We start from the raw sequence: 57,671 nt of genomic DNA, 5'->3' as shown, positions 1-57,671 counted from the left end.
GGTGCTTGTGTCCACTCCGTCCTACGCCCTCTACCTCGCCGAGGTGGGCGAGGGGATGGGTGTCGACTTCAAGAAACTGCCATTTCGCCTCGGGCTTTTCGGCGGCGAGCCATCCAGCGATGCTGCCAAACGCGAGATCGAGGCGCGTCTTGGCATCAAGGCCACCGACAACTATGGCCTGTCGGAGGTGATGGGGCCGGGGGTGAGCGGGGAGTGTGAGTGTGGCTGCGGCCTTCATATTGCCGAGGACCATCTGCTGTGGGAACTGGTCGACCCCGTGACCGGCGAGCCGGTGCTCGACGGGCAGCAGGGCGAGCTTGTCTTCACGACGCTTTCGAAGGAGGCGTTTCCGGTCCTGCGCTACCGCACACACGATTTGGCGACCGTCACCACGGAGCGCTGCGAGTGCGGCCGCACGCTGGCGCGCATGAGCCGCGTCAGAGCGCGGACCGACGACATGCTGATCATCCGCGGAGTGAACGTCTTCCCGAGCCAGATCGAAGACGTCATCTTCAAGATCGAAGGCGTGAGGCCTCACTACCTGATCGTCGTGGATCGAAAGCACGGCCTCGACGACCTCGAAGTGCGCCTCGAAATGGCCGAGGAGGTCTTTTCGGATATCATGGCGGACATGGTTGCGTTCCAGAAGGACGTTGCCGACCGTCTGCAGACCGTGCTCGGGCTCCGTGCGAAGATAACGCTTGTCGAGCCCGGTTCGATTGAACGTAGTTCGGGCAAAACGACACACGTGCTGGATCTCCGCGAGCGCCAGTAGCTCACACGAGGGCCCGAGCGCTCGATACGAGAGGGTTCGCAATGCCGCTTTGGGCTTGGATCGCGATAGCTGCTGGGGTAGTCGTGCTGTTGGCTGGTGCCACGATCGCCGGCATCCTCGCGTTTCGCGCCGCCGAGAGACGTTACCTGTTGCGGCTCATTCGCAGCCGAGAGGGTCTCGACTTCGTGCGCCAGGCTCTTGGAGACTCGCTCGGTAGGCTTGCCGAGGGCAGCGAGCGTGAGTTGCGCATCTTCGCCGACGACCCGGAGTCCAGCGAGCGCAGGGCGCTCCACGAGGTCGCGTCGCGAGCGCGCCTTCTTGCCGAAGAGTTGGATATCACCGCGCTGCCGGGTCGTCTGATTCCTGCAGCCGAGGCGCTTGCCGACGCGGCCTTCCTCATCAGCAGGGAAGCAGGTCGGGTGGGGGATGACCTGCGAGGTGAGGCAGCTCTCGATGCACTTGGCTGCATCGATCTTGACGCTGTGGAAACATACTACCGAGCTGCCATCTCGGCAGTTCAAAGTGTGTGTGAGGCTTGTGGCCTTGAGGATTCTGCAGTCTACGGTGGGGGGCTGTATCTGTGAGCGGACTGGGCAAGATAGTCAGGGCGTTGATTGGCATTGCGGTAATTGCCGTGTTGCTGGTCACGGTCAATGGCTGGTACGGGGAGTACAAGAACGCTTCGAGAGTCAAGAAGACCGCAAGCACCGAGGCCTCGGGCAGCGTCAACAGCACCCAGGTCGTCGCTGTGGTTGGAGGAAAGACCGTCGCCGTGCTTACTGACGGTGTCGTCTTGCACACGACGCCTGCCGCCAGCGCCGCCGCCGTACGCACTCTGAAGAAGGGCGAGCAGCTCATCCTGATGGGTACCACCGTGAGCGGTTGGCTCCAGCTGCGGGACTCGAAGGACGGCAAGATGGGCTACGTCGTGAACAACACCGCCAACGTCCAGGTGCAGAAGTAGGCGTGCGGTGATCAGGGTCATAGGAAACGCCGACGAGTTCTGGCGTCTGCGGCTGACGCGCCTAGACACCACCGAGAACTTCGACCTCGAGTGGCACGACGACATCCTGTACCGCCAGCCGTCACCGAACCCCGGCGACGAGGTCGAGCTGTGGCATGTCGAGGCCGTCCGGCTCGACGATCCGGATACCGTCGTGCGCATCGCGACGTGCGCGACGCAGTCCGAGGCGCGCGATCTGATCGAACGAATCAACGAGGATCTCGTCGACATGACCAAGTCAGAGTTCGAGCTCGCGTATGTCGACGGCGCCGAGTTGGGCGACACCGGCGTCGAGTAGGGCTTCTCTGGCGCCACACTGCGCTGTCTTCCACGCGAAAAGACCCATCCTTGCCAGGGTGTCGCGGCTCGAAATCGCTAAGTGACATAAGATGTATTATCACGCATATGGGCGCGAGGGAAAGAGGGCCTGAGCTGGCGGTCTGTCGGCGGCATGGTTGCTGCGCCACTCCTGTGTGGCGCGCATGGATGCGCTACTTCGCGGGCTTGGAGTCGGCGATCAGCTCCGAGATCGTCACGAACTGGAAGCCTTGTGCCTGCAGGTCCGGCACGATCTGCTTGAGCGCTTCGAACGACGGCTTCGAGCCCCAATGGCACAGAATCACGTCTCCCGGCTGCACGCCCCCGTTGCTTGTGACCACGTTGGCGTAGAGCTTCTTGGGCGTGGCGCCTCGGCCTGAGTCGCCGAACGTCCTATCCCACATGACGATTCGGTAGCCTAGAGCTGCCGCAGCTGCCTTCACTTTGGGGTTTGTGTCGCCGAATGGCGGCCTGAGATACGGCGCCTGGTTGCCAGTGACCGAGGATATGACCTGCTGAGTGCGGGATAGCTCGCTTTGAATCTGGCTGGCGGACATCCGGGTGAGGAACGGATGGGTCCACGAATGGTTGCCGATCTCGAAGCCGGCGTCGCGCATTAGTTTGAGGTCGGCCTTGTGAGATGCGGCCCACGAGCCGACCAGGAAGGTCGTGCAGCGAATGTCGTGCTGCTTGAGGAACGCGAGCATGTCTGGCTGGAAGTTGTAGCCGTCGTCCAGAGTGAGCGCGATGTACTTGTGATGAGGCTTGAGCTGGTTGACCGAAGGCTGGATCGCGACTGCGGGAGCACCGGGATACTGCTGCGCCGCCTTCGCCGTTGCGCTGTCGCTTGCCTTGGCCGCAGCAGCCGTCTCCGGAGACACCGCGGTAGACGCGGCATCGACGCTGGCGGCGGCTGAAGTCGCCGTGCTGCTGTTGGCAGCCTTATCAGAGGGTCGCGTCGTTCGAGCAGCGGTAGATGTCGAAGCACTACCGGACGTGGCAGCCACGGGCAACGGTTGCCGGGCTGCTGCTCCACCACGTCCAGTCAGCCACCAGGCAGCGCCTGCGAGGACGGCAACGACCACGACCGCAGCTATCCCTCCCGCGACGAGCGCGCCGCGACTGGACCGACGACGCTTCTGACGGCGGAGTTGCACTCTGGAGTCCTCGGGCATTCGTCTCCCATTTCGCGATGCGTGGGTGGAGTCCGGTCGGATGGCAGGCCTTACAGGTGCAACGCTTGTGCCACCCACCACCACGTTGCCGAGGCATAACCTTACCATTCGTATACGCCATCGAGGCGGCCCCGGACCGCGTTATCGCAGCCCGGGGCCGTCGGTGACACCGCTTCGGTGTGTGAGCAGCTAGTTCGAAGCCTCGGCTGCCTCAGCCTGGAGCTCCGCGTCGAAGCCTGGCGAGTCGACTGCCAGTCCTTCACTCTCCTGCGGGAGCACGGCGTTGAGGAAGATGCCGAGAATGGTGGCGAGCTCCATGCCGGGGATCGAGTAGTGACCCAGCGGAATCGTGAAGCCGCCGGTGTCCATTCCGATGCCGACCACGAGCACGACGCTGGCCAGAATCAGGTTGCGGCTGTGCCCGAAATCGATGCCACTCTTGACCAGCAGGCGCAGGCCGCTAGCGGCGATCAGGCCATAGAGAAGCAGCGAGATTCCGCCCATGACCGGGATCGGGATGGAGTGAATCGCTGCGTTCACCTTGGGGATGAATCCGCCGATGATGAACGCGAACGCGCCCGCATACCAAAACACCTGCGTCGCGTATACCTTTGTGACCGCCATGACGCCGATGTTCTCGGCGTATGTGGTCGACGGAGTGCCGCCTACGGCGCCAGACAAGATTGTTGCGAAACCGTCGCCCATGAGCGACTCGGGCAGCATCGGCGTGAAGTCCTTGCCGGTGATCTCGTTGATTACGAGCAGGTGCCCGATGTGCTCGACGATGACCACGATGGCGACCGGTGCGATGATAAGAATCGCGTTGAGGTCGAACGTCGGAAACGTCAGATGCGGCAGGCCGATCCAAGCGGCTGCCCCCACCGCACTGAAGTCCACCAAACCGAGCGGAATGGCGACGATGTAACCAACCACGATGCCCAGCAAGATTGGGATCGCCTTGGTGAAGCCCTTGAAGAAGCTAGAGAAGACGATTGCAGCGCCCAGGGTGATCGCCGCGACGAGCATCCCGATCAGGTTGACCGGCTTGGTCGGGTCGGCGAGCGGGTAAAGGCACATCTTCACCGCGGTAGACGAGAGGCCCAGACCGATAACGATGACGACCGAACCCACGAGTGCCGGCGGTAGGAGCTTGTTGATCCACCCGGTACCGAACGCCTTCACGAAGGCGGCCACGATCAGGTAGACGAAGCCCGCCGCGACCAGGCCACCCAGTGCCGCTGGGAGGTTCCCGTGACCTGCGGCGATAGCCGCCGCACCGCCGCCAACGGCAATGAGCGGCGTGATGAACGCGAAGCTGGAGCCGAGGTAGCTCGGAATCTTGTTGCGCGTGCAAATCAGATAGATGATCGTGCCAATACCCGAGGTCATCAGGCCTACGCCCACGTCAAGGCCGGTCAGGTACGGCACGAGCACCGTTGCACCGAACATGGCCATGAGGTGCTGGAGCGCAAGCGGGATCGCGCGACCTATAGGCAGAATCTCGTCAGTCTGGACGACGTCCTTCGCTGCTGCCACTAACACCCTCCTTCGTAAGTAGTCGGGCCGGCTCGGCGAGTTGGCCGAGCCGGCCGATGTTGTGTGTCTAGCCGCCGATCATCTTCTGGATGAGCGGCATGATGAACGTGACGATGAACAGCGCGCTGACGACCCACATCAGCCAGTGGATCTCCTTCGCCTTGCCATGGAACACCTTGATCAGGCAGTAGCAAATGAAGCCGAGCCCGATGCCGTAGCTGATGCTGTACGTCAGCGGGATACCGACGATCGTCAAGAACGCCGGGAACGCGTTCTCGAAGTCGGTCCACGGAATCTCGCGGACGGTCTCCATCATCAGGAAGCCAACGATGATGAGCGCGCCGGCGGTGATTGGCTGGGCGCCGCCGACCATCGCGATGATCGGCGAGAAGAACGCCGAGACCAGGAACAGGATGCCGACCACGATAGACGTCAGGCCGGTGCGTCCGCCTTCGGCCACGCCCGACGCGGATTCGATGTACGTGGTAATCGAGGATGCGCCGAAGAAGCCACCGACGGCCGCGGCGATCGAGTCGACGGTCAGGATGCTGCGAATGCCCGGCACGCTTCCGTCAGGCTGCACGAAGCCGGCCTGCTCGCCGATGGACAGGACGGTGCCCATCGTGTCGAAGAAGTCGGAGAGCATCGTCGCGAACACAAAGAGAAGCAACGTTGGCGCGAGCGCACCCGTGAAGATCTGCAGCACTGCGATGCCCTTCACGCCGGACGCCATAGTGACCGTCTGGAACGGCGCGCCAAACGTGCGAAAGTCGAGCGGAGCCACGATGCCTGTCGGGAGCTTCGTAACGCCTAGAAGCAGCGCAGCGACCGTAGCGACCAGGATTCCCCACAGGATGTCGCCCTTCACCTTCAACGCCATGAACGCCATGATTGCGATCAGGCCGATGAGCGTGACCCAGACGGCCGGCTTCGTGAAGTCGCCGAGCGAGACGAGAGTGTCTGGATTGGCGACGACAATCTTCCCGTCGACCAGGCCGATGAACGTGATGAACAGGCCGATACCGACGCCGATTGCCCGCTTCAGGTTCAGCGGAATCGCGTTCATGACCGCTTCCCGCAGCCCCGTGAGCACGATGAGGGTGATGATGACGCCCTCGACGAAGATAACCGACATGCCCACCTGCCACGGAACCTTCAGGCCGATGATGATGCTGAAGGCGACGACCGCGTTCAGCCCCATGCCCGAGGCAAGCGCAAACGGGCGGTTCGCGAAGAAGCCCATTGCGAGGCACATGATGGCCGCACCAAGCGTTGTTGCGGTCGCCAGCGCCGGAATCCAAGAGGCCTGAGCCGCAGGAGTGGTGCCAAACGCCGCCGAGAGCAGACCCGGGTTGACGAAGATGATGTAGGCCATCGTCATGAAGGTGACGACGCCGGCCAGGACTTCGGTCCTGAGGTTGGTTTCGCGCTCCTTGAACTTGAAAAAGGATTCCACAGACTTGCCCTTCCTCTGATTACGAGCAATGCAACGTTGTCGCGAGTCGACTCACAGACGAGTCGAGGCAGGTTCTCGCTCTACACCACACTCCTCTCGGGCCAGAGCTTGGAACGCTCGGCTGACTTATGACAAGCAACAAGCTCACTGCCTACGCGCCGGGTGTAAACAGCGAGCCCAAGTACGGCGATGTTGGGGTGACTCCGGTCAACCAAGCCGCAATCGCTGCGGCCATAGGTGGACGCAGATCGAGCTGCGCGAGTTCGTCGGTGCCGAAAAGGTCGACTGCTTCTACGCGAGGGTCGGCCGGGGTCGCGGTGATCTCTCCGCCGGTGACTGCGGCCTCGAACGTGATGTTGACCACGTGGCGACCGCCGCTTGGGTCGATCGTGTCGTTGACGAAGAGCAGGCGGCCGACTGTCGCTTCCAGGCCGGTCTCCTCGGCGATCTCGCGAGTGAGGGCCTGCTCGAGCGTCTCTCCCCAGTCCACTCCCCCTCCGGGAAGCAGATGGTAGCGGGAGGCCCCTGCGCGATGTCGGACCAGCACGATGCGGCCGTCGAGCACCATGAGGGCCGCGACGCGGACGCGCGGCTTATCTGTGGCCCGTGCTGCCAAAGCCGCCCTCCCCCCGCGTGGTGTCGCCAAGGTCGTCGACCTCGGCGAGCTGCACTCGCTCGACACGCTGGATGACGAGCTGGGCAATCTTGTCGCCGCGCGAGATGCGGATTGGGGTCTCGCCGTCGAGGTTGACGGCGATCACCTTGATCTCGCCCCGGTAGTGCGCGTCGATAAGACCCGGTGTATTGGCGAATGACAGGCCGTCTTTGAGTGCGCGGCCGCTACGCGGCTGGACGAAGCCCGCGAAGCCGTCGGGAATCGCGACCGCGACGCCTGTGGGCACCAGCATGCGAGCGCCGGGCGCGATCGTGCAGTCAGTGGCTGAAAGTAGATCGAGTCCGGCGTCGCCATCGTGTGCGTAGGTCGGAAGTGGGAGGCCTGTGTCGAGTCGTTTGATCGGCAGCTGCAATCTCAGACTCCCCGAACGACAGTTGGAAGGTGAACTGCACAGCGAATGGCGACACGGCGCAGCTCATCGACCGAGTACGGTGACACTGTGGCGGCTGCCGGGTCGAGCGTACGGCGAGGCTGGAACTGCTGGAGTGCGAAGCGCTTGCCGCCTGCCAGACGGGCAGCCAGCGACGGAAGGTCGGCCGAGGGAAGCGCAAACGGGTAGCACGTCGTTCGGAACTCGTGGTCCACCTCGCCGTTTGCGAGGAGCGCGACAGAGCGTTCGACGCGCTCCCACACCCGCGTCCCGCCCGTAAGTCTGTCGTAGCGCTCCGGTGTGGTCTTCACGTCAAGTGCGATGAAGTCGAGGAGTCCGGCTTCGATCAGAGCCTCGAGCACGTCGGGGTTGGTTCCATTCGTGTCGAGTTTCACCGGCAGACCGGTTGCCGCGAGCGCACGGAGCAGTGAGCCGAGCGCCACGCACGTTGTCGGCTCGCCACCACTGATCACAACGCCATCGAGCGTCGGAGCGCGAAGAGAGATCTGCTCGACGACTTGGGAGACGGACGTGTTGGCGCGCTTGCTGCCGACGTGCTCGGGATCGAAGCAGAAGGGGCAGGAGAGATTGCACCCGCCGAGGAGAATCGTGGTGGCGCGACGACCGGGCCAGTTGGGTCGGGAGTCGGATACCGTTGCGGCGATGCCGGTGGGTTCACTGCTCGGCGATGTCGGAAACGACAAAGCGTCCTTGGTGGCCACGCGTGACGGCACGTGCACGATCAACGACCCAAACCCCTCTCCCGGCGATGAGGCCCCTCATGCCGCGCGCGTCGGAACAAGCTGAGTGGTGCTAGCTCAGGTTCTTGAGCTCGGAAGTGAACTCGTCGAGATCTTGGAACTCCTTGTAGACAGAGGCGAAGCGCACGTAGGCGACCTTGTCTATGTCGCGCAGGCGCCTCAGGACCATGTCGCCGACCAGGCTACTGTCGACCTCATAGCGAAACGTGTTGTGCAACTCCGACTCGATGTCGTTGATCAGCGCCTCGAGGCGCTCGACTGAGACGTTGCGCTTGGCGGTGGCGACCATCAGGCCTCGGAGCAGCTTTCCGTGGTCGAACGGTTCGACCTCGCCCGTCTTCTTGACGACCATCAGCGGCATCTCTTCGCGCCGCTCGTAGGTCGTGAAACGCTCCGCGCACTTCAGACACTCGCGTCGGCGTCGAATAGCGTCCTGAGACTCCGAAACGCGCGAATCGACAACCTTCGTCTCGTCATGGCCACAGAACGGACAGCGCATCTCCACCCCTACATCTAGGTTAACTTGAAAGTTAACACACTAGATATAGGGTCACAACGGCAATTGTGTCAGGAGGGCGTCGAATTGCATGCTTGAAACACAGATAACCCCGCGGTCAGGAACGTAGCGGGGTTATCTGCGCGCTTCTTGGGACTCGCTAGCGGCAGGCAACTGCCAGGTTTGCGGTGTGCTGCGCCGGTACGTAGATGGTCGTGCCGCTCGCGACGCGCCCATCGCTGATGTGGTTCAGGCTCGCGATCAGCCCGGCGGTCTGCTCGGTGGTCAGGCCGGCTACAGGGTGCTGCGCGGCCAGCGCCCAGAGCGTCTGTCCGCTCTCGACACGCATGCGCTCGCTGGCCACGGCGCGGCTCGAGTGGCGCGCGGTCAGCACCGTGGCCATGATGAGCGCGACTGCGATCAAGACGAGCGCAACGATCTCTGCCCACGCAACAGCGCGCGCGTGCTTGCGGCCTGCGTGGCGGGCAGCGCGAGTGTCGGTGTTGAATCGGGTGCTGCGTGCTGCGACTGTGCTACTCATGGCTTAGCTCCCCTGTCCTTGTTCGTAGTGACGACTCGCACCCTACCGAACGGGTCTGACATCGAGCCGACGTACGTATACGAACATGTGTTCGACAACACTGTACCGAACATATGTTCGTAATACAAGTAGAACTATCGAACGCACGTTTGCACGCTTTGGTGACAGCGCGTACACTCGTGCCGTACAAGCGTTCGATATCTAGGGGGCCTTCGATGACCTACCAGCGCGAGCTCACGAAGCGGCAGCAGCAGATCCTCGACTACATCCGTGCCGAGATCCACCGCTGCGGTTATCCGCCGAGCGTTCGCGAGATCGGAGAGGCCGTCGGCCTATCCTCATCCTCTACCGTGCACTCGCACCTGGCCGCTCTTGAGGCCAAGGGCTTCATCCGCCGAGACCCCTCTAAGCCGCGCGCCCTCGAAGTGCTCGACTACCGCGAGACCGACCGCGGAATCGACTACGGCTCGGTGCGCGCAGTTCCGGTCGTCGGACAGGTGGCGGCCGGCCAGCCCATCCTCGCCGCCGAGAACATCGAGCAGACGATGTCTCTTCCCGCCGAGATGGCTGACGACCAGACGTTCATCTTGCGCGTCAAGGGTGAGTCGATGATCGAGGTCGGCATCATGGACGGCGACTTTGTGGTGGTCCACCAGCAGTCCACAGCCAACAACGGCGACATAGTCGTTGCGATGCTGGATGACTCGGCCACGGTCAAGACGTTCTATCGCGAGCCAGACCGCATCCGCCTACAGCCGCAGAACTCCTCGATGGAGCCCATCTACTCGCGCGACGTGAGTATCCTGGGCAAGGTAGTCGCGCTGTTCCGGCGCCTCTAGGAGTCTCAGCGCAACAATCAAACGGCCCCGAGCGAATCGCGTCGGGGCCGTTTGCTTCGGAGCGTCAGGGCCTACGGCGCAGCTATCTCGAGCGGCTCGGGCGGGATGCGGAACTCCTCGAATGCCGGCGCCATCTCGGCGGGCACGCGCAAGACGAGCTGGGTTCCACTCTCCGTGTGACGTTCGCTGACGATCAGCGCACGCTCGTGGGCCAGTGTGACGACGTCGCCGCGCGTGTAGGGCACGAGCACGGTCAGCGTGAGGCTGCACTTGGCTGCTTCCTCGGCGATGTGGGTGCGAAGGGAGTCAAGACCCTCACCCGTGAGCCCGGAGACGAAGACGGCCGCGGGAAACTTGCGCTCGAGCAACGAGCGGTCCTCGGCTGAAAGCGTGTCTGCCTTGTTGAAGACGATGAGGCTCGGTGTGGCCGAGGCGCCGATCTCGTCGAGCACCTCTCTCACGGCTAGCATGTGCGCGTCGCGCTGGACAGCGCCGGCGTCCGTGACGTGAAGCAGCAAATCGGCCTCGGCAACTTCATCAAGCGTGGACTTGAAGGCCTCGACCAGCCCATGGGGCAGCTTGTGTATGAAGCCGACCGTATCGGTCAGCGTGATTTCGCGACCCTCGGGCAGGCTCAGGCGGCGCGTTGTAGAGTCTAGCGTCGCGAAGAGCATGTCGGCCTGCAGCACGTCTGCGCCGGTCAGCGCGTTGAGCAGCGTCGACTTGCCGGCGTTGGTGTAGCCGACGAGCGAGACGCGGTAGACGCCGCTGCGCGCGCGCGACTTGCGTTGCAGCTGGCGCTCGCGGCTGACGTCGCGCAGGTCGCGCTTGAGCTGCGCGATGCGTTTGTGCGCCATTCGGCGGTCGGTCTCGAGCTGTGATTCGCCCGCACCGAATCGTGATCCACGCCCTCCGCCGAGCCGCTCCTTCTCGAGGTGGCCCCACATGCCGCGAAGGCGTGGGAGCACGTACTCCTGCTGCGCCAGATCGACCTGCAGCTTGCCCTCGCGCGTGACGGCGTGCATGGCGAATATCTCGAGGATGAGTGCGGTGCGATCGATGACGCGCGTATCGGGCAGAAGGGCCTCGACGTTGAGTTGCTGTGCCGGCGACAGTTCGTCGTCGAAGATCACCATGTTTGCGTCGAGCGACGTGGCCGTCTCGGCGATCTCATCGGCCTTCCCGCCGCCCACGAACGTCTTGGGGTTGGGACGGTCGAGCTTCTGCGTGACCACCGCGACGACCTCTACATCGGCCGTGTCAGCGAGCCGAGCCAACTCGGCCAGGGACTCGTCGATGGGCCAGCGAGAGTCGCTTCGGTCAACGCCAACGAGGACCGCGCGATCGTGTGTCGCGAGGTCCTCGGCGGTCTGTGGCTCTGTACGTTTGGTGTGGGTCACGCTTGCGTGTATTCCCGCTTCCCGCTACAGCATCGTCTTGATGCGCTCGAGCGCCTCGACGAGGCGATCGTCGGGCGTCGCGAGCGAGATGCGGATGTAGCCTTCGCCGTCGGGACCATAGGCGCTACCCGCCGCAACGATGACGCCGGCCTTGTCGAGTACCTCGCCGGCGTACTGCGCCGACGTGTAGCCTTCGGGGATCTTTGCCCAGACGTAGATGGTGCCCTTCGGCACGCGCGCCGACAGACCGATGCTGCCCAGCGTGTCCATCACGAGGTCGCGCCGACGTTGATACAGATCGCACATCTCGGCGACATCGGACTGGTCGCCGAGCATCGCCTCGATGGCCGCGTCCTGGATCGCCGTGAAGGCGCCCGAGTCGATGTTGGACTTGACGGTGCCGAACGCCTTGATAGCCGTCGCGTTGCCGGCGGCGAACGCAATACGCCAGCCGGTCATGTTGTACGCCTTGGAGCAGCTGAACAGCTCGATGGCGACGTCCATAGCCCCGGGACGCTCGAGGAAGCTCGGCGGCCGGTAGCCGTCGAATGCGATCTCGGAGTAGGCGTTGTCGTGGACGATGAGCAGGTCGTGCTTCTTGGCAAACGCGATTGCTCGGTCGAAGTACTCCGGCGTCGCGATCGCCGAAGATGGGTTGTTCGGGTAGCTGAGGAACATGAGCTTCGCCTTGGCGAGCACATCGGCCGGAGTCGACTCGAAGTCAGCCATCCAATCGTTGGACTCGTTCATCGGCATGTAGTGGACGTTCGCATCGATGAGGATGGCGCCGGTCGTGTAGACCGGATAGCCAACTCCCGGAACCAGCACGTAGTCGCCGTTGTCGACGAACGCCGGGAAGATGTGCGCGATACCTTCCTTGCTGCCGATGAGCGCGAGCACCTCAGTAGTGGGGTCGACTTCGACGTCGAAACGGCGCTTCAGCCACTCGGCGCAGGCCTTGCGGTACGGCACCGAGCCGGAGTAGCTGGGGTACTGGTGATTCTTGGGATTCGTGATCGCCACCGCCATCGCGTCGATGATGCGCTGCGGCGTGGGCATGTCGGGATCCCCAATGCCCAGCGAGATGACGTCAACGCCCTCTGCCTGCTTGATCGCCTTCTTCCGGTCGATCTCAGCGAACAGGTACGGCGGCAGGTTCTCCATACGCTTGGCGGTCCTCAACGGGTGTCACTCCTCGTCTTCGGTGGCAGTCGTTTCGCAAGGCCTTGGCGGCCGTGGTTCCCATCGTAGCATTGGCGGTCGCGGCCAACGTTGCGGCCGCGTTACGAGCGCAACGCGATGCGACTTCGGGTGACCTGGGATGACTCCTAGTCGTCCAGGTCGTCGTCTTCGGGGATGGCAATGCTGCCCGAGAACACCTCGACGGCGGGACCGGTCATGTAGACGTGGTTGTCCTCAGCCCAGCGAATCGCAAGCTCGCCGCCGGGCAGCTCGATGGTGGCCTCTCGGCCGACTCGGCAGGTCAGCGAGGCGACTACCAGCGTCGCACACGCGCCTGTACCGCATGCGAGCGTCTCGGCACAGCCACGCTCCCAGACGCGCAGCCGGATGCGATCGTCCTCCATGAGCTGCGCGAACTCGACGTTGGTCTTGGCTGGGAACATCTCGTGCGTCTCAATCACGGGGCCGATCGTGTCAACGTCGGCTTCGTCGACGTCGTCGACCCACAGCACGCAGTGAGGATTGCCCATCGAAACCGGAGTCACATCGAACGTGCCTGCGCTCGTCTCGAGTGGGCACGAGATCACCATGTCGTCGTTTCCGCCGCACCGCATGTTGGTCGGTATATCGGCGGGCCTGAGAATCGGCTCGCCCATGTCGACGGTCGCGAGGTACAGCGTCTCGTCGTAGGCGCGCGTGATCTGGATCGGCTTCAGACCGCCCAGCGTCTCGACCACCATCTCGTTGCGGTCCTGAGGAATCAGGCCGTGGTCTACGCAGTACTTCGCAAAGCAACGTACGCCGTTTCCGCACATCTCGGCGACCGAACCATCGCCGTTGAAGTACGCCATGTAGTAGTCGGCCTCGTCCGTGGTGGCCGGGCGCACGAGAATCAGCCCGTCGGCGCCTACTCCGAAGTGGCGGTCGCAGAACCACGCGATGGCTTCTGGAGCAAGGTCGAGTTCCTCGGCGAGATCCTCGAAGAGGATGAAGTCGTTGCCCAGACCATGCATCTTCACGAACCGCAACTCCATGGAAACCTCTCCTCGAATCCTCGGGCGAGAGCTTCGTGCCCCTGAATGGCCTACCAGTCTAGCGTACCCATCGCTGCTTCCGCTGCCTGCGAAATCGTCAGTTCGGTCACGTCGATCCACCTGACACGCGGGTCGGCGGCAAACCATGTGAGCTGCCGTTTGGCGTAGCGTCGGCTCGCCTGCTTGACCTCCGAGACAGCGGTGTCGATCTCCACGCCACCCTCGATGACCGGCACGAACTCCTTGTAGCCGATCGCTTGGGACGCCGTCAGTGCCTCGCGCAGCCCCCTGCCGAGCAGTTCGCGGACCTCGTCGAGCAGGCCCGCTGCGACCATCGCATCCACGCGCGCGTCGATGCGCTCGTACAGTCGCGGGCGGTCCATCGTCAGCCCGATGAAGCGGGTGCTGTAGACGCTGTCCCTCGCCGAGAAACCCTCGCGCTGCTCGGCGTAGCTGACGCCCTCGTCGGCCATCTCCAGTGCGCGCACGACGCGCCGCACGTTGTTGGCGTGCACCACCGCTGCTGAGGCCGGATCGCGCTCGGCGAGCAGCGCATGCAGCGCCTCAGGACCGCGCTTCGCCGCAATCGCTTCGTAGCGCGCGCGTGCAGCGTTGCCGAGCTGCTCGCCGGCGGGAAACTCCAGGGAGTCGAGCGCGGCACGTACGTACAGCCCTGTGCCCCCGGCCACGACCGGCAGGACGCCGCGCCCAGCAATGTGAGAGATGGCCTCTCGAGCCGCGATCTGGTACAGCGCCGCCGAGAACGCCTCGCCCGGCTCGGCGAGATCGAGGCAGTGGTACTTCACGCGACGCTCAGCGGGCGCTGGCTTGGCCGTGCCGATGTCCATGCCGCGATAGACCTGCATCGAGTCGGCCGATACGATCTCGCCGCCGAGTCGCACGGCGAGCTCTTCAGCCACCGCGGTCTTCCCCACAGCAGTGGGGCCGACCACGGCGAGTACGCGTGGCGGCGAGTCTGGGCTGGCTGGCGTGTCGGCTGAGGTCATGCGCTAAGTGTAGCGGTCAACCTTGAATCGCTGCAGGTCGCACTGGGAGTCCGGGGGAAGTCCCGCCTTCTGCATCGCGATTGCGACCTGAGAGGCGACGTCGTCGACTCCTTCAAGGTCGGGAAGCAGAAGGCCCCGCCGGTATCCTCGCGTGACGATCACGCCGTAGGCCTTTGGATCGAGATCGTCGAGCGTGCAGGCCTCCGGGGCGTGAAGCACGTCGACCTTGACCTCCAGGTCGGCGAGTTCATTGACGCCAAGCGACGGAAAGCGCGGATCCTCGGTAGCGGCTTGGATTGCGTTGGCGGCGACCTCCTGCGCCAGCGTCGGGCGCGTTGGCGAGATCGTGCCGATGCAACCGCGCAACATCCCGAGTCGGTGGAGGCTCACGAAGGCTCCCGCGCGCTCGGGGTACTCGGCGCCAGCCAGCTGCGCCGGCTCAAGCACCGTTCCGTCGCGCACGTAGGCTTCGATCGTTTCGCGCGCCAGACTCACGATCTCGCTCTCTTCAGTGCCGGCCATACCGCCTTTCCGGCCCGTCTGCGCAACGGCAGCTGCAACGCGCTGGTAGGATTCGATCGCCTCGTCGCCGACGAGCGCGGTCAGGTAGCCTACGCCCCACGGCCCTTCGTACGCGAGCACCTTGGAGCGAACTGGATCGTCGCCTGCGAAGCCGCCCAAGGTGATCAGAGAGCGCAGTCCGCACTCCCCTCCCGCTTCGACGAGATCGGGGTCGAGCTCCATCAACGCCGAGAACCGCCCGGCGGCGACTCGTTCTTCAATCGCGGCGTCGAGTTCGACGGCCCGCGGGGAGTATCCGGCCGCAGCGCCTGGCTTGAGTCGATGGGACATGTCGCCGCTCGCAAGGAAAGCCACGCGACGGCCGAGGTTCTCGGCGGCCTGGCGCACTATTTCCCCGACGCGGCGGTGCTCGGCGTATGGGCGATACGACAGCGACAGGATGACGAGGCGAACGGACTCGGTGGGCTCGAGGAACGAAAGCGGCACGATGGAAGCGTGATCCAGCCAGCCGGGACGCAGCCGGTCATCGACGTCACGCGTGATCGCCGGGATATCTGCTGCGTCGATGCCGTCGACGATGGCGCGCGCGAGCTCGGGGTCGCCCGGCCACGAGTAGACCTTGCGTGCGCCGAACTGCTCGAGCGAGCCGGTGAGCCGATCGCTGACGTCAACGATGAATGCGTCTGCGGCAGCCGGCGCGTGCGGAGACATGAGCACGATGGTCTCGGGAGCGAACCGAGCGAGAGCTGCACGGCCGGTCTCCAAGGCATCCAGCGAGGCTTGGGCGACGTGGGCCTCTCGGCCACCGACGTCCGGCACGAAGATAGGCGGATGAGGTGAAATGACTCCGAACACGTCTGTAGGCACGGTGAGCCTCCCCTGACGCGGGCACGTTATCGGAGCGCGATGGCCGCGGGTGCCGCCGAGGCGCCTCCTACTGGTCTGTACCCGCCAGCTGCCCTGAGAGGAACCACGTCTGCGCGTGATCGATCGTCACGTTCACGATTCGACCCGTGTACTCGTCTGCCGAGTGGCCCTCAGGCAGCGGCGCATGCACCATCTTGTTGGCGGCCGTGCGGCCCGAAAGCATGGAGTCGTCGCGCTTGCTCGTACCTTCAACGAGCACAGGCTGCACGGTCCCCACGAGTGGCAGCGAGTTCTCGAGCGCCGAAGACTGGACCAGCTCGACCAGTCGGTCGAACCGCTCCTGCGATACCTCGCGTGGCACTTGGCCCTCCATGCGCGCGGCGGGCGTGCCCTCCCGAGGAGAGTAGATGAACGTGAAGGCCTGGTCGTAGCCCACGGTGCGCACGACCTCCATGGTCCCCTCGAAGTCAGCCTCAGTCTCCCCTGGGAAGCCAACGATGATGTCCGTCGAGATGGAGATGTGAGGTACGGCGGCCTTGATGCGCGCGACCAAGGCGAGGTAGTCGGCTCGGGTGTATCGGCGATTCATAGCTGCCAGCACGGTGTCCGAGCCCGACTGAACGGGCAGGTGCAGGTAGGGCATCACCGCCGGCACTTCGGCCATGGCCGCAATCGTGCTCGCCGACAGGTCCTTCGGATGGCTGGTCGCGAAGCGAATCCGCTGTATGCCGGTCGCGGCTACCGCGCGAAGGGCCTCAGCGAAGCGGGGCTCGCCATAGATGTCGCGTCCGTAGGAGTTCACGTTCTGCCCGAGAAGGGTGACCTCGAGTACACCCTGAGACACGAGGTTATCTGCTTCGCTCACGATGTCCTCGAGGGTTCGGGATCGTTCACGACCTCGCACGTACGGCACGACGCAGTAGCTGCAGAAGTTGTTGCAGCCCACTGTGATGGGCACCCACGCGTGCCACGGGTGCTCGCGCTGGGTGGGGAGATCGGTCGTGAAGTCATCGGCCTCAGAGAGAACCTCGACTTGAGGCTGACGCTCGGCCGCTGCTGCATCGAGGAGCACGGGCAGGTGCGCGATGTTGTGCGTGCCGAAGACGACGTCGATGTGAGGGATCTGCCGCAAGAGGGTCTCGCCGTCGCGCTGCCCGATACAGCCACCGACCGCGATTAGTTGCCCCGGACGGCCAGCTTTGACGCTCTTGAGCGAGCGCACCTGACCGCGAAGGCGCTCATCGGCGTTCTCGCGCACGCAGCACGTCATGAAAACCACGACGTCGGCGTCCTCTGCGAGTTCAACAGGCGTCAGGCCTTGGGCAGCAAGAAGGCCCGCGACACGCTCGGAGTCGTGCTTGTTCATCTGGCACCCGAAGGTGCGGATCAGGTATGTCTGCATGGCGGGTGGCAGTGTAGCACGCCACATGCCGAGCGAAGCCGCGCTCAGGAGCGTCCCAGACGCTCTCCGGCGGCTATGAGCGCCCGAACGGCGACTTCAGGTACATCGACCGCTCCGACGTCCGGATTGGGCGCAGCTGGGCCGTGAAAGTCGGTTCCTCCGGTGACGAGCAGTCCCCTCTCGGCCGCAAGCGCCGAGTACCGAGCGACCTGGTCGGCGCTGTGGTCGGCATGGTACGCCTCTATGCCGAGCAACCCCGCCTCGATCATTCCGTCAATCAGGTCGTCAACGCCCGTGACACCTGGGTGTGCGAGCACGGGGATTGCTCCAAGCTCGCGGACGCCAGCGACCACGTCGGCAGGCGACGCGCTCTGCTTCGCGATGTAGAACGGCCGATCACGCCCAATCAGCGTCTGGAACGCAAGCGCGACCGTATCGGCATAGCCCGCCGCGACAAGCGCGCGGGCCACATGACTGCGACCAACCGCCCCTCCGGCCGACAGAGCCAGCACGTCGTCGAGCTCGATCTGGTAGCCTGCCGCTCTGAGTGCGGAAACCATCGCCTCTGCGCGAATCGCGCGAGCGGCGCGCAGCCGCACGAGCTGCGCCGCGAGGAGAGGGCTTTGGGGATCGACGAAGTACGCAAGGATGTGGGTGTCTCGGCCATCAGCGACCGCGGACAGCTCGACCGCTGGAATCAGCACGATGCCCGCGCGCCGAGCAGCGGCAGCTCCCTGGGCGAGGCCGTCGACCGAGTCGTGGTCTGCAATCGCAAGTACATCGACACCGTTGTGCGAAGCGCGCTGCACGAGTTGGGACGGCGACAGCGTGCCGTCGGAGGCTGTTGTGTGGACGTGGAGGTCGGCCTTCATCGGCACAACTGCGCTAGCGGTGCATGTCTCGCGGCTCCACCAGAAGGCGGATCGCGGTGCGCTCCTCGCCGTTGATCTCGATGTCGGCGAAGGCTGGAATGCAAGTCAGCTCGAGACCGGACGGCGCGATGAATCCGCGCGCGATCGCAATCGCCTTGACTGCCTGGTTAAGCGCGCCGGCTCCAACCGTCTGAATCTCGGCGGAACCCTGCTCGCGAACGATGCCAGCCAGTGCGCCGGCAACTGAGTTCGGGTTGGACTTGCTAGACACCTTGAGGACTTCCACGGTCCCTCCCCTGGGATGTGCGTGGTGCGAGCCGCAGGTTGCTGCGGCGTCTACGTTTCTAGGGTGATCGTTGCTACCAGAGCGGTGCGTCTGCAAAAAGGTGCGTCGATAAGTATAGCGTGGTGCCGTCTCGAGCGTCAGTCCTCTTTCTCGACCTCGAAGCGTACACGAATATCGTCCTTGCCCACCTTGATCTTAGGCTCGGATCTTAGGTGCAGGTAGTAGCGCTCAGCGATCGAATCGAACGCCTTTTCCAAGTCGGCGCGGAAGGCCGAGAGATCTCGCTGGTCGATCTTCAGTCCACGTCGGTCTTTGTAGATGTCCGGCCCCGCCGAGATGACCGAGGGCTGCTCGGCGTGAGTGAGAGTGTCGAGCACCGAGACCAGCGGCGCTATGTCGGAGGCCAGCACGCGGTGCGCGGTGCGCTCGCTGATGGTCAGTCCGATCTCCTCGGCGACGTCGGCAAGCTCTCCGGCGTCCGAGGCAGCGCCGCAGCGCAGCCAGACTGGCAGCTTGGCCAAGTCGTCGCAGAAGAGAAGCTCGGAGGCGTCGAGCTCGCGTCGCGCGGTGACAAACATCGTGGCCACGACTTCAGTCACCGAACCAAAGTACAGCTCGATGCCCGGATGCTCCACGGCAAACTCGGCGACTTGACGCACGATGTTGTGAGGGCCGCGAACCACCTTCCACGCGCCGTTCTCGTCTCGTTCGACTGTAGGCCAAGTGGACTGGTCGACGCGCTCGGAAAGCTGCTTGCAGTCGGTCTCCACCACTACCGACGCGCCCTTGTGGGTGTCCGAAGCCGCGATACGGGCGCTTGCAGCGTTACTGCGGATGGAGAAAAGCGCCATGCCTCGGCCGTGCACGCCCCACTGATCCATCACCATCGAATCGAGTTTGCTGGTAACTCGCGGTTCGAAGACCCTCTCGGCCATGGCTCGCGGCACGCCCACGCCGTCATCCACGACGGCAAGCGTTCGGGTGTCGCCTTCTCGGCCACACGCCACGAAGATGCGACGGGCATGGGCGTCACGAGAGTTACGCAGCAGCTCGACGATGATGTCCTCGGCGCTGCGGATGTCGTGCTTGGCCTGTCGACGCTCGGCCTCGGAGATCTTGAGGCGCACGTAGCCGTCACCGAAGTTCTCCTCGACCTTGAGGAAGGTGTCGCCGGAGACAGCGCTTACGAAGTTGAGAAGCTCGTCTGAAGAAGTCATGCGTTGCAGTCTACAGGCAGCGCATCCGTCGCGGGAGGGTAGAGCAATAGGGCATTCGTCGTGCCCGCCTTCGACGCTCACCTCGGGCCCGGCGCCCCCGAGCTCCGTGCCGCCGCTCGGCGCGCCGATGGTATGCGCGAGGCTCCCGCGCAAGAGATGAAGAGAAGGCCTGCCAGACTCGGCAGGCCTTCTCGGCGGTTTGATGTGGCCTGGAGCTACTTCGCGTAGTCGACCGAGCGGCTCTCGCGGATGACCATGACCTTGATCTGGCCGGGGTACTCGAGCTCGTCCTCGATCTGCTTGGCGATGTCGCGAGCCAGAACCGTGGCATCAGCGTCCGAGATCTGCTCGGGCTTGACCATGACGCGGATCTCGCGGCCCGCCTGCATCGCATACGTCTTCTCGACGCCCTTGTGCGAGTTGGCAACGGCCTCAAGCTTCTCGAGCCGCTTGATGTAGCTTTCGAGGGTCTCTCGGCGGGCACCGGGACGACCGGCCGAGATTGCGTCGCCAGCCTGCACGAGCACGGCCTCGACCGTGTTGGGCTCAACGTCGCCATGGTGCGCCTCAATGGCGTGAACGACGGCCTTGGGTTCGTTCATGCGGCGCGCAAGATCGGCGCCGATGAGTGCGTGCGGTCCCTCGACATCGTGGTCGATCGCCTTGCCGAGGTCGTGCAGCAGGCCTGCGCGCTTGGCCAACTGGACATCGACGCCCAGCTCTGAAGCCATCACGCCCGCGAGGTAGCTGACCTCAAGCGAGTGCTTCAGGACGTTTTGGCCATAGCTGGTGCGGAACTTCAAGCGGCCGAGGGTGCGGATGAGCTCAGGGTGCAGCCCGTGGATGCCGCTGTCGAACGCCGCCTGCTCGCCAGCTTCGTGGATCTGCTGAGTGACGAGCTGCTCGGCCTTCTGGAACATCTCTTCGATTCGGGCCGGGTGGATACGGCCGTCGGCGATGAGAGTCTCGAGCGTGATGCGCCCGATCTCGCGACGCACCGGGTCGAAGCTCGAGAGAATGACGGCCTCGGGAGTGTCGTCGATGATCAGGTTGATGCCGGTCATCTGTTCGAACGCGCGGATGTTGCGACCCTCTCGGCCGATGATGCGTCCCTTCATGTCGTCGCTCGGGATGTGAACGACCGACACGGTCGACTCGGCGGTGTGATCTGCCGCCACCCGCTGAATGGCGATGCCGACGATGTTGCGCGCGCGCTTGTCGGCCTCCTCGCGGGCGCGGGCCTCCGATTCGCGAATGATAGCGGCGGCGTCACGGCTGACATCCTCGCGGACGCGGTTCAGCAGCTCCTCACGTGCCTGGTCCGCAGTCATGCTCGCCAGATGCTCCAAGCGGTCGCGCTCCTCGGCGATCAGGTCCTCGAGGTCCTTCTCGGCCTTGGCGATCTGGCCCTGCTGCGAGGAAAGTGCGTGCTCGCGCTTGTCGAGCGACTCGGCCCGGCGGTCGATGGACGCCTCACGCTCTGACATCCTCGACTCGAGAACCTGAATCTCCTTGCGACGCTCCTTGTTGTCAGCCTCGGCCTCCTGGCGTGAGCGCAGGATCTCGTCCTTCGCTTCGAGCAATGCCTCTTTCTTGACAGTCTCGGCCTGCTTTTCCGCATCTCGAACCAGACGTTCTGCCTCGTCGGCAGCGCGCGCGGTACGATCCTTGATCAGGTAGCGGTTGATTGCATAGCCGAGGGCGATGCCGATTATCAACGCGACAAGCGCGCCCAGGATTGTCCCAGTCAACTTCGCCCTCCTTTCGACTCGCTGCTGTTATGTCGTCGGACGACGCCTGCTGTCGAAGGGAGTCCCCGAGAAGAGGAAAGCCGGACGACAGAGCGTCCGGCATCGATGAGTCCGCCTATGTTTGGCCAGGATATGCTCGGATACGCCAGAAATGACCTTGCGGCCTTCCTGTCCGAGCGTCTTTGCGTGCTACATAGAAACCGCCGAATTCACACGGCGGAGGATCATTGATGCCATCGCGAATCGTACCCGTGAGCAGGGATAACCGTCAAGGTCAGGGTGCGCGTCGCACGGCCGACGGAGGGGCCCCTGACGGAGGTGCCGCGCAGGTTGAGCGCGTTGGCCGTGTCCCAAAACGGCGGGCAACGTCGGCCAGGTTTCCGACGAATGGTGATATGTCGGGGCGAACGGTTATTAGGCGTCGGGGTCTTCCTCGTCATCCGAGGCTGTCTCGAGCGCTTGAATGGCCGTCTGAAGGCTGAACCCTTTGGTCACCAGCCTGCGCACGAACTTGTCACGCTCCTTGCGGTCAGCCGGCACCCGCTCTCGAAGCACGGCTCGGGCCCTTGCGAGCTGCTCGTCGCTCCCGGCAATCGGCTCCAGTGCCGCAGCGGCGGTGTCCGGGTCTATCCCCTTCTGCGCAAGCTCCTGGCCGATTCGCCGGGCGCCGTACCCGGCCGCGGCGCGCGTCCTGACCCACGCGGCCGCAAACCGCTCGTCGTCAACAAGCTCGATCTCGACGAAGCGCTCGACAACCTGGGCCGAGACCGCAGTTGGGTACCCGGCATCGTGCAGCTTGCGAGCGAGCTCGGCGCGGGAGCGATCTCGATACCCAAGCAGCATCAGGGCGCGTTCCTTGGCGAGTGGCAGCTCCACCTCCGCCAAAGAGGCTTCGAGTATCGAGCCGCTGACCGAGAGGCCCTCCGCTATCCCCAGGGACTTGACGGCCGCCGCCGAAGTCAGTCTCGACTCGGAGCCATCATCGAACACGAGACGCCGGGCCTTGCGGTCAGGCCCGGCGTCCTCGATGCGCACGATCAGCGGGCACATGCCCGAGTCGCTACTCTGCGACGGCGGCCGGCGTCTTGTCGGCTGCCTTCTTTGCTGCGGGCTCATCGACGGGCGCGGCCGCAACGACCACAGGCAAGCCGAGCTCCAGGCGGACCTTTGTCTCGATCTCGTTGCGCAGGCCGGGGTTCTCCCTGAGGAAGTCCTTGGCGGCCTCGCGGCCCTGTCCGAGTCGCTCGGCGCCGTACGTGTACCAGGCTCCGGACTTGGCGACGATGCCCTCTTCGACGCCGAGGTCGAGCACGGAGCCTTCCTTGCTGATGCCGGTTCCATACATCAGGTCGAACTCGGCCATGCGGAACGGCGCCGCGACCTTGTTCTTGACGACCTTGGCACGGACGCGGTTGCCGACGATCTCGGTACCCTGCTTGATCGAGTCGATGCGGCGCACGTCGATGCGTACCGTGGCGTAGAACTTCAACGCACGGCCGCCGCTCGTGGTCTCCGGGCTGCCGAACATGACGCCGATCTTCTCGCGCAGCTGGTTGATGAAGATGCACGTGGTGTTGGTGTTGTTTAGCGAGCCTGCGAGCTTGCGCAGTGCCTGGCTCATCAGCCGGGCCTGCAGGCCGACGGTTGTGTCGCCGATCTCGCCCTCGAGTTCTGCGCGGCGCACGAGCGCGGCGACCGAGTCGATGACGACGACGTCGATGGCGCCGCTGCGAATGAGCATGTCGCAGATCTCCAGCGCCTGCTCACCTGTGTCAGGCTGCGAGATCAGAATCTCGTCGATGTCGACACCCAGGCGCGACGCGTAGCTCGGGTCGAGCGCGTGTTCGGCGTCGATGAACGCCGCAACGCCGCCGGCCGCCTGTGCCTCGGCGACGATCTGCAGCGCCAAGGTTGTCTTGCCCGACGACTCCGGGCCGTAGATCTCGACGATTCGACCGCGTGGGACGCCGCCGATACCGAGCGCAGCGTCCAAAGCGAGCGAGCCGGTGGGAATCGCAGCGACCGAGTCGGTTGCGGCGTGCTCGCCCAACTTCATGAGCGACCCCTTGCCGAACTTCTTCTCGATTGCTTCCTTCGTAACGCCGAGTATCTTTTCCTTCTCGCGGTCCATGCCTCACTCGCTCCTATCCGGTGCCGGGAGTCCCCTCGGGGCGATTCGACCCTACACGAACACCTGTTCGATGTCAACGCGAACGATACGTCCGCCTGGCTATTCCGGCGCGCCGACCGTCTCATCCCGGAAGGCCCACGATTCAACGGTCTCGTAAACCGGTCCGGTACGTGTCAACGTGCTCGCAAAGAGCGTAGCGGACAGCACTGACATCGAAAGCGGTGGGTGTCTCAGGACGGCATCAGCGCTGGTCAAGGCGTCAGTTGCGAGTGGCCGAGGCTTCCGCGCACGCGCGAGCGTAACGTGCGGCGCAAACGGGCGATCTTCGCGAGGCAGTCCGCAGGCCACCGCGGCGGCTTCGACGCGAGACGCGAGATTGGCGCATCGCGCGGTGGGGTCGCCGAGACGTGCCCACAGCATTGAGCAGCGAGCCGTCCTCGGCACTGCATCGAGACCCGTAACGTCCACCGAGAAGGCGAGCACTCCCGCAAGCTCCTCGGCCAAGCTGCGGCGCATCCGCAACATGTCGTCCTCGCCAAGCGAGCCGAGGAACTTAAGCGTGAGGTGCACGTTGTGCAAAGCGACCCACTTCTCGGCGCCCCACTCGGGCGCTTGGGCGACGAGCGCGATGCGGGCCTGGTCCAGACGCACGCGGACCACGTCAGGCAGCTCGACGGCCACGAAACAGCGCGTCTTACTCACGCCTTGAGAACCTCTCGGCGAATCAGGTTCAGCGCCGACGAGGCGGCGCGCGCGCGAATCGCCTCTCGGCTCGCCCCCGTCCATGCGACTGAAGCCTGGGCGTCAGCGCCCTCGCCGATGCGCGACGCGACGCCGAACCACACGGTTCCGACTGGCTTGTCGGCGGTCCCGCCGTCAGGACCGGCGATTCCCGTCACGGAGACGGCGACATCGGCACCGAACGCGTCCAGGGCTCCCTCAGCCATCTGTTGCGCCACTTCGCGACTCACGGCTCCGAAGAACTTCAAGTCCTCAGGATCGACGGCCAAGAGTCGCGATTTGGCAGCGTTCGAGTACGTGACAGCTCCGCCGAGAAAAACCGCCGAGGAACCCGGCACGTCAGTCAGTGCGGCCGCGACCATGCCGCCCGTACACGACTCGGCAACCGCGAGCGTCACCTTGCGGGCCGTCGCTTCGCGGACGATGGCCTCCGCGAGCGTTGAGCCGTCGGTGGAGTAGCACGGTGCACCGATCTCAGCGGCCACAGCGTTGGCTGCGCGATCAAGTGCGGCCTCCCCCGCGCCGTCGTCGAGCAGGATCACGCGGCAGTCGCCCGGCTTGGCGAGCACGGTGAGCTGGATCCCGTCGAACGCGGCCAGCGCGGTCTGGGCCGCATGCTGCACGTCGGATTCGGGTAGGCCGGTCACGCCCAGTTCGCGCGGCTCAGCACGGTCGGGCGTGAAGCGATCCATGACGCGCGCGAGCATGGGGCGCATCTCGCGGGGTGGTCCTGGCAGCAATACCAGCGAGCCGGCGGGCGTGGGGACGACCTGCCCTGCCGCGGTGCCATTGGTTGGTCGCAAGACCTCGGCGCCCTGCAGCACGAACGCCTGCGTGAGCACTTGCGCCGCCGAGCGCGGGTCGTTGTGGCGCGCGAGAAACGGCTGGAGGAACGCAGTGAGCGAAGGGTCGGCCTCCATCGGGATGCCGAGTGCAGCCGCAGCCGCGTCGCGCGTGACGTCGTCGTGAGTGGGGCCCAGCCCGCCGGTCACCACGACCATCTGGTGCACCCGCCCGAGCCGGCGCAGAGTATCAGCAAGCAAGTTCTCGTCGTCACCGACACTGATTGCTTCGTCCACGCGAAACCCGAAGCGCGAGATGTCGCGCGCAATCTCGGCGGTATTGGTGTCGACTCGAAGGCCCTCGACGAGCTCGGAGCCAATGGTGACGATAGCCGCGCTCTGGCGCTCGCGCATAACAGAAGCCTCCCGCTAGCCGACGGTCTCGTCAGTTTCCTTAGACGCTGCCTCGCAGGCGAGCTGCTCGTCGCTCGCAAGCGACGTGGCGCCGGACCACGGGCCTATCAGCACGTCACGGGCGTGCATGAAGTAGTCCACCATCGACATGATGGTCATGACCACGGCCGCGCCCATCACGCTCCAAGCGACTACCTGCACGTAGACCTGCGCGTCGGCCGGCAGGCTCGCGAAGGTCGCGCTGTCCTTGACGATGAAGAGCAACACCGCAGCGATCTGCAGCACGGTCTTGATCTTGCCGTACCAGGAGGCCGCGATGACCGCTCCTTCGGCCGAGGCAACCATGCGCAGGCCAGAGACGATGAACTCGCGCGAGATGATGACAAGCGCGATCCAAGCGGGCAGGACGTGCATCTCGATGAGCGCCAGCAACGCGGCGGTGACCAGCAGCTTGTCGGCGAGTGGATCGAGGAACTTGCCAAACGTCGTGACCTCGTTGCGTGAGCGGGCGAGGTAGCCGTCCACGCCATCGGTGGCCGCAAGGATCGCGAAGACGGCCGCCGCGATCCAGGGACGAGCCGCGTAGAGCATCTGCGGCGCCGTGAACCAGCGCGGCCAGTCGGCAAGCAGGACCACAAGGAAGATCGGTATGAAGATCATGCGAGCGAGCGTGACGCTGTTGGCCGCGTTCAGCCGCACGCCCGCGCCTTCTGACTGAGCCAACTTCAGCGCACCTCGCCTTCCAGGTCGTAGCCGAGGGAATCGACCAGCGTCGCCGAGACTATCTGTCCGGCCACCCCTCCAGCAAGCAGTACCAAGCCGTCGATCTCTGGGGCCTGTCCGCGCCAGCGGCCGACAACGACACCCTCGTCCTCGTCGACGCCCTGCACGAGCACGTCCACGATCATACCGACCTTCTCGGCGGCTTTCTCGAAGCCGATCTCGTCAGCGATGTCGCGCAGGCGTTGAGCCCGAGCGCGTCGGGTGCGTGCAGGGATTTGATCGGGCAGCTCGGCGGCGGGGGTTCCATCCTCGGGAGAGTACGCGAACACTCCTACGTAGTCGAAGCGCGCGGCGCGCAGGAACTCCTGCAGCTCACGCACGTCGTCGCGGGTCTCGCCGGGGAAGCCGGCGATGATGGTGGTGCGGAGAACCACGTCGGGCAGCGCGGCTCGAACGCGCGCGATCAGGTTGAGGAAGGCGGCGCCGTCACCACTGCGTACCATCGAGCGCAGCACACGTCTGGAGGCATGCTGCAGCGGAATGTCGAGGTAGTGGCAGACGTTGGCGTTCTCGGCGATGGCGGCGAGCAGGTCGTCCGTCAGGCCGTCCGGCTGTATGTACATGAGGCGCAGCCAGTCGAGGCCGGGAACGGCGGCGACGGCGTTGACCACGTCGGCGAGCGTGTCGCCGTCCGCGCGGTCGTGGCCGTACGAGGTGATGTCTTGGCCGATCAGCACGATCTCGCGCGCGCCGAGCGCGACGAGCTCGGTGGCCTCGGAGACGATATCGGCCAGCCCCACGCTGACGTACGGGCCGCGAATCGAGGGAATCGCGCAGTATGCGCACGACCGATGGCAGCCGTCGGAGATGCGCAGGTATGCCGAGGCACCTTCGACCGTCCGCGTCGCGCTCCCCTTCGCGCCAGCGTGCGCAGGTACGCCGGTGACGTGCTCGAGAACCGCGAGCAGGGCGCCTTCCTCGGCGACCGAGAGGAAGGCCGCGACTTCAGGCAGCTCCGTGGCAAGATCACCCGCGTAGCGCGACGGCATGCAGCCGGCCACGATCAGCGAGCGGCCCTCGCGCATCGGCAGCCACTCCGAGGCGACCTCAAGGACGGTGGCAACCGACTCCTCTGTGGCCTCTCGGATGAATGAGCACGTGTTGACGACTACGACATCGGCATCGACCGGGTCCTCGGCGAGTATGTACGCCGAGCCGGCGACTGCGGCACGCATGCGGTCCGAGTCGACCTCGTTCTTGGGACAGCCGAGGGTGATGAATGCGATTGCGGGAGTGGAGTCGGTCACGCCGGCTACCGGTAGTTCGTGAACTGCAGAGGAATGCCGTAGTCCTGCTTCTTGAGGAAGGCGATGACCTCCTGCAGCACGTCGCGCACGGGAGCGGACACGCGCAGCTTGTCGCCCTCAATCTGGACCTTGCACTTGAACTTCTGGTCGCGAATATCCTTGTTGATCTTGCGCGCCAGCTCGATCTCGATGCCCATGACGATGTTGCCGATGATGCGCACCGTGCCGCCGCTGGCCATCTCGGACTTGCCCCACTCGATCGCCTTCAGGTCGATGTTGCGGCGCACCAGCTTGGTATTGAGCACGTCGATGACCTGGCTCGCGACGAAGTCACTCGGCGCGTGCAGGGTGAAGTTCTTGTCGGCCTTCGAGAACTCGATCTTGGCGCCCGAATCCTTCAGGTCGTAGCGGTTGACCAGCTCTTTGAGTGTCTGCTGATAGGCGTTGTCGACCTCTTGCAGGTCGACTTCGGAGACCACGTCGAAGCTGTTGTCCTTGGCCATCTGGCCCTCCTCTGCTTGGGTGTCGAACACGGGGGTTCTTGGGGCTTAGGGTTGGGTCGCCGTGATCGTGAGCGACGAGTTCGCCGCACCGGGGATCGCGACCTTCTTGCCGTCGCGCGTCACGGTGACCTGCGACGGCTTGCCGATCTTGAGCTGTACGTTCTGCGAGACCTGGAAGGTCTGGCTCTGTCCGCCGGTCAACGTGCCGTTAAACGCCGAGCCACCATCGACGGTCGCCTTGAGGGTCGATGCCCCATTTGATGAGACCGTCACTTTGACGGTGAACGGCTGGGAGACGCCCGCGGTCTGCGTAACGCCGGTGGACGCCGAGGTGGTTGCTGGGATGGGTGGTGGCTTGGACGGGCCCTTGAGCGCTCTGTAGACCACCCAGCTGCCCGCGACCAGTACCGCCACGATCAGGAATGCGATGACGCCGACTCGCCAGGGCACGGCGTGCTGTTCGTTTCGGGCCGCGACCGTCTGCTCGGGCACGTTGATGTCGTGGAATCGTCCAGAGCCCGTCTCGGCGCGATACATCGCGAGGAGCGGGATCGGGTCGAGTTCGAGGTAGCGCGAGTAGCTCGAGACGTAGCCGCGCACGTAGCCAGGATTCGGAAGCTTGTCGTACTCCCCCGCCTCCAGTGCCTCGAGCAAGCGCGCGCGGATCTTCGTGTCGTTCTCGGCCGTCTCGAGCGAGATACCGAGGGAGATTCGCCGATCACGGAGCGTATCGCCGAGCTGGCCCATTACTGCTGGCCCCCGTTCTCGCGGTCTTCGCGATCAAAGGCGCGGATTGATTCGAGTTCTTCGATGTCGACCAGAACCTCGCGGGGCTTGCTGCCATCCGGCGGGCCAACGATGCCCTTGGCTTCGAGCATGTCCATGATGCGACCTGCGCGCGCGTAGCCCACCTTGAGGCGGCGCTGCAGCATCGACGTCGACCCAAGACCGCTGGTCACCGTGATATCGGCTGCCTCCCAGATGAGCGGGTCGTCGTCTTCGCCCGAGTCCACGCCACCGCCTACCGACGAGACGCGCAGGTGCAAGATCTCTTCGTGGTAGTCGGGTGCGCCCTGCTTCTTGAGGTGCTCGACCACTTCCTCGATCTCGCTCTCGGCGACGTAGCAGCCTTGGATGCGCTTGGGCTTGGCCCACGCCGGCGTGGAGAACAGCATGTCACCCAGGCCCACGAGCTTCTCGGCGCCGGGCTGATCGAGGATGACGCGGCTGTCGATGGCACTCGCCACGTTGAAGGCGATGCGGTTGGTGATGTTGGCCTTGATGATGCCGGTTACGACGTTGGCCTCGGGGCGCTGCGTCGCGACGATGAGGTGGATGCCGGCGGCCCGCGCAAGTTGCGCGATGCGCACGATCGAGTCCTCAACCTCTTTGGCGGCGACCATCATCAGGTCGGCCAACTCGTCGATGACGATCACCAGGTACGGCAGTTCGACGGCGCCCTCGGGACCCTTGCCGTCCTGGACCTGCGCGTTGTAAGCCCCAATATTGCGCACGCCGGCAACCTGCAGCACCTTGAGCCGACGCTCCATCTCAGAGACCGACCAGGCCAAGGCGCTTGCGGCTTCCTTGGGTTCGGTGACGACCGGCACGTAGAGGTGTGGCACGTTGTTGTAGAGCCCCAACTCAACACGCTTGGGGTCGATCAAGATCATGCGCACCTCGGCGGGCGTCGTGCGCAGCAGGATCGACATCAGCATGGCGTTGATGGCAACCGACTTGCCCGAGCCCGTCGTACCGCCGATCAGCAGGTGCGGCATCAATGCGAGATCGGCAAGCACCGGAGCACCCGCGACATCCTTGCCGATGCCGAGCAGAAGCGGTCCGCCCTCGCCCGCAGGCGCGAGCACGTCGCCGAGCGTGACCGACGAGCGGCGCTGGTTGGGTACTTCGATTCCGACCAGTGATTTGCCGGGGATCGGCGCCAGAATGCGCACCGTCGAGGCCGCGAGTGCCAGAGCGAGGTCATCGGCGAGTGCCGTGACCCGCGACAGGCGCACGCCCTTGGCGATCTCGACCTCGAAGAGGGTGACCGTCGGACCTGCAACGAAGTCGACCACGCGTGCTGGGATGTCGAAGGTCGCAAGTGTCTCGGCGATTGCGGTCGCGGTGACGCGCTGCTCGCCGTCGGACGCCTTGTGCTTGCTCGCGCTCTCGGCGGGCGTCTGATGCAGCATGGTCAGCGGCGGCAAGACGAAGCCCTCCATCGCCCGCGGCGAGACAGTGCGCGGCGTGGGGACGGTCTTGCGCGCGGCCTCCGGATCCGGGCCGTCGCCAGCCTTGCGGCGTCTCACACCCAGATCAGCTGCCGCTGCCTCGACCGCGGTCTCGGCAGCGCCGTCGCCGACGAGCGGGACGGTGCGCGGCGCGCGCTGACGCGAGCGTGACTCGCGGGGCGCCTCGGGCTCGCGCTCGAAGACATCGCGGACCCACTCGACGAGGCTCGTGATTGAGAGCCCAGTGATGATAAGCCCCACGATGACCAGCCCGCTCAAGAGCACATAGCCGATAGTCGCGCCCGTGGTCGAAATGAGCGCCCAAGCCACCCCGGCACCGACGTAGCCGCCGTGAGCGGAGAGCACCGCTGCCTCGAACAGGTGCCTGCTGGGGCTCATGAGCGCAGCGATAGAGATGACCGCCAATGCGATCACCCCGAGGCCGATACCCGTTCGAATCTCGTGGATCTCGGCGCGCACGAAGAAGCTGACGCCCCAGAGGACGAGGAAGACGGGAATCAAGTAGGCGCCCACTCCGAAGGCAAGCTTGAGTCCAAGCGCGCCAGCGTCGGTCACGACGCCGGTATGGCGGCTCAGTACGGATATGAGCAGCGCCACGCCGATCAGCGCCAAGGCCACCCCGACGATCTCGCGCTTGGAGCGGTCGTCAAGCATCCCGGGCTTGCTGGTGGTTCTTCGAGTTGCGCTGCGTGAGCCGCTACGCGCTGGTGCGCTGCGCTTGCCGGTCTTCGATTGCGCGCCGGATGACGGCATTCACGGACTCCTACTACTACGAATCAGGCTGCAATGAGACGGTCACGAGAATCCCTAGCGGAATCAAGTATAGAGTTTCGTCGACCTCGGTGGCCTATCCGCGCAGGAAGAATACGCCGATCACCAGCACACCGAAGGCGATGCGGTACCACATGAACACCGCAAACGAGTGGTTCTTCACGTACGCGAGCATCCACCGCATGACCAGGACCGACGACACGGCCGCGGCGACAAAGCCGAGCACCCAGTCCACGGAGAGCAACTGCGCCAGAGGTACGTCGCGCAGACCGAAGATGGCTGCACCCGCGATGATGGGAGCCGCCGCCATGAACGAGTAGCGCGCTACGCTCTCGCGCTCGATACCGAGCAGGCGACCCGCCGTCATGGTCGAGCCGGAGCGCGAGACGCCGGGAATCAGCGCAGCCGCCTGAGCAAAGCCGATCAGGAGCGCCTTCCACCAGTTCATCGACTCGAGCGGGTCCGCTCGCTTCACGAACCGGTCTGCGGCCCACAGGACGACACCGAAGACGACGAGGCACACTCCGAGCAGAAGCGGCGCGTAGTGGAAGGTCGCAGCGTCGAGTCCGCTGGCCACGTGACCTGCGACATCCGGAGTGGACAGGTACTCGAGCTTGGACTCAAGCAGCACGCCGAAGATTCCACCCGGAATCGAGGTCAGCAACAAGAACCCGATGAACTTGCGCGCGAACGTTGGGTGCTTCAGTGAGTCGCTGGCCAGAGCGGAACGACTCTCGGGGACTTTGCCGCCAAAGGCTGCCACAAACATGTCGAGCCAGTCGCGCCACAGCGCCGCCAGGATTGCGACCAGACTACCGGCGTGCAGCGCGATATCGAACGCCGCGCTGGACAGCATGGGGTCGCGAACTTGGAAGAGCCACGGAACGAGTTTGAGGTGTGCGGTCGACGAGATTGGAAGGAACTCGGCGAGGCCTTGAACGCAGCCGAGAACAACGGCCCAAACATGGGTCACTGGCTAGACCTCCATGACGACTGGAATGATCATCGGACGACGGCGAATCTTCTCCCACAGGAGCTGCGAAAGCGACTCTCGAACCGCATTCTTGATAACAGCTTGATCGGTGGCGCCTTCCTTGGCAGTCTTCGCGAGCGTCTTGGCCACTCGTGCGCGGGCCTCGGCCATCAGGGCGTCGCCCTCGGCACCGAAAACGATGCCGCGCGTAACGAGTTCCGGCTCGCCGATCACCTTGCCGGTCTGGCCGTCGATTGTGATCACGACCGTGGCGATTCCGTCCTGCGCAAGCAGCTGGCGGTCGCGAAGGACCACGTTGCCGACATCGCCCACCCCAAGGCCGTCCACGTACACGACGCCATGCTCGACGCGCTCGCTGACCAGGGCTCCATTGGGCCCGAGCTCGAGGCAGTCGCCGTTGTCCAGTACGAAGATGTCCTCGGTATACATGCCGACTGATTCGGCGAGGCGAGCGTGGGCAGTCAGGTGGCGCGTCTCGCCATGGATAGGCATGAAGAACGTCGGCTGCACGAGGTTCAACATGAGCTTGAGCTCTTCAGAACCCGCGTGACCCGAGACGTGGACCTTAGCGTTGCTCTTGTGCTTGAGAATCGCGCCCGCCTTGGCAAGCCGGTTGATGACGCGGCTGACGGCTTTCTCGTTGCCGGGTACCGGTGTCGCCGAGATAATCACGGTGTCGCCGCGCTCGACTGAGACGGTCTTGTGGTCGCCGTTGGCCATACGCGCGAGGGCCGAAAGAGGCTCGCCTTGGCTACCGGTGCACATGACCACGACCTTCTCGGGCGGCAGTCCGTGCGCGTCGTAGGCGTCGACGATGTTCTCGTCGGCGATGACGAGGTAGCCAAGTTCGCGGGCGATCTTGGTGTTGGTAATCATGGAGCGCCCGGTGACGACGATCTTGCGTCCAGCGTCGACTGCGGCATCGCAGACCTGCTGGATGCGGTGGATGTGGCTCGAGAACGACGCCACGATAACGCGCTGCTCGGCCTTGCCGATGATGTCGCGCAAAGCGTCGCCCACCGAGGCCTCGGAGGCTGTGATGCCGGGGGTCTCGGCGTTGGTGGAGTCTGACATCAGGAGGTCGACGCCCACCTTGCCGAACTTACACAGCGCGCCGTAGTCGGTCATGCGACCGTCTATCGGGGTCTGGTCGAGCTTGAAGTCGCCCGTGTGGACGACGTTGGCCACGGGGGTGCGAATGAAGATGCCGACCGCGTCTGGGATTGAGTGGTTGACGGCGAAGAAGTCGCAACCGAAGGGGCCGAGCGAGACGTGGCTGCCCGCCTTGACCTCGCGCAGCTTGGTCTTCTTGAGCTTGTGCTCCTCAAGCTTGCCCTGGATCAAGCCCAAGGTGAGCTTGGTGCCTAGGACCGGGATCTGCCTATCGAGGTCCTTGAGTAGGTACGGGAGCGCTCCGGTGTGGTCCTCGTGACCGTGCGTGATGATGATGGCCCGCAGCTTGTCCTTGCGCTTGGTGACGTAGGAGAAGTCGGGCAGGATCAAGTCCACACCGGGGTGATCGTCGTCGGGGAACATGATGCCGGCATCGACCAAGATCATGTCGTTGCCGTACTCGAACACGGTCATGTTCTTACCGATCTCGTCGAGCCCACCAAGCGGGATGACGCGAAGACGTTCTGGTTTCTGGGTCATAGGTATTCGGCGAATCTCCTCTCGGCCGCGGGAATGCGGCCAAACGCGCGGCTCAAACGTGCGCCGCATTCTGTACGTGCTAACCGTCACCCTTGTCGGGCGGCGGAGTCGGTCGTGCTCCAGATATCAAACGGGCGGCGTTGCCGCCGCCCGAAGCAGTCGTTAGTCCAGTAGCCCTGTATGGCGCATGACTCGTGCCAACTCCGCAGTCTGAGCTTCGTCAGCGTCGATTAGGGGCAGCCTGAGGCCTCCCACCGGGAAGCCTTGGAGCTCAAGACCCTTCTTGACCATGATCGGGTTGCTCGTCATGAAGAGCGTCTTCATGAGCGGCAGCAACTCGAGGTGGATTCTCAGTGCCTTTGTATGGTCACCTGCGGCCTGAGCCATGACCATCTCCTTGAAGCGCGGCCCGGCGATGTGGCTGATCACTGAGATCACGCCGGTTCCGCCCAGCGCCATGAGCGGGAGTGTGTCCTCGTCGTTGCCCGAGAGGACCTCAAAGCCATCCGGCGCTCCGTGCGCAATCTCGCCGATCTGGCTGAAGTTGCCGCTGGCTTCTTTGACCGCCACGATGTTCTCGACGTCGTGCGCGAGGCGCAGGGTGGTCTCGGCGGTCATGTTGATAACGCTGCGACCGGGGATGTTGTACAGAACGACCGGCAGATCGACCGACTCCGCAATCGTGCGGAAGTGGCGGTACAGACCCTCCTGTGGCGGCTTGTTGTAGTACGGGACGACGGCCATGATCCCGTCGACCCCGAGCTTCTCGACCTCACGGGCGAAGTCGACCGAGTCGGCCGTGCAGTTGTCGCCAGCGTTAGCGATGATCGGCACCTTGCCGCCCACAGCCTCGATGACTGCCTTGAAGAGCTCGATCTTCTGCGGATAGAACACGGTTGGCGACTCGCCCGTGGTGCCGCACACGACCAGCGCGTCGCTGCCATCGGCCACGAGCTTGAGAGCGAGCTCCTGAGCCCGCGTAAGGTCGAGCTCGAGGTCGGCGGAGAACGGCGTGACCATGGCTGTGATCATGCGGCCGAAGCGCGGCGTACTCATCTGACGTGTCCCCTAATCAACAGAGCCCGCAGGTTGGATGCGGGTGCGCGAGTGCCTTGTGTGGGTTCCATTGTGACACAGCGCTCTGACACACGTCGTCGCACGCGCCCCGCGTAACCGAGGTGTTGCGAAGCCTAATGCTACGCCTCGGCGAGACGATACCGCAGCTCAACGACTCCGAGCGGCCACTGAAGGGTCGTCTCGAGCGTTAGTCGAGCGCCCGTGTTAGGCGAGGCGAAGAGCGGCACTCCCCCGCCGAGTACCACGGGCTGCACGAACAGCTGGATCTCATCGATGAGCCCGGCATCGAGCAGCGAAGAGTTGAGTTTGCCGCCACCGACGAGCCAGATAGTACCGCCCTCGCGGGCCTTCACATTGCGGACGAACTCGGCCGCGTCGGCGCGGACGAGGGCCACACTCTCTGCTGCGAGCGGAAGGTCTCGGCTGACGAAGACGAAGACCTCGCGGTTGGCGTGCGGGAACGGGTCGGCCTCGCGCAACAGGAACTCGTAGGTGGCGCTACCCATGAGCATCGTGTCGATCGATGCGTAGAACTCCGCGTATCCGAAGTCGGTGTCGGCAGACGAGGCCCCGTCGAGCCAACCCATGCCCCCGCCTGGCTCGGCGATGAACCCGTCCAAGGACGCGGTGATGTAGAGAATGACGGGGCGCATCTTGGGTGCTAGTCGCCCAGCGCGAAGCCATCGTGCAGCGCGCGCACGGCAACTTCGGTCTGCTCGGCGGGGACCAGGACGCTGATAGTGGTGTGCGAGTCGGCAGACTGATAGACGTCGACGCCAGCGGTCACAAGGTACTCGGACATGCGGGCCATGACGCCCGGCACACCGTGCATGCCTGCACCAACGAGCGTGACTTTCGACAGCCCGCGGTGCGACTGGTGCAACAGCCCAAGCCCGTGGATGACCTCGGCAGCGCGGTCCAAGACCGGCTCGGCGACGGTGAAGATCAGTGCGTCGCCGATTGGCGTGAACATGTCCAGCGACACGCCAGCATCTGCCATCGCGCGGTAGACGCGGGTCTGAGCCGCCATGTGCCCCAGCGTGCCCTCATGCGCGCCCAACGCGACACGCATCCGTGCGATGCCGGTCGTGTGGCTCACGGCGGTAGCCACACTCGTGGGCCGGTAGCCGGCGATGTCGGCCACCAGCGTGCCCTCGTGGTCGCTGAAGGTGTTGCGCACGCGCATCGCGACCCCGCTTGAGAGTGCGAGCTCGGCCGCGGGCGTGTGCACGACGCGCGAACCCGCACGCGCCATCTGGAACAGTTCTTCTGCCGAGATGACCTCGAGCACTTCAGCGCCGTCGCAGGTTCGCGGGTCGGCGGTCATCACTCCGTCCACGTCGGTGTAGATGCCGACCTCCTCGGCTTCGAGCGCCACGCCTAGCGCGCATGCGGTGGTGTCGCTGCCGCCGCGGCCCAGCGTGGTCAGACAGCCGTTCTCGGCGATACCCTGAAAGCCGGCGACGACGGGGACCTTGCCCTCGTCGATGGCGGCCAGTAGCGTGCCCGGATGGACCTCGGTAATCGAGGCGTCGCCCAGGACGCCGTCTGTCAGGATGCCAGCCTCGGCGCCGGTAAACGCGACTGCGGGAATACCCGCTCCACGCAGCTCATGTGCGACCACGACCGCCGAGATGACCTCGCCCACGCTGGCGAGCAGGTCTGTCTCGTGCGGCTCGGCGGGAAATGCATCGACGAGGTCGAGCAGCGTGTCGGTGGCGTACGGCGCGCCCTTGCGCCCCATCGCCGAGACGACGACCACCGCAGCGCGGCCAAGCTCGAGTGCTGCCTGCACGCGGGCGGCGATTGCGGCGCGCCCCGTGGCGTCCGCCACCGACGTCCCGCCGAACTTCATGACGACGATCGGCTTGCGCTCAGTCACACTACTCTCCCATCAGGTTCTCGAGGCCCACGATCAGCCCGCTGCGGGCGCCGACTTCGCGCACAGCCAGCACCACGCCAGGCATGAAGCTCGTGCGGTCGATGGAGTCGTGGCGGATCGTTAGCGTCTGACCCTGACCGCCGAACAGCACTTCCTGGTGCGCGACGAGCCCGGGCAGGCGCACCGAGTGCACGTGCACGCCGTCGACGACAGCACCACGCGCGCCCTCCATGCCCGGCAGCTCGGTCTCTCGGCCCGGCACGCTCGGCGCCTCGCCACGGGCGGCGGCGATCATGCGAGCCGTGCGGATGGCGGTACCTGACGGGGAGTCGGCCTTCTTGTCGTGATGCAGCTCGGTGACCTCGACGTAGGGCATGAAGCGCGCGGCCTGCTGGGCGAACTGCATCATGAGCACCGCGCCGATCGCAAAGTTGGGCGCGAAGAACAGCGTCGTGCCCGCAGGAGCAAGCGCGGCCAGCTCGGCAAGCTTTTGCTCGGAGAGGCCGGTGGTACCCACTACGCAGTCGACACCAGCGGCCAGCGCGACGCGCAGGTTACCCTCGACGACCGTGGGATGCGTGAAGTCGACCATGACGTCAGGTCTTGTGCCCTCGATGGCCATCGCGAGATCTGCTCGGCACTCGACGTGCTCGCCGCTTGCGGTCGGCACGAGGCAGCCGGAGATGCCCGGATCGACCGCGGCTACGACCTCCATGTCGTATGCGTCGGCAACGGCGCGCACGACCTCGCTGCCTACCTTGCCGGCGGCACCTGACACGAGAACTCGAATCATGGCTGTGTCCTTCGGGATTCGGGGTTGGACGGCGACGCGAACCTACTTGACGAGGTGCTCGAGCTTCTCGGGCGTGAACGGGCCGATGACGGCCAGCACCTTCTCGGCGGAGAGGACCTCGGCAGAGACGCGGCGCAGGTCGTCCATCGTCACCGCGTCGTAACGCTCCATGATCTCGTCAGCCGAGAGGATCTCGCCGCCGGTGACCTCGTTGCGGCCAAGGCGCGTCATGCGATTGCGGGTGGACTCCATGCCGAGCACGAGGTGGCCCGTCGACGCCTGGCGAACGCGGTCGAGCTCGTCGGGCGTTACTCCATCGCTGGCCACGCGGTCGAGTTCAGTGCGGATGAGGCCCACGACCTCCTCGGCGTTGCTCGGGCGCGTGCCTGCATAGACGGCGAACTCGCCGGTGTCCTGGTACAGCGCCGAGAAGCTGTAGACCGAGTACGCCAGCCCGCGCTTCTCGCGGATCTCCTGGAACAGCCGAGACGCCATTCCACCGCCGAGCACTGCATCGAGCAGCGACAGAGCAAAGCGGTCGGGGTGATGCGCGTTCATGGTCGAGACGCCGTAGCAGATGTGCGCCTGCTCGGTGTCCTTGTGCAGCACGGTGAGGCGCGGGACGCTGACCGCGTGTGCGACGGGGCGCACTGAGCGCGGGCCGTTGGCCATGGCGCCGAGCTTGTCCTCGGCGAGTCTGACGAGCGCGTCGTGGTCGACGCTTCCGGCTGCGGCAACAACCGCGTTGCCGGTCAGGTAGTGGCGGTTGCGGAAGGCGACCGACTGCAGGTGGTCGAAGCCGCCCACCGTCTCGCGCGAGCCGAGAATCGGCAGGCCGATGGGATGCTCGGGCCACAGCGCGTTGCTGAACAGCTCGTGTATCTGATCGTCGGGGGTGTCCTCCATCCGAGCGATCTCCTCGATTACCACTTCGCGCTCGGAGATGCAGCTCGGGTCGTCGAGATTGGCGTTGACCACCATGTCGGCCAAGATGTCGAAGGCCTTCTCGAGGTGCTCGTCGACGAAGCGGCTGTAGTACGCCGTGTACTCCTTGCTCGTAAACGCGTTGAGTTCCGCGCCGATGCGGTCGAACTCCTCGGAGATCGTGCGCGCGGAGCGAGTCGGCGTGCCCTTGAACATCATGTGCTCCATGAAGTGGGACATGCCGGCCTCGGGGGCCGACTCGTCGCGGCTCCCAACGGCGAACCAGATGCCGAGCGTGATCGAGCGAACCGAGTCCATAGGCTCGGAGATGACCGTGACGCCGTTATCAAGCACAGTCTTGCGATAGAACATGCGCGCTCCTCGGAGGGTGGGTTGAAGTAGCTGTTACGAAGCGGGTGGCACGACCCGCGCTGTGTTCAGTCCCATTCTACCTGTCCTTTCCTGTGCCGGGCGTCACAGTCCAAGCATCGATTGTGTAAAGAACGCCAGACGAGGGGCCGATGAGTGGGGTGACCCGCCACTCGCAGGAGGTTTCGCCATGCGTCGTGTTCCCGCAGTTCTCTTGGCATGTGTCGTGTTCTCGCTGTTCATCTGCACGGCCTCAGCCGCGCTCGCTACCCCAATCACAATCGCTCGCGACGGCTACAATCCTCCGCCAATCAGAGTCGCTGTCGTGCACTCGCAAACGACTCTCGACTGGCTGAACTACCGTGGCACTCCCAGTCGCTACGTGCATGCGAGCAAGGAGGCAGCCGTTCTCTCGTACTTGAAGGGACGCGGCTACGACGTCACGGAGATCCAAGGCGACCGGGACCTCCTGAACTCCGACAACCTGAAGCAGTACGACGTCATCGTCATGCCGTCGATGTATGCCCTGGGCAAGAAGGCCTCTGAGTCGGTCGCGCGCTACGTCGCGGCCGGCGGCGGGCTCGTTTCCACGATGAGCTCGCCTCGCGTCGACCCGGCTCACGCACCGCGTCGTGGCGTGAAGGACCACATGAACGAGTGGTGGTGGAACGTGATGAAGTCCAACGCGTGGGAATGGGGCCCGCTCTCCTCCGTCTATCAGGCGAAGTTCGTCAACGACGGCACCTACACGCCGGTCTTCACGCTCAAGCCCAATCCCAACTGCTCGATCATCGCCAGTGCCTCGGCGATTCTGCAGGCTCGCGGATTGAACGGGTCGATAGCGGGCATCACGATCCACCGGGACCCCGGCGTCAGCATTGAGATGGCGCAGCCGATCAAGCCTGGAGTCGACTCTCAGTCTATAGCCGACTTCAACATCCTGACTCCGTCGATCAAGCGGCTTTACGGCGGGACCTACACGGCGGCGTTGGCTACGAAGTACGCAGCCGGCCGGTCCGTGAAGTTCTACTTCGAGATCATCGACTACCTGCAGAACTACAACACGAACAACTACACTCCTCTGACCCCCAGCGGGATTCACCAGGGCGAAGCTGCCGGTGCGTACCTCGAGGCCAGCATCTTGTGGGCCTCGAGCCTCGACAACACGGCCACGGCCCGCTCAATCGACGCGACGACTCACGCGAGTGTGTCGGCTGGCAGCAAGCGCGTCACGGTGCGACAGACGGTGCAGAGCACCGGCAACGCTATCACCCAAGGCACTGCGCGCTTCGCGATCTACTCGCCTTCGGGACGGCTCGTGAAGTCATGGAGCAAGAAGACGAGCCTCATTCGCCCGGGGCAGAAGTTCACGTACTCGTTCTCGTATCCTCACAAGCTGGGTGGAGGAACGTACAGCTTGGTCGCGGCGTTTGACTACGGCTACCCGATCGCCACGAGGCGCGCGTCGACTCAGGCACATATCTCGCGTGGGCACTCGGCCACGACCCAGTAGGCAAATCGTCGCGCGTCATCTTGCAGGGAGACACAAGAGGCCGGCCCCATCTGGGACCGGCCTCATCTTCACTGGTCGTCTACTCGCTGCGCTTCGTGACCTCGATGAGGTGGTAGCCGAACTGCGTCTTGACCGGCCCATGTACGACGCCGACCTCTTCGTTGAAGCACACGTTGTTGAACTCGGCGACCATCTGGCCGGGACCGAACTCACCCAACTCTCCGCCGCTCTTACCCGAGGGGCAGCTTGAGTGCTGGCGAGCAAGCTCGGCGAAGTCGGCGCCTGCTGCGATCTGCGCCTTGAGATCCTCGGCCTGCTCGGCGCTGGGGACCAGAATGTGTCGGGCGGAAGCTCGGGCCATGATGGCGCTCCTCGTGTTTGGTAGCCAGTGTTTGAGCAATTGTACCTGACGAACCTGCTACTTCCCCATTCCCAGCCACTGCCCGGCGTAGAAACCGGCGACAGCGACGACAGCGTTCAGGCTCGTCCCCCACGCCAGATCGATCGCCGAGACCTGCCAGGGCCAGTCTCGGATGGTCGCCAGGTTCGTCAGGTCGTAGGTCGCGTAGGCGAGTAGGCCCAACAGCGCCCCGCGCCACAGGGCTCCGAGCACGCTCCCCTCTTGGAGAGCGGGGATTACGGCCAGCGCGACCACGCCGACCACGAACATCAGGTAGAAGACGGCCGCGACACCGAGATTGGGGCTGTCGGAGAGCAAGTTGCCGAGATAGGGCTTGTAGACGCGACTGGTTGCCGTGGCGATCCAAGCGAAGTCCAGCGCGAAGAAGACGACCGTGCAGATCGCCCAAAGGGCTGCGAGCTTGCCGAGGGACACCGTGTACCTCCCGTGGGTCAGATGTGAAATGGATGCGGGGTTCTGGAGACGCGGTCAGCTTGCGGGCTACGACTCAAGGCGTACCTGCATGACATCGACGTTGCCTGCGTCGAATCCAGCCTTGCAGTACGCGAGGTAGTAGCGCCACATACGAACGAAGCGCTCGTCGAAGCCGAGAGCGCGAATTTGCGGCAGCACGCTCTCGAAGCGCTCGGACCATGCGCCGAGCGTCCGCGCGTAGTCGCGACCGAAAAAGCGCGGGTCGTACATGGTCAGCTCGGCGGACTCGGCGGCAATACGGAACCGCTCGGGACTCGGCAGCATGCCACCCGGGAAGATGTGGCGCTGCAGGAAGTCCGGCTCGCGTTTGTAGTCCTCGAAGCGCTCCTCGGCGATCGTGATGACCTGCAGTCCCGCCGCACCGCCAGGTTCGAGAAGCGCCTTGACGCTCCCGAAGTACGTGGGCCACCACTTCTCTCCTACGGCCTCAAACATCTCGATGGACGCGATGCCGCTGAAGGTCTCCGGGACCTCTCGGTAGTCCTGCAGCCTGATGTCGACCTGCCCGTCGAGTCCCTCCTCGCGCACGCGGGCCCGAGCCAAATCGGCCTGCTCCTGCGAGAGCGTCAGTCCAGTCACACGGCAGCCTGCCGCCTTGGCCGCGTGAATCGCGAAGCCGCCCCATCCGCAGCCGATCTCGAGAATGCTGTCGCGGCTGCCGGGCTGAATGAGGTCCAGGATGCTGTCCCACTTGCGTCGCTGACCGCTCTCGAGTTGCTCCTCCGTCACGGTTCCGCTCTCCTCGCCCAGGAGCGCCGAAGAGTACGTCATCGTGTCGTCGAGCCACAGCGAGTAGAAGTCGTTGCCGAGGTCATAGTGATACGCGATGTTTCGCTTCGAGCCGCCCCATGGGTCGTTGTCGCGCATCCGGTGCCACGCGCGATGGATGGGTCGCAACGCGAATGGAATGTCAGCGACCCATCCTGCCGAGAGGTTCGCAAGGCCCAGGTCCAACACGGCGTCCAGGTCGTCGGTGTCCCACAGCCCGTCCATGTAGCCCTCGGCAAGTGCGATGTCTCCACCAGTGAGGATGCGGCGTGCGATGGAGCCGTCGTTGACCTTGATGCTGGCGTTTGGACCGGGAGTCTTGCCCGTGAAGCGATGCTCGCGCCCATCCGGCATCGCCACCGTGATCTCGCCGATGCGTATGCCGCGCAGAACGGCCGCGATGACCGCATGCCAGGGGTTGGGAACGGCGTACGGTCGCGTTGTGCGGGTCTGGCTCAAATCGAGGTCTCCTCGGTTGGCGGTGGGGTGTGTGGGAAGAAAGGTACCCTCTTCAGCGCGAGTTTCAGCGCTTGCCAGTGAATTCGTAGTAGCGCTACCACGCTGATAGGCCCGTGGCGAAGCACGGCACGCAGCAGCGAGGCGTCCGTGAGTTCCTCGGCGGTGAGCGAAACCGATGTCGTGAGCATCAGCGAGCCGGCCACCATATCGCGAATCGTCACCGAGAGCTGCTCGGCGGGTTCAGTGAAGGCGAACTCGTAGGTGACGTCGTCACGCTGCACGAACGGCGAGACGTAGAAGGCCTTGGTCATCGTCGGGCGCGCGTCCCAGTCGAAGGGCTTGCCACCGTTGTGGAGCAGGTAGTTGTGCCGGTCGTGAAACGTGTTGTGAACCTCGGCGAGCACGGCCAGCGGCGTGTCGTCGGCGGCGAAGCAGTACCAGAACGACACTGGGTAGAACCTTGCTCCGAACACCCTTGGGAACGTGACGAGCATAACGTGGCCGTGGGTCAGATCGATGCCCGCCTGCGCGAGCAGCGCGTCAATCCACCTTCGCAGGGGCGTGCCATCGCGAGGGCCGTGATCGACGTCCCAAAACGAGATGGCCCCCGCGTGGTTGTACGACAGCCGCAAGAGCGTCGCGTCGAGTTGCCCCAGCTCGCCCAGGTCGAGCGCCAAGTAGTAGACCGGGTAGCGAAACGCATTGTGCGCGGGGAGCACGCGTTCGTGGGCGACCCAGCCGGTGTACAGGCGGCTTCTCACAGCCGAGGCTCGGTCTCGGGCTCGAGAACGGGTGCGGCTCCGCGCGGGGGTGCGGGCTCGTCGATCGCGACCGGCGGCAGCTCGCTGGGCAGTAGCTTGCGGGTCTGCCCGAGCATCGCTTCGGGAGCGCCGGCCCGCACACGCGTGCGGCTTGCGTCGAGCTCCTCGCCCCACGGGAGCACCGCGCCGAGCGCCTCGGCGACGCGAACGGCCGAAAGCAGTCCGTCCTCGTGGAAGCCGAAACGCGTCCAGGCGCCCGCGTACCAGATGCGGTCGACGCCCTGGATCTCGGGCAGCCGAGCTTGCGCCGCCACTGCAGCCTGCGAGTACATCGGGTGCTGGAAGGAGAGCCGGGCAAGAACGCTCCCCTCGGCGGGCTCGCGGTCGATGTTGAGCGTCTCCATGACGCTCGGCGTGCCCTCCGGTAGCTCCTGAAGCGTGTTGAACAGATACGTCAGGACGAGCGCGGCCTTGTCCATCTCGCTGGACTCGGTGAACCAGTTCCAAGAGGCCCACGCGCGCCGGTTGTGCGGCATGAACGACTCGTCGGTGTGGATGACGACGTCGTTGTCCCAGTAGTCGAACGCGCCGAGCACCTCGCGCTCTGTCGCAGTCATCTCCTCGCCGAGAATGCCGCGCGTCTGCGGTGGATGCGTCGCGAACACCACCGCGTCGTAGTCGAGTGTGCGAGCCGAGGTGTGCACGGTTACGCCGGTAGCGGTGCGACGAATGTGCTCGACCGGCTCGGCGTCAAACACCTCGCCGGAGATCGTGCTCAGCGCCGCCTCCACGTAGCGCTTCGCCCCGCCGCGGACCGAGAGCCACATCGGTTTGCCCATGATGTGGAGCAGGCCGTGGTTGTCACAGAAGTGCAGGAACGTCAGCGCAGGGTAGTCCAGCATGTCGCCCGGCGGCGTCGACCAGATCGCGTCGCCCATCGGAATGAGGTACCAGTCGGTGAACGCGTCGCTGTAGCCTTCACGCGTCATGAGCTGGCCGAGGGTCAGCTCGGCGACCGTCGGGTCGGCCATCAGTCTGTCGGCGTCACGCGAAAGCCGCAAGACGTCGCTGAGCATGCGAAGGAACTTGGGGTTTGCGAGGTTCTTGCGCTGTGCGAACACGCTGTCGAGGCTCGTGCCGCTCCACTCGATACCAGCGTCGCGAACCTGCACGGAGAAGGACATGTCGGCGTCGGTGGCCTCGATGCCGAGACGCTCGAAGAAGCGTGTGAGGTTGGGATACGTGCGGCGGTTGAACACCTGGAAGCCGGTGTCGACGGGGAACGGGCCGGCGCCACAGTCGACGTCGATGGTGCACGTGTGCCCGCCGAGTCGCGGCTGGGCCTCGTAGATGTCGACCTCGTGAGTTGGAGACAGCAGCCAGGCGGCCGACACGCCGCCGATACCAGCGCCGATGACCGCAATCTTCACGTTGCCTCCGATGTACGTCGAGCCGCGTCGGCACCGCCGACGGGAATGAACAGGATGCACTAGTTGATTCCCATGACTGGACCAGTTCACCGAGCGGACAGGACTCAAGCGTGCCGAGCATTCTGATAACAGGCGTCTCCAGCGGAATCGGCAGGGCATGCGCGAACCTCTATGCCGCTCGTGACTGGTGCGTTGTGGGCACGGTTCGCGACGCGTCCAGGCCGCCGGAAGCGCTAGACGACCGCGTTGTAGTCGAGTCGTTGGATCTGGCGGTTCCAGGCAACGCGGCGGCAGTGGCGCAGCGAGTGATGGTTTCGTTTGGATGCCCCGACGTGCTGCTGAGTAACGCCGGAGTCGTGCAGTTCGGCGCGATCGAGGACGTGACCGCCGAGGAGCTGACTCGCATCTTTCAAGTCAACTTCTTCGGCCAGGTCGAACTGATTCGTGCCTTGCTTCCTGTGATGCGCGAGCGCCGCAGCGGCGTCGTTGCAAACGTAACATCGCTCGGAGGGACCATGACGTTTCCGTTCTTCGGCGCGTACAACTCCACCAAGTGGGCGTTTGAGGGGATCTCAGAGGGGCTGTGGCATGAACTGAAGCCGTTCGGTATCCGAGTCAAAGCAATCGAGCCTGGCTACGTCCAAACCGCCATCTGGAACAAGGCTCTTCCCGGCGAACGCGCAGATGCGCCCGACGAAGCCCTGAGCGCAAGCGCAGCGTACCGGCCGTTCCTGCGGGCCATGCTCCGCTTTGAGGCCGGCATCACCGACCGCTCGACGCCAGAAGTGTGCGCCGAGGAGATTGCGACTGCCATCGCCGACGACAGTGATCATCTGCGCTATCCGGTGGCAGCTTATGCGCGGCCGATTTCGCGGGCGCGCCAGTTGGTTGGCGCGCAGCGGATGATGCGGTTCTTCCACAAGCGCTGGATGGGGCCGGACGCGGGCTGATGCCTGCGCCGCTGATGGTCCATAAGCTCCGCGTCAGCCGCCGAGCATGTCGCGCACGTGAGATGGCGGTCGTGGATAGTACGGGCCGCTGCGGAACTTCTTGGTGAAGATCGCGTGCTGCGGGCATTGGTTGTAGGAGCGCCAGCAGCCAAAGCACGCGGCGATAGGAGACGAAGTAGTTTCGACGACAATTGTCTGCGGGTCTTGGGGCTGTTTGGCAAGGCAATCGCAAACACGGATAGCCATGATCCGGAGGTAGAAGGCTCAGTGGATATGCGTTTCGAACGCAAGCGTCTTTGGCTTGGAATCGCGCTCACGCTCGTTGTTGTGGGCGCGCTGCTGATAGCGCTGCCCTTCATCGTCATGGCAACAAGCGCAAGCGCCAGCGGCGCCGGTCGACAGCCGCTGGCCATGGATAGCGCCGCGAAGCTCTCGTCGCCACCACAGTTGGAGACCACCACATCGATGAGTGCCTCGTCGTCCCCCGCCTCGCAGCTGGCCAGCACAACCGTCGCCAGGCCCGCTACGGTTTCGGTTGCCGCGACCCCCGCACCAGCGCCTGTCACCACTGCTGCTCCCTCGTTGGATGCGTATCGGGGTCTGGGTACCTGGGTCGACCTCTACGACTCGACATGGAGCAATCCCGGAGCGGCTGTCGCCGACATGGCGGCTCACGGTGTCCGGACGCTGTACTTGGAGACGTCGAACTCTCGGTCGAACTTCGCGCTGAAGGACACTGCAGCCCTAACGGCATTCATCCAGACGGCGCACTCGCACCATATGAAGGTCGTGGCTTGGTACCTTCCCGACCTGACGAAGCCCGCGACTGACTTCTACCGCGTCTCCCAGGCAATTAACTTCACCACGCCCGACGGCCAGAGGTTCGACTCGTTTGCGCTCGACATCGAGTCGAGCGCCATCAAGTCAGAAAGCACGCGAAACCGCCTGATGAACGCGTTGTCGCAGCGCATTCGCGGCATGGTCGGCGCGTCCTACCCGCTGGGCGGGATCATTCCATCGCCTGTAGGGCTGGCGAAGAAGGCGGGCTACTGGAACGACTTCCCGTACTCGTCGGTCGCACGAACCTACGACGTTCTCTTGCCGATGGGCTACTACACCTACCACGGCAGCACCGCCTCGGCGGCCTACGCCGATGCACACAACAACGTCGGGATCATCAGAGCCCAACCCGGCTGTGCGTCGGTTCCCGTCCACCTAATCGGCGGACTTTCAGACAACTCCTCCGCTGCGCAGGTGCGTTCCTTCGTCAGTGCTCAGCGAGCGGCGGGTTGTATCGGCGCGAGCCTGTACTCGTATCCTCGGACGACGGCTGCAGACTGGGTCGAGCTGCGAGCGGTGGCTCCGTAGAGCGCTGCCCCACCCGAGCTCGCACGCCCTCTCTCGCGCGCGGACCTTCACGCGCGCACCCCCACGTCGAGTCGCAACGCGACGCGCACCCACCAGCCGACCACCCCGCCCTCAAGTGACGCGCTCGGAGTGAGGCAGGCGTGTCGTTGACAGTTGTTAACTGGAAATGGCACTTCATGGGAATCATCCCAGCGGGGCCTGCGAGATCTCATTGGGAGCAGGTCGAGATTCCTGTTGTGATGGGAGGCAATCATGCACGGTAAGAAGTCACTCGTAAGGCTCTGTGCACTGCTGCTCGTCGTGGGCATGTTGCTTGTCCTCGCCGGCTGTGCATCGGGTGGTGGCGCAAGTACGTCGACCAGCAGCACGAGCACCGGAGCCGGCCCAGTCAAGATCGCTCTGCTGCTACCTGAGACCAAGACGGCTCGCTACGAGACTCAGGACAAGCCGCTCTTCGAGGCGAAGGTCAAGGAGATTGCACCCAACGCCGAGATCATCTACAGCAACGCCAACCAGGATCCGGCGCAGCAGCAGTCTCAGGCGGATGCGGCGCTGACCAACGGCGCAAACGTCCTCGTTCTGGACGCCGTCGACTCAACTTCAGCCGCGTCGATCGTGCAGAAGGCCGCCGCCAAGGGCGTGCCGGTTGTTGCCTATGACCGCCTGATCAACGGCGCTCCGATCGACAACTACGTGTCCTTCGACAACGAACAGGTCGGCAAGCTGCAGGCCCAGGCCCTGCTCGACAAGCTCAAGGCCACGGTTACCAGTGGCAAGCCCAAGATCGTCATGATCAATGGCTCGCCGACCGACAACAACGCCACGCTCTTCAAGAAGGGCGCTCACAGCGTGCTCGACGGTCAAGTAGACATCGTCGCCGAGTACGACACTCCTGACTGGAGCCCGGACCAGGCTCAGACCGAGATGGACCAGGCAATCACCAAGGTCGGCAAGAACGGGTTCGATGGCGTCTATGCCGCCAACGACGGCACCGCGGGCGGCGCCATTGCCGCCATGAAGGCTGCCGGCATCGACCCCAAGACCAAGCCGACGACCGGCCAAGATGCCGAGCTCGCGGGCATTCAGCGCATCATTCTCGGCGAGCAGTACATGACCATCTACAAGGCGATCAGCCAAGAGGCCAGTTCTGCCGCAGTCGTGGCAGTGGCACTCGCGAACAAACAGCCGGTGCCCTCTGACATCACCATGACCAACGTGAACAACGGCACCAAGGACGTTCCTTCAGTCCTGTTGGTCCCGATTGCGGTGAACAAGGACAACATCGAGAGCACAGTAGTGGCCGACAAGTTCTGGACACCTGCGCAGATACTGAACACGCCAGCGCTTCAGGCAGCTGGTGCGGCGCTCGGCATCAAGTGACGACTGCAACCGAATCGATAGGCGCGAGCGGCGTCCGGACGTACTTGCTCTCGCTGAAAGGCGTGAGCAAGGCGTTCGGCGCCAACCAAGCCCTCTCCGGCGTCGACTTCGAAGTCGACGCCGGAGAGGTGGTTGCGCTTGTCGGCGACAACGGAGCTGGGAAGTCGACGCTCGTCAAGGCGATTGCTGGCGTGCAGCTGTGCGACGAGGGCACGTTCTACTTCAATGGCGTGCCGATGAAGATCTCAAGCCCGCAGGACGCCACGAGGCTTGGCATCGCGACCGTCTATCAGGACCTCGCCCTCTGCGACAACCTCGACGTGGTCGCGAACCTGTACTTGGGACACGAGCTGTTCACCAAGGGCTTCGGGCGTCTCGGCTACTTCCTCGACGAGACCGGCATGGAGCGGCGCTCCCTAGAGCTCCTCGACTCCCTTGCCGTCACGACCATCAAGGACGTCCGAGTCCGTGTCGGCTCGCTCTCTGGTGGACAGCGACAGGCGGTCGCCATCGCGCGGTCGCTTTTGGGCGACCCGAAGGTGGTCCTGCTCGACGAGCCGACGGCCGCTCTGGGCGTCTCACAGACGGAGCAGGTTCTGAACCTTATCGGCACTCTTCGCAAGCGCGGGCTTGGGGTCGTCGTGATCAGTCACAACCTCGAGAACGTCTTCGCGGTGGCCGACCGAATAATCGTCCTGCGACTGGGACGCCGAGCCGCGACGTTTGACGTGCGCGGCGTGAGCCGCGAGGACGTCGTCGCCGCGATCACGGGCGCCGAGTTCGGACTCCAGGCAAACGCGGCCAAGGAGGGCGTATGAGCGCCCAACAAGAAAGCCCCGCTTCGATTCGCGGCATGGGCGACATGTTCAAGGGGTTGGGTCGCAAGCTCGCGGCAGGTGAGGCGGGCACCCTCCTCGTTCTGCTCATGGTGGGAGCGATCTGGACGTTCTTCCAGTCGCAGAACTCGCGTTTCTTAAGCCCCGGGAACCTCACCAACCTGATGCTCCAGCAGGCGGCCGTCGCTACAATCTCCATCGGCGTCGTGCTGATCTTGCTGCTCGGCGAGATAGATCTGTCAGTCGGTGCCGCCAGTGGTTTCTGCGCGGCAGTGATGGTTGTCCTTATGGTGCTGCACGGCGTGCAACCCGTGCTCGCTGTGCTCGTGGCACTGGCCACCGGAGCACTCATCGGACTATTCAACGGGTTCATGGTCACGCGTTTCAAGATTCCATCGTTCGTGGTCACGCTCGCAGTCTCGCTCACACTGGTGGGGCTGCTCCTCTACGTACTCGGTGACACGGGAACGCTGAACCTCAGCGACAACTTCGTGACCGCTCTGACGAGCACGTTCTTCCCCCCACTCATCGGGTGGGCGGTCGCGAGCGTCGCAATCGTGCTGATTCTGGCCGCCGCGCTGTTTGGGCGTTCCAGGAGGAGCAAGGCTGGGCTGAAGGTAGGCTCGCTCGGGGGTCTCGTCTTCACTGTGGTTGCTATCGCGGCCGCGATTATCGCGATGGTCTTCATCTTTAATGAGGACCGCGGACTTCCCCTTGTCGTCTGCATCGTCTTCGCTCTTGCGCTCGCGTTCGCTTACCTCACCGAGCGCACTCGTTTCGGGCGCCACATGTTCGCCGTGGGCGGCAACGCTGAGGCCGCTCGACGTGGCGGAATCAAGATCGAGCACGTTCGGATGCTCGTGTTCGTCTTGGGCTCCACGCTCGCTGCGGCCGGTGGCATCTTGGCCGCATCCCGTCTGATGGCCGTCAACCAGTCCTCCGGTGGCAGCGACCTTCTGCTCATGGCGATCGCTGGCCCCGTCATCGCCGGCACGAGCCTGTTCGGTGGACGCGGATCCGTGTGGTCGGCACTTCTCGGCGCGTTGGTTATCGGGTCAATCGCTAACGGCATGGACCTACTCTCCCTTGCTTCGTCGGTGAAGTACATCGTCACTGGGGGCGTCCTGATCGCGGCGGTGACGATCGAGTCGGTAACCCGGATGCGTCGCCACGGGGGGATGATCGAGTAGTCGCCCTGAGGGGCGCTGCCGTGCGCACTACCAGCGCGGGGTTCCACAGGCTCACGCTCTCGGCGCCAAGCCGTGCTGCGAACCGGTGAGCCCCGCGACTTGCGTCCGCAGAGTGCCTATGGCCCGCTGAGCGGCTGCACTCGCGGTTCGGTCGTCGCACGGCCACGTCTTAGCCCCTGCCCCGTTGTGGGTACTCACTGAACGATATCCAGCTTGCGCGCCGCCGCAAAGGGCGCGTGACGATGAGAGGCAGCCGTCATGGGAAGTGACTCGTTCGTCGACGAGGTCATGCGGGATCAGCTTGCCGAGCTCGGGCTGTCTGGAAGCGGTGCGGTGCACCGTAACCTCCCGCCAGCCGAGTTGATCGCTCGCGCGCTTGCCCGGGGAGAGGGCATCCTGGCTGCCAACGGCGCGCTGGTCGTCAAGACCGGCGAGCCCTCAGGCCGATCACCCAAGGACCGCTTCATCGTAGAGGACGGCCCCACCGCCGAGCAGATATGCTGGGGCGAGATCAACCAGCCATGTCAGCCAGCCTTGTTCGACCGGCTGCTCGACAAGGCGCGTGGTTACCTCCACGACCGCGACCTTTACGTCTTCGACGGTTTTGCCGGCGCCGAGCGGACGTATCGGCTGCCGATTCGGGTGGTGGCCGACGCAACGTGGCATGCACTGTTCGCCGACACGCTGTTCGTGCGGCCCACGCCTATTGAGCTTGAGGACTTCGCTCCGGGCTTCACAGTCATCAACTGTGGGGCGCTTCGCGCGAGTGCCGACTTCGACGGCACGCGCAGCTCCGTCTTCATTGGGGTGAGCTTCACCCGTAAGGTCGTGCTGATCCTGGGCAGCATGTACGGCGGCGAGATGAAGAAGGCCATCTTCTCTGTGATGAACTACCTGCTACCGCAGCGAAACGTGCTGCCGATGCACTGCTCGGCGAACGTGGGTGACTCGGGCGACGTGGCGCTGTTCTTTGGGTTGTCGGGCACGGGGAAGACGACGCTGTCGGCCGACCCTGCTCGGCGGCTTATCGGCGACGATGAGCACGGATGGAGCGACCACAGCGTCTTTAACTTCGAGGGCGGCTGCTACGCCAAGACGATTCGGCTGTCGCAGGAGTCCGAGCCGCAGATCTACAACGCCATCAAGTTCGGCTCGATCTTGGAGAACGTGATCGTCAATCCGCAGACGCGTGCCATCGACTACGACTCAGACTTCCTAACCGAGAACACCCGGGCCACGTATCCGATCAGCCACATCCCCAACGCCGTGCTAGGTGGCGTAGGCGACCATCCGCGCAACGTCTTCTTCCTGACGTACGACGCGTTCGGGGTGCTGCCCCCTATCTCGCGTCTGACGCCCGAGATGGCGAACTATCACTTCCTCTCGGGCTTCACGAGCAAGGTCGCCGGCACTGAGGTGGGTGTTGACGAGCCCAGGCCCACGTTCTCAACCTGCTTCGGAGCCGCATTCATGCCCCTGCACCCGACTCGCTACTCGAACATGCTTGCCGAACGGCTCAGCTGGCATGAGGCGGACTGCTGGCTGGTCAACACAGGCTGGACCGGCGGCGCCTATGGCGTCGGGCACCGGATGAGCATCGAGCTGACGCGAGGGCTTATCGGCGCTGCGCTGGACGGGTCACTGGCACGCTCCGGCTTCACCCCGCACCCGATCTTCAAGGTGCTGGTGCCGCACGAGTGCCGTTGCGCGCCTGGCAACGTGCTCGATCCGCGTGCGGGGTGGGCCGACAAGGACGCCTACGATGCGACGGCACGCAAACTCGCGACGATGTTCAACGACAACTTCGCGCAGTATGCCGAGCACGCGACGGCGGAGGTGGAAGCCGCCGGGCCAGACCCAGCGGGAGCCTAGCCCCTCTACTCTGGCTTACCCGGCAGGTCCTTCACGAACCACAGGCCGAGCAGGGCAAAGATCGCCAGCAAGCCGACGGAGAGCTTGAGCGCGTTGATCTGCGCCGACTGGTAGTCCTGGACGAGTGAGCTGACATCGGCCGCGCGTAGACCCTTGTCGGTGGCCGTCTTTTCAACCACCTCGCTGCTGACGAAGTCGAGCCCTCCAGCCTTGGCTTTGGACACGGCCTGTAGCACCGCAGGCGGCAGGGCTGGGTTGTTGCGCACCGTCGTCACGAAGCCAGTTCCAAGCGTTGAGATGAGCATCGCCCCCACGAGCGCGGTGCCAAGTGACGCCCCCATGTTCTGGACGGTACCCTGCAACCCACCAACCTCGGCGCCTCGTTCGACCGGTACCGAGGAGAGGTTGACGTTGCCAAGCTGCGACGCGAGCATTCCGAGGCCACTGCCCAACAGCCCCAGCGCCAGCGCGAACGTGAGCGACCTAAGGTTGGGGTCGAGGCTGATCTGCAGCGTCAGCTCTGAAGCGAGGATGGCGATGATGCCGATTCTGGCGATGGCGCGCGCCCCGAAACGCGAGGTGAGCGCCGAGCCCCCAAGCGCGAAGACCAGCAGGCACGCCGAGAGCGGCAGGAGCTTCATCCCCGTGTCGAGCGCGTCGAGGCCGAGCACGGTCTGCAGATAGAGCGGCAGTACGAAGAAGGTACCGGCTACGACGAACTGCTGGACTGCGAGCATCGAGAGGCCAGCACGCAGTGTCGGGATTCGCAAAAGCGACAGGTCGAGGAGCGGCTCCCCACCCGTGTGCATCACACGGGACTCCCATCGGATGAACAGCGCGATCAGGATTGAGCCCGCCAGCACGAGCCACATCACCGGCGAATAGCCCAGCGGCGCGATCGGAGCGGCGGCGCTCGGCGTGATCCATCCCCACTGACTCGACTGAAGCACGCCAAAGACGAACATGCCGAGGCCCACGATCGAGAGCGCCGCCCCAAGTGCGTCGAAGCGGCGGTGCTCGGCGCGCTCGGGCGACGCCATTCGGCGCGACGCGAGCAGGATGCCGATGCACATGATTGTCTCGGCGGCGAACACGTAGCGCCACGACGCATACGTTGTCACGAGCCCGCCGATGATCGGGCCGGCCGCGGCTGCGGCACCGGCGACTCCGCCGAGGATGCCGAACGAAAGCGCTCGCTGCTTGCCCGAGTAGTTCGCCGAGGTCAGCGCCGCAATCGCGGGGATGACGAGCACGGCGCCGAGACCTTCAAGAAGCGACCATCCAACTAGGAGCTGGCCGAGGTTCTGCGACAGGGCGGTGAGAAGCGAGCCAGTGCCGTAGACCAGCAGTCCGATTCCGAAGGCCCGCTTGGCGCCCAGCCAGTTGCCCAGTTTGCCGCCGGTCAACATGAACGCCGCCATGACCAGGGTAAACGCCGTGATGGCGGTCTGAATGCCCACAACGGTAGTGCCCAGATCGGCCACGATCTTGGAGATCGAGACGTTCATCACGGTCGCGTCGATCACCATGACGAACTGCGCGGCGGCCAAGACACCGATCACGACCCAGCTGTGCTTGGTGGGCTGTTGGGAAGCGGACTCGGTCACGATGTTCCTCTCGGTCGATTCAAAACGCCGCTTCAGTCGCCCTATCGTCTCTCCCCCGGGTGCTGCTGGACAGTCGAAAGGACGGCGATCCGCGGCGCGGGGTCTCGGCCGTAACTCGGGGCGCAATCAGGCGCGCAAGCGGCTTTCAAACGAGCGCGGGTCCATCGCGTACGTGAGCGCGATTTCTCTTGTGATGACGCGCGAGCGTACGAGCTCGGCGAGGCGCATGTCGAAGATGACCATCCCGTCCTTGATTCCGGCCTGCATCACGTTGTCGATCTGGTGCGCTTTGCCCTCGCGGATGAGGTTACGCACCGCGCCGTTGACTATCAGGACTTCGGCAACGCAGATGCGGCTGCCTTTGGCCGTGGGGATGAGGCGTTGCGAGACGATACCCGCCAGCGAGCTGGCCAGTTGAAGCCGAATCTGCGTCTGCTGGTGTGGCGGAAAAGAGTCGACGATGCGGTCGATGGACTGCGCCGCGCTGTTGGTGTGCAGCGTGGCGAACACCAGATGGCCCGTCTCGGCCGCGCTGACGGTCGCCGAGATAGTCTCGGTGTCGCGCATCTCGCCAATCAGCAGTACGTCTGGATCCTCACGAAGCGCGCTTCTGAGCGCGCGCGCAAACGACGTCGTGTCTTTGCCCAGCTCGCGCTGCTGCACGATCGCCTTGTCGTGCGTGTGCACGAACTCGATTGGGTCCTCGATGGTGATCACGTGAACGTTGCGGTCGTGGTTGATCTTGTCGATTATGGCGGTCAGCGTGGTCGACTTGCCGCTTCCCGACGGCCCTGTGACCAGCACCAGACCGTGGTTGAGCCATGCGAACGTTCCGACACTCTTGGGAAGTCCCAGATCTTCTAGCTTGGCCGCCTCGGCAGGCACACGCCTTAGGACCGCAGAGGCGTCTCCGCGCTCGCGAAACGCGCCAACGCGGTAGCGGCCCAGGCCGCGGCGACCAAAAGAAAAGTCGAGCTCCCACTCCCTCTGGAACTCGTCCCACTGGGCAAGCGACATCATGCTCTGCACTAAGTACTCGGCCATCTCACAGCTCAGAGTTGGAGTGTCCGGGATAGTCACCAGTTCGCCGTTGACTCGCATCGTCGGTGCAACCCCAGAGGCGATGTGCAGGTCGCTCGCGCCCATCTTGACCACGTACTCAAGCAACGAGTCCATCGTGGGCGTGACGTCGGCAACCGGCCCTATAGGCGAGTCGCTTGCGCGCCGCCGTCTGTGCATCTGAGTTGACTTTTCGCTCATCCGAGACTCCCCCTCGTATCGCGGTCGTGCCGTGGGACCCGCATGCTTGCTCGCCGAGAACCACGGCGGGGCGTGCTTGGGCCTGCCAGTGTACACAGCAGTTATCGGCAGCATGGAGGCTGTGGTGAAACGCCGGCCAAAAGCTTCAGGTCTTCGTGCGATTTGCGGCGATCCGCGACTCGATGAGCCTGCGTACCAGATCCGGCGGGATGGGGTGGTCCGGCTGGAAGTGAAGTGCGCTCTTGGTCTGCTTGAAGTCCTTGAGCTCTTCGGCGAACTCGCCGAGCGTCGAGCCGCTGAACGGGTAGTACGCCAGATGATTCGCCCACGCCAAGAACCCGGCAACGACCTTGCCCTCGAACTTGAACGCGGGCATCCCGTAGCTCTTGACCTCCTGTGCGTCGGGAACCACGTTCTTGATGACGTCGCGCAGCTCCTGAAGCGCGGTGCGCTGCGCCTTCGGGACGGTCGCAAGGTACTCGTCGATGGGACTCGGCTTGTCTGTCATGCGGGGCTCCTTACTGGCACGGCGTGAGGGACGCTGGCAGGTATGTGCCCAAGAGGGTACTGCCCGGGCGCTCGTGGAGCGCAGACGTGGATGCGAGAGCGACGAAAGGCCCCGAGCGCATCTCGCACCCGGGGCCTCATGTTCGTCGCGTGTCCTGCCAGCTGCGCCTAGTGGTGACGCCTGGGCTTGCGGTCGCCGCCGCCGCTGCTCTCGCGACGCGGGCCGCTCGGGCGGTCACCGCTCGGGCGATCGCCGCTGGGACGGTCGCTCGAACCGGGAGCCCTCGGGGGCGCTTCCGGCTTGTCGAGACGGTCCAGCGAGACCTTACCGCGGTCGTCGATGTCGATGATCTTGACGTGGACTTCGTCCCCCACGGACAGGACGTCCTCGACCTTGTCCACGCGGCCTTGGGCAACGCGGCTGATGTGCAGCAGGCCGTCCTTGCCGGGGATGAGCTCGATGAACGCGCCGAACGCCTGAATCGAGACGACGCGGCCGTGGTACTCCTCGCCGATCTCCGGCTCCTTGACGATGGCACGGATGCGGCGGGCCGCCTCTTCGCCACCGAGGTCGCGCGACGCGATATAGATCGTGCCGTCTTCCTGGATGTCGATCTGGGCGCCAGTCTCTTCCTGGATGCCACGGACGACCTTGCCACCCGAGCCGATGACGTCGCGGATCTTGTCGGTCGGGATCTTGACCGTGATGATGCGCGGCGCGTACTTGCTCATCTCCTCGCGAGGGATCTGGATCGACTCCATCATCTTGCCGAGGATAAAGGCGCGACCTTCCTTGGCCTGCAGGAGCGCGCGACGAAGGATGTCGACTGACAGGCCCTTGGCCTTGTTGTCCATCTGCATGGCCGTAATGCCGTTCTCGGTACCTGCGACCTTCAAGTCCATGTCGCCAAGGAAGTCCTCGAGGCCTTGGATATCAGTCAGGATAGCGACGTCGTCGCCCTCCTTGATAAGTCCCATCGCGATACCTGAAACCGGCGCAGCGATCGGCACGCCGGCATCCATGAGAGCCAACGTCGAGCCGCAGACCGAACCCATGGAGCTCGAACCGTTGGACTCGAGGACCTCAGACACGATGCGGATGGTGTACGGGAAGACGTCCTCGGCCGGAATCACCGGGAGCAGGGCGCGTTCGGCGAGCGCACCGTGGCCGATGTCGCGGCGCTTCGGACCACGCATAAAGCCAGTCTCGCCGGTGGAGAACGGCGGGAAGTTGTAGTGGTGCAGGTAGCGCTTGCCCTCGGCAACGTCGATCGTATCGATGCGCTGCCACTCGGAGAGCATGCCCAGGGTCAGAACCGAGAGGACCTGAGTCTGGCCACGCGTGAACAGACCCGAACCGTGGCTGCGCGGCAGGTAGCCGGCGACCGTGGTGATCTGGCGGACCTCGTCGAGCTTGCGGCCATCGGCGCGCTCGCCCTCTTCGAGGACCATCTTGCGCATGGTCTTCTTCTCGAGCTTCTTCAGGGACGCCTTGATGTCCTTGCTGCTTGCGGCGAGCTCCTCAGGTGTGAACAGCTCGGCGCTCAGCTTGTCCTTGACGGCCTGAACGCCGGCCATGCGGGCGTGCTTATCGGCGTTGTGAAGCGCCTCGGCCATCTCATCGGTACCGGCGGCGAAGATACGCGCCTCGATCTCGGGGTCGCCCAGCTGCAGGGTGACTTCCATCGGGGTGATCTCAAGCTTGGCCAGGAAGCGCTCTTGGACCTCGCAGAACTTGCCGATGGCCTCCTGCGCGAACATGAGGGCAGCGAGCATGTCCTCCTCGTTGACCTCCTGCGCGCCGGCTTCGAGCATGTAGACGGCGTCCTTGGAGCCAGCGACGACGAGGTCAAGATCGGAGTCCTCGGCCTCATCGAAGCTCGGGTTGACGATGAACTCGCCCGTCTCGGTGTTGCGGCAGACGCGGACGCCGGCAAGCGGGCCCTCGAACGGGATACCAGCGGCCAGAAGCGCCGAGGACGCGCCCATGATCGAGATGACGTCGGGCTGGTTGATCTGGTCCGCCGAGAGAACCGTCGCGATGACCTGAACTTCGTTGCGGAAGCCGTC

Annotated in this window: 55 protein-coding genes (1 of these 55 running past the window's edge); 12 read left to right on the top strand and 43 right to left on the bottom strand. The window is 64.4% G+C overall.

Going from position 1 to position 57,671, the window contains the following annotated elements; genetic code table 11:
- The 4 genes in view from P4L93_11380 to P4L93_11365 are tightly spaced (at most 41 nt apart) and all read left to right on the top strand, a layout consistent with a single transcriptional unit that may run on beyond the window.
- On the top strand, positions 1-775 hold the 3' portion of the coding sequence (locus P4L93_11380) for a phenylacetate--CoA ligase (GenBank protein ID MDR3687546.1). 527 nt of this gene lie to the left of the window's left edge; 775 of the gene's 1,302 nt are visible here — the last part of the coding sequence; its start codon lies off the left edge, out of view; it ends in the stop codon at positions 773-775.
- 41 nt (positions 776-816) lie between these two features.
- Positions 817-1,359 carry a hypothetical protein gene (locus P4L93_11375; protein ID MDR3687545.1) on the top strand — a complete coding sequence of 181 codons (543 nt, stop codon included), beginning with the start codon at positions 817-819 and terminating at the stop codon, positions 1,357-1,359.
- Positions 1,356-1,739, top strand: coding sequence for an SH3 domain-containing protein (locus P4L93_11370; GenBank protein MDR3687544.1), 384 nt, complete (start codon positions 1,356-1,358; stop codon positions 1,737-1,739). Before P4L93_11375 ends, P4L93_11370 begins: the two co-directional genes overlap by 4 nt.
- A gap of 7 nt (positions 1,740-1,746) precedes the next feature.
- Complete coding sequence (locus P4L93_11365) at positions 1,747-2,076, top strand: hypothetical protein (GenBank protein ID MDR3687543.1); 330 nt, start codon at positions 1,747-1,749, stop codon at positions 2,074-2,076.
- A gap of 193 nt (positions 2,077-2,269) precedes the next feature.
- On the opposite strand, the gene P4L93_11360 is transcribed toward P4L93_11365, so the two are convergent.
- From P4L93_11360 to P4L93_11325, 8 genes are all read right to left on the bottom strand, one after another.
- Entirely contained in the window at positions 2,270-3,181 is a 912-nt protein-coding gene (locus P4L93_11360; GenBank protein MDR3687542.1) for a polysaccharide deacetylase family protein, read from the bottom strand.
- A 279-nt stretch (positions 3,182-3,460) separates the two neighbouring features.
- The gene (locus P4L93_11355) at positions 3,461-4,807 is read right to left on the bottom strand and encodes a solute carrier family 23 protein (protein ID MDR3687541.1); all 1,347 of its coding nucleotides are present in this window, start codon (positions 4,805-4,807) and stop codon (positions 3,461-3,463) included.
- Between the two features lie 67 nt (positions 4,808-4,874).
- Positions 4,875-6,263, bottom strand: a complete 1,389-nt coding sequence (locus P4L93_11350; GenBank protein MDR3687540.1) for an NCS2 family permease — start codon at positions 6,261-6,263, stop codon at positions 4,875-4,877.
- 151 nt (positions 6,264-6,414) lie between these two features.
- Entirely contained in the window at positions 6,415-6,879 is a 465-nt protein-coding gene (locus P4L93_11345) for an NUDIX hydrolase (GenBank protein ID MDR3687539.1), read from the bottom strand.
- Positions 6,857-7,291: a dUTP diphosphatase gene (dut, locus tag P4L93_11340; protein MDR3687538.1), complete on the bottom strand. Its 435-nt coding sequence runs from the start codon at positions 7,289-7,291 to the stop codon at positions 6,857-6,859. The genes P4L93_11345 and dut overlap by 23 nt, the downstream gene beginning before the upstream one ends.
- Positions 7,292-7,293: 2 nt before the next feature.
- Positions 7,294-8,049 carry an anaerobic ribonucleoside-triphosphate reductase activating protein gene (locus P4L93_11335; protein ID MDR3687537.1) on the bottom strand — a complete coding sequence of 252 codons (756 nt, stop codon included), beginning with the start codon at positions 8,047-8,049 and terminating at the stop codon, positions 7,294-7,296.
- 73 nt (positions 8,050-8,122) lie between these two features.
- Positions 8,123-8,569 (bottom strand): transcriptional regulator NrdR, encoded by a 447-nt coding sequence (nrdR, locus tag P4L93_11330; protein ID MDR3687536.1) that lies wholly within the window; start codon positions 8,567-8,569, stop codon positions 8,123-8,125.
- Between the two features lie 157 nt (positions 8,570-8,726).
- Positions 8,727-9,107, bottom strand: a complete 381-nt coding sequence (locus P4L93_11325) for a LysM peptidoglycan-binding domain-containing protein (GenBank protein MDR3687535.1) — start codon at positions 9,105-9,107, stop codon at positions 8,727-8,729.
- Between the two features lie 215 nt (positions 9,108-9,322).
- Here P4L93_11325 and lexA point away from each other — a divergent pair, with 215 nt between their 5' ends.
- Entirely contained in the window at positions 9,323-9,946 is a 624-nt protein-coding gene (gene lexA / locus P4L93_11320; GenBank protein MDR3687534.1) for a transcriptional repressor LexA, read from the top strand.
- Positions 9,947-10,017: 71 nt separating this feature from the next.
- Here the strand turns inward: lexA and hflX are convergent, their stop codons facing one another.
- The 26 genes from hflX to P4L93_11190 all read right to left on the bottom strand — a co-directional run bounded on the left by hflX (position 10,018) and on the right by P4L93_11190 (position 38,808).
- Positions 10,018-11,346 carry a GTPase HflX gene (gene hflX, locus P4L93_11315; GenBank protein ID MDR3687533.1) on the bottom strand — a complete coding sequence of 443 codons (1,329 nt, stop codon included), beginning with the start codon at positions 11,344-11,346 and terminating at the stop codon, positions 10,018-10,020.
- 24 nt (positions 11,347-11,370) lie between these two features.
- Entirely contained in the window at positions 11,371-12,528 is a 1,158-nt protein-coding gene (locus P4L93_11310; GenBank protein MDR3687532.1) for an LL-diaminopimelate aminotransferase, read from the bottom strand.
- A 146-nt stretch (positions 12,529-12,674) separates the two neighbouring features.
- Positions 12,675-13,562, bottom strand: coding sequence for a diaminopimelate epimerase (gene dapF, locus P4L93_11305; GenBank protein ID MDR3687531.1), 888 nt, complete (start codon positions 13,560-13,562; stop codon positions 12,675-12,677).
- Between the two features lie 50 nt (positions 13,563-13,612).
- A complete protein-coding gene (gene miaA, locus P4L93_11300) occupies positions 13,613-14,569 on the bottom strand; it encodes a tRNA (adenosine(37)-N6)-dimethylallyltransferase MiaA (protein MDR3687530.1) in 957 nt (318 codons plus the stop codon).
- A gap of 3 nt (positions 14,570-14,572) precedes the next feature.
- The gene (gene amrA / locus P4L93_11295) at positions 14,573-15,958 is read right to left on the bottom strand and encodes an AmmeMemoRadiSam system protein A (GenBank protein ID MDR3687529.1); all 1,386 of its coding nucleotides are present in this window, start codon (positions 15,956-15,958) and stop codon (positions 14,573-14,575) included.
- A 67-nt stretch (positions 15,959-16,025) separates the two neighbouring features.
- The gene (miaB, locus tag P4L93_11290) at positions 16,026-17,360 is read right to left on the bottom strand and encodes a tRNA (N6-isopentenyl adenosine(37)-C2)-methylthiotransferase MiaB (GenBank protein ID MDR3687528.1); all 1,335 of its coding nucleotides are present in this window, start codon (positions 17,358-17,360) and stop codon (positions 16,026-16,028) included.
- 44 nt (positions 17,361-17,404) lie between these two features.
- Complete coding sequence (locus tag P4L93_11285; protein MDR3687527.1) at positions 17,405-18,232, bottom strand: PHP domain-containing protein; 828 nt, start codon at positions 18,230-18,232, stop codon at positions 17,405-17,407.
- 13 nt (positions 18,233-18,245) lie between these two features.
- Positions 18,246-18,518: a stage V sporulation protein S gene (locus tag P4L93_11280; GenBank protein ID MDR3687526.1), complete on the bottom strand. Its 273-nt coding sequence runs from the start codon at positions 18,516-18,518 to the stop codon at positions 18,246-18,248.
- Between the two features lie 137 nt (positions 18,519-18,655).
- Complete coding sequence (locus P4L93_11275; GenBank protein ID MDR3687525.1) at positions 18,656-19,735, bottom strand: ATP-binding protein; 1,080 nt, start codon at positions 19,733-19,735, stop codon at positions 18,656-18,658.
- 215 nt (positions 19,736-19,950) lie between these two features.
- Positions 19,951-21,486: a ribonuclease Y gene (gene rny / locus P4L93_11270; GenBank protein ID MDR3687524.1), complete on the bottom strand. Its 1,536-nt coding sequence runs from the start codon at positions 21,484-21,486 to the stop codon at positions 19,951-19,953.
- A 414-nt stretch (positions 21,487-21,900) separates the two neighbouring features.
- A complete protein-coding gene (locus tag P4L93_11265; GenBank protein MDR3687523.1) occupies positions 21,901-22,536 on the bottom strand; it encodes a regulatory protein RecX in 636 nt (211 codons plus the stop codon).
- 10 nt (positions 22,537-22,546) lie between these two features.
- A complete protein-coding gene (gene recA / locus P4L93_11260; protein ID MDR3687522.1) occupies positions 22,547-23,617 on the bottom strand; it encodes a recombinase RecA in 1,071 nt (356 codons plus the stop codon).
- A gap of 99 nt (positions 23,618-23,716) precedes the next feature.
- Positions 23,717-24,319: an RNA 2',3'-cyclic phosphodiesterase gene (gene thpR, locus P4L93_11255; protein MDR3687521.1), complete on the bottom strand. Its 603-nt coding sequence runs from the start codon at positions 24,317-24,319 to the stop codon at positions 23,717-23,719.
- Complete coding sequence (locus P4L93_11250) at positions 24,316-25,554, bottom strand: nicotinamide-nucleotide amidohydrolase family protein (GenBank protein ID MDR3687520.1); 1,239 nt, start codon at positions 25,552-25,554, stop codon at positions 24,316-24,318. Before P4L93_11250 ends, thpR begins: the two co-directional genes overlap by 4 nt.
- 15 nt (positions 25,555-25,569) lie before the next feature.
- Positions 25,570-26,277, bottom strand: coding sequence for a CDP-diacylglycerol--glycerol-3-phosphate 3-phosphatidyltransferase (pgsA, locus tag P4L93_11245; protein MDR3687519.1), 708 nt, complete (start codon positions 26,275-26,277; stop codon positions 25,570-25,572).
- A 2-nt stretch (positions 26,278-26,279) separates the two neighbouring features.
- Positions 26,280-27,584, bottom strand: a complete 1,305-nt coding sequence (gene rimO / locus P4L93_11240) for a 30S ribosomal protein S12 methylthiotransferase RimO (protein ID MDR3687518.1) — start codon at positions 27,582-27,584, stop codon at positions 26,280-26,282.
- Between the two features lie 5 nt (positions 27,585-27,589).
- Positions 27,590-28,087, bottom strand: coding sequence for a YajQ family cyclic di-GMP-binding protein (locus tag P4L93_11235; GenBank protein MDR3687517.1), 498 nt, complete (start codon positions 28,085-28,087; stop codon positions 27,590-27,592).
- Between the two features lie 45 nt (positions 28,088-28,132).
- On the bottom strand, positions 28,133-28,834 hold the full coding sequence (locus P4L93_11230) for a DUF4115 domain-containing protein (protein MDR3687516.1): 702 nt from the start codon (positions 28,832-28,834) through the stop codon (positions 28,133-28,135).
- Positions 28,834-31,095: a DNA translocase FtsK 4TM domain-containing protein gene (locus tag P4L93_11225; GenBank protein MDR3687515.1), complete on the bottom strand. Its 2,262-nt coding sequence runs from the start codon at positions 31,093-31,095 to the stop codon at positions 28,834-28,836. Before P4L93_11225 ends, P4L93_11230 begins: the two co-directional genes overlap by 1 nt.
- Before the next feature lie 94 nt (positions 31,096-31,189).
- On the bottom strand, positions 31,190-32,086 hold the full coding sequence (locus P4L93_11220; protein ID MDR3687514.1) for an undecaprenyl-diphosphate phosphatase: 897 nt from the start codon (positions 32,084-32,086) through the stop codon (positions 31,190-31,192).
- 3 nt (positions 32,087-32,089) lie between these two features.
- A complete protein-coding gene (locus P4L93_11215; protein MDR3687513.1) occupies positions 32,090-33,760 on the bottom strand; it encodes a ribonuclease J in 1,671 nt (556 codons plus the stop codon).
- Between the two features lie 162 nt (positions 33,761-33,922).
- Positions 33,923-34,816: a 4-hydroxy-tetrahydrodipicolinate synthase gene (gene dapA, locus P4L93_11210; GenBank protein MDR3687512.1), complete on the bottom strand. Its 894-nt coding sequence runs from the start codon at positions 34,814-34,816 to the stop codon at positions 33,923-33,925.
- A 140-nt stretch (positions 34,817-34,956) separates the two neighbouring features.
- Positions 34,957-35,490 (bottom strand): dihydrofolate reductase family protein, encoded by a 534-nt coding sequence (locus tag P4L93_11205; GenBank protein MDR3687511.1) that lies wholly within the window; start codon positions 35,488-35,490, stop codon positions 34,957-34,959.
- An 8-nt stretch (positions 35,491-35,498) separates the two neighbouring features.
- Positions 35,499-36,719, bottom strand: coding sequence for an aspartate kinase (locus P4L93_11200; GenBank protein MDR3687510.1), 1,221 nt, complete (start codon positions 36,717-36,719; stop codon positions 35,499-35,501).
- Position 36,720: 1 nt separating this feature from the next.
- Positions 36,721-37,512 carry a 4-hydroxy-tetrahydrodipicolinate reductase gene (gene dapB / locus P4L93_11195; protein ID MDR3687509.1) on the bottom strand — a complete coding sequence of 264 codons (792 nt, stop codon included), beginning with the start codon at positions 37,510-37,512 and terminating at the stop codon, positions 36,721-36,723.
- 42 nt (positions 37,513-37,554) lie between these two features.
- Positions 37,555-38,808, bottom strand: coding sequence for a pitrilysin family protein (locus P4L93_11190; GenBank protein MDR3687508.1), 1,254 nt, complete (start codon positions 38,806-38,808; stop codon positions 37,555-37,557).
- 187 nt (positions 38,809-38,995) lie between these two features.
- Between P4L93_11190 and P4L93_11185 the strand changes: the two genes are divergently transcribed.
- A complete protein-coding gene (locus P4L93_11185) occupies positions 38,996-40,318 on the top strand; it encodes a beta-galactosidase trimerization domain-containing protein (GenBank protein MDR3687507.1) in 1,323 nt (440 codons plus the stop codon).
- Positions 40,319-40,397: 79 nt separating this feature from the next.
- On the opposite strand, the gene P4L93_11180 is transcribed toward P4L93_11185, so the two are convergent.
- From P4L93_11180 to P4L93_11160, 5 genes are all read right to left on the bottom strand, one after another.
- Positions 40,398-40,679: a peptidylprolyl isomerase gene (locus P4L93_11180; GenBank protein MDR3687506.1), complete on the bottom strand. Its 282-nt coding sequence runs from the start codon at positions 40,677-40,679 to the stop codon at positions 40,398-40,400.
- 57 nt (positions 40,680-40,736) lie between these two features.
- Positions 40,737-41,153, bottom strand: a complete 417-nt coding sequence (locus P4L93_11175) for a DUF2177 family protein (protein MDR3687505.1) — start codon at positions 41,151-41,153, stop codon at positions 40,737-40,739.
- 66 nt (positions 41,154-41,219) lie between these two features.
- The gene (locus tag P4L93_11170) at positions 41,220-42,440 is read right to left on the bottom strand and encodes a cyclopropane-fatty-acyl-phospholipid synthase (protein MDR3687504.1); all 1,221 of its coding nucleotides are present in this window, start codon (positions 42,438-42,440) and stop codon (positions 41,220-41,222) included.
- Positions 42,437-43,201: a DUF1365 domain-containing protein gene (locus P4L93_11165; GenBank protein ID MDR3687503.1), complete on the bottom strand. Its 765-nt coding sequence runs from the start codon at positions 43,199-43,201 to the stop codon at positions 42,437-42,439. Before P4L93_11165 ends, P4L93_11170 begins: the two co-directional genes overlap by 4 nt.
- Positions 43,198-44,631, bottom strand: a complete 1,434-nt coding sequence (locus P4L93_11160) for an FAD-dependent oxidoreductase (GenBank protein MDR3687502.1) — start codon at positions 44,629-44,631, stop codon at positions 43,198-43,200. The genes P4L93_11165 and P4L93_11160 overlap by 4 nt, the downstream gene beginning before the upstream one ends.
- Before the next feature lie 110 nt (positions 44,632-44,741).
- Here P4L93_11160 and P4L93_11155 point away from each other — a divergent pair, with 110 nt between their 5' ends.
- From P4L93_11155 to pckA, 6 genes are all read left to right on the top strand, one after another.
- The gene (locus P4L93_11155) at positions 44,742-45,581 is read left to right on the top strand and encodes an SDR family oxidoreductase (GenBank protein MDR3687501.1); all 840 of its coding nucleotides are present in this window, start codon (positions 44,742-44,744) and stop codon (positions 45,579-45,581) included.
- A gap of 273 nt (positions 45,582-45,854) precedes the next feature.
- A complete protein-coding gene (locus P4L93_11150; GenBank protein ID MDR3687500.1) occupies positions 45,855-46,949 on the top strand; it encodes a hypothetical protein in 1,095 nt (364 codons plus the stop codon).
- A gap of 252 nt (positions 46,950-47,201) precedes the next feature.
- A complete protein-coding gene (locus tag P4L93_11145) occupies positions 47,202-48,329 on the top strand; it encodes a sugar ABC transporter substrate-binding protein (protein ID MDR3687499.1) in 1,128 nt (375 codons plus the stop codon).
- Positions 48,326-49,147 carry an ATP-binding cassette domain-containing protein gene (locus P4L93_11140; GenBank protein ID MDR3687498.1) on the top strand — a complete coding sequence of 274 codons (822 nt, stop codon included), beginning with the start codon at positions 48,326-48,328 and terminating at the stop codon, positions 49,145-49,147. The genes P4L93_11145 and P4L93_11140 overlap by 4 nt, the downstream gene beginning before the upstream one ends.
- Positions 49,144-50,355: a sugar ABC transporter permease gene (locus P4L93_11135; protein MDR3687497.1), complete on the top strand. Its 1,212-nt coding sequence runs from the start codon at positions 49,144-49,146 to the stop codon at positions 50,353-50,355. Before P4L93_11140 ends, P4L93_11135 begins: the two co-directional genes overlap by 4 nt.
- A gap of 258 nt (positions 50,356-50,613) precedes the next feature.
- Positions 50,614-52,227: a phosphoenolpyruvate carboxykinase (ATP) gene (gene pckA, locus P4L93_11130; GenBank protein MDR3687496.1), complete on the top strand. Its 1,614-nt coding sequence runs from the start codon at positions 50,614-50,616 to the stop codon at positions 52,225-52,227.
- A 5-nt stretch (positions 52,228-52,232) separates the two neighbouring features.
- Here pckA and P4L93_11125 read toward each other — a convergent pair whose 3' ends face one another.
- The 4 genes from P4L93_11125 to P4L93_11110 form a co-directional block, all read right to left on the bottom strand.
- Complete coding sequence (locus P4L93_11125) at positions 52,233-53,834, bottom strand: MFS transporter (GenBank protein ID MDR3687495.1); 1,602 nt, start codon at positions 53,832-53,834, stop codon at positions 52,233-52,235.
- 126 nt (positions 53,835-53,960) lie between these two features.
- Positions 53,961-55,010: a type IV pilus twitching motility protein PilT gene (locus P4L93_11120; protein ID MDR3687494.1), complete on the bottom strand. Its 1,050-nt coding sequence runs from the start codon at positions 55,008-55,010 to the stop codon at positions 53,961-53,963.
- Positions 55,011-55,239: 229 nt separating this feature from the next.
- A complete protein-coding gene (locus tag P4L93_11115) occupies positions 55,240-55,602 on the bottom strand; it encodes a DUF1801 domain-containing protein (GenBank protein MDR3687493.1) in 363 nt (120 codons plus the stop codon).
- A 167-nt stretch (positions 55,603-55,769) separates the two neighbouring features.
- The coding region (locus P4L93_11110) for a polyribonucleotide nucleotidyltransferase (GenBank protein ID MDR3687492.1) at positions 55,770-57,671 on the bottom strand (1,902 nt) is incomplete at its 5' end.

The organism is Coriobacteriia bacterium (assembly GCA_031292615.1).
Classification (GTDB): domain Bacteria; phylum Actinomycetota; class Coriobacteriia; order Anaerosomatales; family JAAXUF01; genus JARLGT01.
The sequence above is the reverse complement of the archived record's forward strand: the minus strand, read 5'-3'. Positions and strand labels throughout refer to the sequence as shown.

What these genes read in the sequence shown, in the direction of transcription:
- P4L93_11150 (MDR3687500.1), top strand. Translation starts at nt 45,855, where the DNA reads ATGCGTTTCGAACGCAAGCGTCTTTGGCTTGGAATCGCGCTCACGCTC.
- P4L93_11325 (MDR3687535.1), bottom strand. Translation starts at nt 9,107, where the DNA reads ATGAGTAGCACAGTCGCAGCACGCAGCACCCGATTCAACACCGACACT.
- P4L93_11185 (MDR3687507.1), top strand. Translation starts at nt 38,996, where the DNA reads ATGCGTCGTGTTCCCGCAGTTCTCTTGGCATGTGTCGTGTTCTCGCTG.
- P4L93_11180 (MDR3687506.1), bottom strand. Translation starts at nt 40,679, where the DNA reads ATGGCCCGAGCTTCCGCCCGACACATTCTGGTCCCCAGCGCCGAGCAG.
- P4L93_11285 (MDR3687527.1), bottom strand. Translation starts at nt 18,232, where the DNA reads ATGAAGGCCGACCTCCACGTCCACACAACAGCCTCCGACGGCACGCTG.
- P4L93_11190 (MDR3687508.1), bottom strand. Translation starts at nt 38,808, where the DNA reads ATGTTCTATCGCAAGACTGTGCTTGATAACGGCGTCACGGTCATCTCC.
- P4L93_11275 (MDR3687525.1), bottom strand. Translation starts at nt 19,735, where the DNA reads ATGACTTCTTCAGACGAGCTTCTCAACTTCGTAAGCGCTGTCTCCGGC.
- dapB (MDR3687509.1), bottom strand. Translation starts at nt 37,512, where the DNA reads ATGATTCGAGTTCTCGTGTCAGGTGCCGCCGGCAAGGTAGGCAGCGAG.
- recA (MDR3687522.1), bottom strand. Translation starts at nt 23,617, where the DNA reads ATGGACCGCGAGAAGGAAAAGATACTCGGCGTTACGAAGGAAGCAATC.
- pckA (MDR3687496.1), top strand. Translation starts at nt 50,614, where the DNA reads ATGGGAAGTGACTCGTTCGTCGACGAGGTCATGCGGGATCAGCTTGCC.
- P4L93_11225 (MDR3687515.1), bottom strand. Translation starts at nt 31,095, where the DNA reads ATGCCGTCATCCGGCGCGCAATCGAAGACCGGCAAGCGCAGCGCACCA.
- miaB (MDR3687528.1), bottom strand. Translation starts at nt 17,360, where the DNA reads ATGCAGACATACCTGATCCGCACCTTCGGGTGCCAGATGAACAAGCAC.
- P4L93_11375 (MDR3687545.1), top strand. Translation starts at nt 817, where the DNA reads ATGCCGCTTTGGGCTTGGATCGCGATAGCTGCTGGGGTAGTCGTGCTG.
- P4L93_11235 (MDR3687517.1), bottom strand. Translation starts at nt 28,087, where the DNA reads ATGGCCAAGGACAACAGCTTCGACGTGGTCTCCGAAGTCGACCTGCAA.
- lexA (MDR3687534.1), top strand. Translation starts at nt 9,323, where the DNA reads ATGACCTACCAGCGCGAGCTCACGAAGCGGCAGCAGCAGATCCTCGAC.
- P4L93_11265 (MDR3687523.1), bottom strand. Translation starts at nt 22,536, where the DNA reads ATGTGCCCGCTGATCGTGCGCATCGAGGACGCCGGGCCTGACCGCAAG.
- P4L93_11205 (MDR3687511.1), bottom strand. Translation starts at nt 35,490, where the DNA reads ATGCGCCCCGTCATTCTCTACATCACCGCGTCCTTGGACGGGTTCATC.
- dapA (MDR3687512.1), bottom strand. Translation starts at nt 34,816, where the DNA reads ATGAGTACGCCGCGCTTCGGCCGCATGATCACAGCCATGGTCACGCCG.
- nrdR (MDR3687536.1), bottom strand. Translation starts at nt 8,569, where the DNA reads ATGCGCTGTCCGTTCTGTGGCCATGACGAGACGAAGGTTGTCGATTCG.
- P4L93_11250 (MDR3687520.1), bottom strand. Translation starts at nt 25,554, where the DNA reads ATGCGCGAGCGCCAGAGCGCGGCTATCGTCACCATTGGCTCCGAGCTC.
- P4L93_11120 (MDR3687494.1), bottom strand. Translation starts at nt 55,010, where the DNA reads ATGGACTCGTTGCTTGAGTACGTGGTCAAGATGGGCGCGAGCGACCTG.
- P4L93_11145 (MDR3687499.1), top strand. Translation starts at nt 47,202, where the DNA reads ATGCACGGTAAGAAGTCACTCGTAAGGCTCTGTGCACTGCTGCTCGTC.
- P4L93_11230 (MDR3687516.1), bottom strand. Translation starts at nt 28,834, where the DNA reads ATGGGCCAGCTCGGCGATACGCTCCGTGATCGGCGAATCTCCCTCGGT.
- miaA (MDR3687530.1), bottom strand. Translation starts at nt 14,569, where the DNA reads ATGACCTCAGCCGACACGCCAGCCAGCCCAGACTCGCCGCCACGCGTA.
- P4L93_11215 (MDR3687513.1), bottom strand. Translation starts at nt 33,760, where the DNA reads ATGACCCAGAAACCAGAACGTCTTCGCGTCATCCCGCTTGGTGGGCTC.
- P4L93_11135 (MDR3687497.1), top strand. Translation starts at nt 49,144, where the DNA reads ATGAGCGCCCAACAAGAAAGCCCCGCTTCGATTCGCGGCATGGGCGAC.
- dapF (MDR3687531.1), bottom strand. Translation starts at nt 13,562, where the DNA reads ATGGAGTTGCGGTTCGTGAAGATGCATGGTCTGGGCAACGACTTCATC.
- P4L93_11115 (MDR3687493.1), bottom strand. Translation starts at nt 55,602, where the DNA reads ATGACAGACAAGCCGAGTCCCATCGACGAGTACCTTGCGACCGTCCCG.